The sequence below is a fragment of the Rhizobium sp. 01N48 genome, from assembly GCF_056399145.1.
Genome location: NZ_JBFTQT010000001.1, coordinates 280,032 through 336,169, shown reverse-complemented (window position 1 = coordinate 336,169; position 56,138 = coordinate 280,032). Strand labels below are relative to the sequence as shown.

Below are 56,138 nucleotides of genomic sequence, written 5' to 3'. Positions count from 1 at the left end.
TGCATTCTCCATCACCTGGCTCAGCATGGGCCTGCTCAATCTCGTCTCGCGCATCGGCAGATCCCGCCCGGCCAAGGCTTAAGGTATTTCGACATGTCATTTCTCTCGCTGACCAACATTCAGAAATCCTTCGGCCAGGTTCAGGTCGTCAAGAACTTCAACATGAACATCGAGAAGGGAGAATTCGTCTCCTTTCTCGGCCCGTCGGGCTGCGGCAAGACCACGGTCCTGCGCATGATCGCCGGTTTTGAGAACCCGACCGGCGGCAATCTCAGCATCGCCGGCAAGGACATCGCGCCGCTGAAGCCGAACCAGCGCAACATCGGCATGGTGTTCCAGGCCTACGCCCTCTTCCCGAACATGACGGTGCATGACAACGTCGCTTTCGGCCTGAAGATCGCCGGCAAGCCGAAGGCCGAGATCGACGCCCGCGTCAAGGAGATGCTGGCGCTGATCCACCTCGGCCACCTCGCCGACCGCTACCCCTACCAGATGTCGGGCGGCCAGCAGCAGCGCGTGGCGCTCGCCCGCGCCCTTGCCGCCAAGCCGCAGGTGTTGCTGCTCGACGAGCCGCTGTCGGCGCTGGACGCCAAGATCCGCGTCTCGCTGCGCGAGGAAATCCGCCAAATCCAGCAGTCGCTGGGAATCACCACCATCTTCGTCACCCACGACCAGGAAGAGGCGCTGTCGATCTCCGACCGCATCGTCGTCATGAACGGCGGCCGCGCCGACCAGATCGGCACCCCCTTCGAGATCTACAACACGCCGGCCACGCGCTTCGTCGCATCGTTCGTCGGCACGTTGAACATCATCGAGGCCAAGGTCGTAGACCCCTCGGTCAACCGCATCCAGATCGGCGACCAGGGCGTGACGCTCCGCGAAAACATCTCCACCTACAAGGCCGGCGACACCGTCTCGCTGGCGCTGCGCCCGGAAGCGGGATCGCTTGCCGAAAGCACACCGAGCGACACCAAACTCACGGGCGAAGTCGTCTCCGCCCACTTCCTCGGCTCCGTCATCCGCACCCGCATGAACGTCGGCGGCAACGTCATCTCCTTCGACATGTTCAACAGCCCCGGCGTCAAGCCGCCGGCCACCGGCGAAACGGTGACCCTGCGCTTCATGGCGGCGGATCTGTTGGTTATCCGGGATTGAGATCGGCGGCGCTGCCCGCATTCAGCACCGTTTCGCCGTTTTCACCCTCATTCCTGTGCTCGTCACAGGAATCCAGTCAGCCCAAGTCCTTGGGCTGAAAAGACTCTTCCGCGTCGCAGACGCGACGCTGCTGGATCCCTGTGACGAGCACAGGGATGAGGGTGTTTGGGTTTGCGCGAGTGCCCGATCTTGCCCGCTGAATTGTTCGCTTTGCCACACGCAACCGACTGGTCAGCGATCGTGTCCCCAAAACACCAGAAAACGCTTGAAATCCCCACCCCATTGCGCGACGACGGCACAACCGAAGTCATATCGCAAGAAGCCCGCATCATGTCCCCCACCACGACGCCCGCAGCCGCCCCTCGCCGCCTCACCGCCCAGGATTTCAAGACGCTCGGCCTCTCCGCCCTCGGCGGCGCGCTGGAGTTCTATGATTTCATCATCTTCGTCTTCTTCGCCAGCGTGATCGGCCACCTGTTCTTCCCGCCCGACATGCCCGACTGGCTGGTGACGATCCAGACCTTCGGCATCTTCGCCGCCGGCTATCTGGTGCGCCCGATCGGCGGCATCGTGCTTGCCCATTTCGGCGACATGTTCGGCCGCAAGCGCGTCTTTGCCTTCTCGATCATGCTGATGGCGCTGTCGACGCTCGGCATGGCCGCCATGCCGACCTATGCCACGATCGGCATCGCGGCCCCCATCCTCCTGATCCTGATGCGCGTCCTGCAGGGTGCTGCCATCGGTGGCGAGGTGCCCGGCGCCTGGACCTTCGTCGCCGAACACGTTCCCTTCCGCCGCGTCGGCTTTGCCTGCGGCTTCCTCTGCTCGGGACTGACACTCGGCATCCTGCTCGGCTCCTTCATCGCCACCATCATCAACTCGGCCTTCACGCCCGAGGATGTCGCGGCCTACGCCTGGCGCATTCCCTTCTTCCTCGGCGGCATCTTCGGCCTCGTCGCGGTCTATCTTCGCCGCTGGCTGCAGGAGACGCCGATCTTCGCGGAAATGAAGCAGAGCCGCTCGCTGATGCGCGAACTGCCGCTGAAGGCCGTGCTGCGCGACTATCCGCGCGGCGTCATCATCTCGATGCTGCTCACCTGGATCCTCTCGGCCGGCATCGTCGTCACCACGCTGATGACCGCGACCTTCCTGCAGAAGCTCTACGGCTACACCGCGCAGCAATCGCTGGCCGCGACCAGCTTCGGCACGCTGTTCCTGATCTTCGGCACGGCGGCCGCGGGCGCGATCGTCGATCGCGTCGGCTCCGGCCGCTTCTTCATCGTCGCCAGCATCTTCTTCGGCGCGGCGACCTTCGCCTTCTACACTTACGCCGCGACCTCGCTGACCGTGCTTTTCGTGCTCTATGCAATCATGGGCCTCTCCGTCGGCCTCGTCGGAGCGGTGCCCTACGTGATGGTCCGCGCCTTCCCGGCCCGCGTCCGCTTCACCGGCCTCTCCTTCTCCTACAACGTCTCCTACGCCATCTTCGGCGGCCTGACGCCACTGGCGGTCGCCTCCTTGCTGCCGCTGAACCCGATGGCGCATGCCTATTACCTGCTGTTCATCGCAGCGCTTGCCTTCGCGCTCGGTGTCTACCTGCTCGTCAAGGGTGACACGGTGGAGGCCGATGTCGGCATCGAGGAACTCAACCAGCGGCTTGCAGCTGGCGCCTGAGAGCAGCACAATAAGCCATTAACGGGCCCGGCCGGAGTTTTGGTCGGCCCCATCAATAAGAGATATTTCAATGATTACCTGCCATCTGCGTTATGTCATCGATCCCTACAAGCTCGCCGAATTCGAGGAATACGCCAGGCTCTGGATCCCCATCGTCAACCGCATGGGCGGCAACCACCACGGCTATTTCCTGCCCTCGGAAGGTGCCAACAACATCGCGGTCGCCTTGTTCTCCTTCCCGAGCCTCGCCGCATACGAAGACTACCGCACGCGCATGGCCGTTGATCCCGAGTGCCAGGCGGCATTCGATCTGGACAAGCGCAACCGCAGCATCATCAGCTATGAGCGCAGTTTCATGCGCCCGGTTCTCGGCTGACCGAGACGTCACCACATCCGCGAAGGCCCACCCACTCGGCCTTCCACTGGCCCCCATGACGAGGAACTGAAGAACGATGCCGGCACCTCAGATCAAGATCCTCGACGCGCTCTCCGTACCGGGCAACCCGGCCAAGCCGAACGACGACCGCTTCGGATATAACGACGCCTGCGCCTTCGTGATCGACGGCGCAACCGGCCTTGGCGACCGCCAATACATGGACGCATCGGGCAGCGACGCCGCCTGGGTCGCCGCACGCTTCGCGGATGGTTTCAGGCAGCAGATCACGCGTCAGACACCGGTCTCCGATGTCGCGCGCGCCGTATCGCAGGATGCGAGAGCCACGTTCCTCGGCACCAACCCCGACGCCCCACGCTACGCCTGGCCGCTCTCCGCCTTCTCGATGATCCATGCCACCGACGACCGACTGACCTTCTACGGCCTCGGTGATTCCTGCGTCTTCCTCTTGCAGGAAGATGGATCGGTGAGCTTTCACATGGCCCTTCCCGACGCCTATGCCAGGGAACAAGCCCACGCGCAAAGCCATATCGCCCGCACCGGCGGCATCACCAAGGATGGCGGCGCGCTCGGCAATGCGGAAACGCTGGCGGCTCTGCGCCGCCACCGTGAAAGCCAAAACACCGCAGGCGGCATCTGGACCTTGGGCCTCGTGCCTGAATCGGCCGATCATCTCGTGTCGGAAGAATTGAAGATCAAGGGCCGCGCCCACGCCATCATCTGCAGCGACGGCTTCGCCGATCTGGTCGTGCTCTACGAAGCCTACGACGCCGCAAGCCTGGTGCGCGCGGCGCTCGACAAGGGCCTCGCCCCGATGATCGAGGAACTCCGGCGCTTCGAGCGCGAGACCGATCCTGAGGGACTGCGCTATCCCCGCTTCAAGCAGAGCGACGACACGACCGCGATTCTGGTCGAACTCACGGCCTGATACCGGGCGACCAAACAGCGATTTCCGATTCAGAATCAGGCCCTTGGCCAATGATCCTGAATCATTTTCTCCGGCGATTGAATCAGTGTCTGAAGACGCGCCCGATCAGGCCGCGTCTTCCACGTCTGCGCGCGGCTTCGAAGGCACATAGTTGAGCACCGGCCCGAGCCAACGCTCGACCTCGGAGATCTCCATGCCCTTGCGGCCGGCATAATCCTCGACCTGATCGCGCTCCACCTTGGCAACGCCGAAGTAGTAGGCGTCGGGATGGCCGATATAAATGCCGGACACGGACGAACCCGGCCACATGGCGTAACTCTCCGTGAGCTTCACGCCGGCGGCGTTCTCGGCATCGAGAAGCGCAAACAGCGTCTTCTTCTCAGTGTGATCGGGCTGCGCCGGGTAGCCGGGCGCCGGGCGGATGCCGGCATATTCCTCGGTGATCAGCTGCTCCTTGCTGAACGCCTCGCCCTTGGCATAGCCCCAGTATTCGCGGCGAACCTCTTCGTGCATGCGTTCGGCAAAGGCTTCCGCGAAACGGTCGGCCAGTGCCTTGACGAGGATCGACGAGTAATCGTCGTTGGCGCGTTCGAAGCGCTCGGCGATCGCCACTTCCTCGATACCGGCGGTAACGACGAAGCCGCCGACGTAGTCCTGTACGCCGCTGTCGACCGGCGCCACGAAGTCCGACAGCGCCACATTCGGCCGGCCGTCGCGCTTCGAGAGCTGCTGGCGCAGCGTGTAGAAAGTCGCGAGGTCTTCCTTGCGGCTATCGTCCTTGAACAGTCGGATATCGTCGCCGACAGTGCCGGCCGGCCAGAAGCCGATGACGGCGCGCGGACGGAACCACTTCTCGTCGATGATCTTCTTCAGCATCCCCTGCGCATCCGCCCAGAGCGCGCGTGCCGCCTCGCCCTGCTTCTCATCCTCGAGAATGGCAGGATAGCGGCCCTTCAGCTCCCAGGTCTGGAAGAAAGGCGTCCAGTCGATGTATTCGGCAAGCGTCGCCAGATCGTAATCCTCGAACACCTTGGTGCCGAGGAAGCTCGGCTTGGCGGGCGCGTAAGCGGCCCAATCAACCTTCTGGGCGTTCTCGCGGGCACGCGACAGCGGCAGACGCACCTTCTCGGCCTCGCTGCGGGCATGGGCAGCGGCAACCTTCGCGTATTCGGCGCGGATATCGGTGATGTAGCCGTCGCGGTTCTCCGGCGACAGCAGCGACGAGACAACGCCGACTGCGCGGCTGGCGTCGGTGACGTAGACGGTCTGGCCCTTGCTGTAGCCCGGATGGATCTTCACGGCAGTATGCACGCGGCTGGTCGTGGCGCCGCCGATCAGAAGCGGCAGGTCCAGACCCTGGCGCTCCATTTCGGCCGCCACATGAACCATCTCGTCGAGCGACGGCGTGATCAGGCCCGACAGGCCGATGACGTCGACCTTCTCGGCCACCGCCGTCTCCAGGATCTTCGTTGCCGGCACCATCACGCCGAGGTCGATGATCTCGTAATTGTTGCAGGCAAGCACGACGCCGACGATGTTCTTGCCGATATCGTGGACGTCGCCCTTGACGGTCGCCATCAGGATCTTGCCGGCCGACTTGCGGTCGTCGCCACCGTTCAGCCGCTTCTCTTCTTCCATGTAGGGAAGGAGCACGGCCACGGCCTGCTTCATCACGCGCGCCGACTTGACGACCTGCGGCAGGAACATCTTGCCCGAGCCGAACAGATCACCGACGACGTTCATGCCGGCCATCAGCGGGCCTTCGATCACATGAAGCGGACGGGCCGCGGCAAGGCGCGCGTCTTCGGTATCGGCATCGATATATTCGGTGATGCCGTTGACCAAAGCGTGTTCAAGCCGCTTCTCGACCGACCATTCGCGCCAGGAGAGATCCTGCACGCGTCCCTCGCGGGCAGCCCCGCCGCGGAACTTCTCAGCCACTTCAAGCAGCCGCTCGGTCGCATCGTTGCGGCGGTTCAGCACCACGTCCTCGCAGGCCTCGCGCAGCTCCGCGTCGATCTGGTCGTAGACCGCCAGCTGGCCGGCATTGACGATGCCCATGTCCATGCCCGCCTGGATGGCGTGGTAGAGGAACACGGCGTGCATCGCCTCGCGCACCGGCTCGTTGCCGCGGAACGAGAAGGAAAGGTTCGAAACGCCGCCCGAAATATGCACCAGCGGCATAGTCTTGCGGATCGTGCGCGTCGCCTCGATGAAGTCGACGCCGTAATTGTTGTGTTCTTCGATGCCGGTCGCGACAGCGAAGACGTTCGGGTCGAAGATGATATCCTCGGGCGGGAAGCCCGCCTTTTCGGTCAAGAGCTTGTAGGCGCGCGTGCAGATCTCGACCTTGCGGTCATAGGTATCCGCCTGGCCGGTCTCGTCGAAGGCCATGACGACGACAGCTGCGCCATAGGCATGCAGCAACCTCGCCTGAGCCAGGAAGTTCTCTTCGCCCTCTTTCAGCGAGATCGAGTTGACGATCGGCTTGCCCTGAACCCGCTTCAGGCCGGATTCGATGATCGAGAACTTGGAGCTGTCGATCATGACGGGCACGCGAGCGATATCCGGCTCGGCGGCGATCAGGTTCAGGAACTCGACCATCGCCTTTTCCGAATCGATCAGGCCTTCGTCCATGTTGATGTCGATGATCTGCGCGCCGTTCTCGACCTGGTCGCGCGCGACATCGAGCGCTGCCGTGTAATCGGCATTGGTGATCAGCTTGCGGAAGCGAGCCGAACCCGTGACGTTGGTGCGCTCACCGACGTTGACGAAGGGGATGTCCTTGGTGAGCTCGAAGGGCTCGAGGCCAGACAGCGACATGAAAGGGCGGTGCTCGGGGATCGGGCGTGGCTTGTACTTGGCGACAACCTCGGCGATCGCCTTGATATGCTCCGGCGTCGAGCCGCAGCAGCCGCCGACGATGTTGACGAGACCTTCGCGGGCGAACTCGTCGATCTGCGCCGCCATCAGCTCAGGCGTCTCGTCATACTGGCCGAACTCGTTGGGAAGGCCGGCATTCGGATAGGCGCAGATGAAGGTATCGGCAACGCCCGACAGCTCCTGCAGGTGCGGACGCATGGCGTTGGCGCCGAGCGCGCAGTTCAGCCCGATCGTGAACGGGTTCGCATGGCGCACCGAGTTCCAGAACGCCGACGGCGTCTGGCCCGACAGCGTGCGGCCGGACAGGTCGGTGATCGTGCCCGAGATCATCACAGGAAGGCGGATGCCCTTCGCCTCGAAGCGCTCCTCGCAGGCAAAGATCGCAGCCTTGGCGTTCAGCGTATCGAAGATCGTCTCGATCAGGATGATGTCGGCGCCGCCATCGATCAGGCCGTCGATCTGCTCGGCATAGGCGATGCGCAGGTCGTCGAAGGTGACGGCGCGGAAGCCCGGATTGTTGACGTCAGGCGAGATCGAGGCCGTGCGGTTGGTCGGGCCGATGGCGCCGGCCACGAAACGGCGGCGGCCATCCTCGCGCTCGGCGCGGATGCAGGCGCGGCGAACGACTTCGGCACCTTCCTTGTTCAGCGCATAAACCTCGCCTTCCATCGCGTAATCCGCCTGCGCGATGCGGGTGGACGAGAAGGTGTTGGTCTCGAGGATGTCGGCGCCGGCCTTGGCGTATTTGTAATGGATTTCCTCGATCGCATCCGGCTGCGAGAGGATGAGAAGGTCGTTGTTGCCCTTCTGGTGGCAGGCGCAGCCGATGAAGCGATCGCCGCGGAAATGATCCTCGTCGAAACCCAGCCCCTGGATCTGCGTACCCATGGCGCCGTCAAGGACGAGAATGCGTTCGCTGGCGGCTTTCCTGAGCGCTGCAAACACTTCACTGCCGTCGCGCTTTTCCCCTTCGGGGCCAAACAGATTGTTGAACACGGGCGGACTCCTTGACGTCATTATAAAGACAAGCCGCCCAAATCACATAAAGATATCTTTATGTCAATATATCAGCGACAATTTCGCCATTGCCGGCGCACGGCGGATGACAGACTCGAACGCCCCCTATATAGGCAATTTCAAAGCATTGTGTATGAAATCGGAGGAGTATCATGGCACCTGCAATCGGCGACGCCGCGCTCGGCAACTGGACGACGCGCACCTACCACCGCGACTGGCTCGTCGCCCAGGCCAATGGCCTGTTCGATTTCTTCCAGCATGATTCCATCAATCCCAAGGGTGGGTTCTACGATCTCGACGATACCGGCAAGCCGCTCGACGCGGAGGGCCAGGTGCGCGGCATCCACATCGCCGCCCGCGCCGTCCATTGCTTCTCGATCGGCACCCTGCTCGGCCGCCCCGGAGCCTCCGATGTCGTAGACCACGGCATGCAGTACATCTGGAACCACCACCGGGACCAGAAGAACGGCGGCTATTTCTGGTCGCTGAACAATGACGGCCCGGTCGACACCAACAAGCAGGGCTACGGCCACGCCTTCGTGCTCCTCGCCGCCTCCTCCGCCAAGACCATCGGCCACCCGCTCGCCGACGGCATGCTCGCCGATATCACCGAGGTACTGAACACCCGCTTCTGGGAAGAAAAGCACGGCGCCATCGCCGAGGAATTCACCGCCGACTGGCAGCCGCTCGACGGCGGCACCTATCGCGGCCAGAACTCCAACATGCACCTGACCGAAGCCCTGATGGCCGCCTTCGAGGCAACCGGCAACCGCGATTACCTCACCAAGGCCGAGAGCATCGCCGACCTCGTCATCCGCCGCGCCGCCGGCTCCGTCGACTGGCGCGTCGCCGAGCACTTCGACACAGAGTGGAAGCTCGACAAGAACTACTATCACCCCAACGAAATGTTCCGCCCGGCCGGCACCACGCCCGGCCACTCGCTGGAATGGGCACGCCTGCTGTTGCAGCTCTGGGCGCTCGGAGGCAAGAAGCTCGAATGGCTGCCGGATGCCGCCAAGGGCCTGTTTTCGCAGGCAATGGCGCTCGGCTGGGACGACGAAAAGGGCAGCTTCTTCTACACGCTCGACTGGGAGGACCGCCCGGATAAGCGCCAGAAGATGTGGTGGCCGGCTTGCGAGGGTGCAGCCGCTGCCCACTATCTCAACGAGCACCTGCCGAGCGACTACCACGAAGAGAGCTACCGCAAGATCTGGAACGTCATCGAGCGCCGCTTCATCGACCACAAAAACGGCGGCTGGCACGAGGAACTGACGGAAGACATGATCCCGGCACACACCATCTTCCCCGGGAAGGGCGACATCTACCACGCCCTGCAGGCCTGCCTCATCCCCCTCTTCCCGGCCACTGGCAGCCTGACCAAAGTCATCCCCGAAGCCGGCGGCAAGATCTGATAACGGACAAGGCGGCGCCGCATCGATGGCGCCGTCTTCGTTCATGACGACGGAATACGCGGCTCCTCGACCAGATAGAACTCCGGGACCGGCGTGACATCGGAAACGAAGAATCCAAACCTCGATTGCTCGCCTGGATCGAGATGCCCGTCATCGAAATTCAGCCGGTCGAAACTCTCGAACCGGCTTTCGAAATGCATGAAACGGCTGGACGAGATCAGCGCCGGATTGGGATCGGCCTGCCCGAAGGATAGCCCGTCATAGAAATCGCTGGGCTTGCCGCGGATTTCCTGGAGCTCGAAGCCAAAGCCGATCCACGCCAGCCCGCTCCGGTTCACCGCCACCACGCGCAGATGAAACGAGCCGGGCACCGTTGTCTTCAGCTCGGCGGGTTTGGCGAAGCGGATCACCAGCGTCACCGGCGCAAGGCTGTGGAACGCCTCGCGGATCTCGATCGGATCCTCCCGCGTTCCCGCGCCTGATATGGACAGGATGCGGAAGCCGCCGAGTTCGTCGGAGAACGAGTATTCCCCCGCATACCACCGACCGTCATCGGCCGGCCCGGCGCTGATCAGTGCCAGGGAGAGCAACGCCGCGAGAATGCGCAAACGACGCGTCATCGATCCTGTTCCCTGATCGTGATGTGCCAGCATACATGCAATTTCAGCGGCGTGCGATGTGCAATGCCTTCGAGCCGATTTCCACGCGCGCGAACCTTTCATCGGTGGTACGCTGACGCCTGGGCATCCCAACGAAACATGTGAATGCAACGCAGGAGCGGAACATGACGACAGTTTTCGTACGGCATGAGGTTTCGGACTATGCGGCCTGGCGCAAGGTGTATGACGGCTTCCGCTCGGTGCAGGCGGCAAACGGCGTGATATCAGAGGCGGTCTACCAATCCGCCGACAACCCCAACGACATCACCGTCACCCATGAATTCGCGACATCAGAGGCCGCAAAGGCTTTCATGCAACTCGAGGAACTGCGCTCGGCTATGCGCACCGGCGGCATCCTCGGCGCCCCGACCGTCTGGCTGGTCGAGAAGGCGTAAAGCCGCTTCCTGCGCGAGATATCGTCGGCGCGCAAGGAAACTCAACGGGCATGGCCGGCGTGCAGCCCCACCGGCCAATCGCCTAGATCAGAGATCGAACTGCCAACGCGACTGTTCGAACGCATAGGCGTTCCCGCGGGTCACGACATGGCCGACCGCCGGGAAGGCCAGGTGCATGCCGGAAACGCCGATCCTGTCGACGGCCGCCCTGTCGAGCATCGTCTTGCGCGCCTTGCCGGCAAGATCGGGATCGACGTCGAAGCCCACGCCCCATTCCGGCCGGGCGAACTGCAGATGCGGGAAGTGGACGATATCGGCCCAGATCAGGTGCTCCTGATCGCCATCCGATAGATGCAGCCCGCTATGGCCGGGCGTATGGCCGAACAGCTCAAGCACCCGCACACCGCCGACGATCTCCTGGTCGTTGCGGTCGAACAGCGTCGTCCGCTTGGCATAGGCCGCAGCCGACTTCCGGAACAGATCGAACCAGCCCTTCTGGAAATCCGGCACCTTCGACTGCGCCGCCTCATCGGTCCAATAGGCATGCTCGCGCGCGTGGACGAAGAGCTCGGCGTTTGGGAAGGCCGCCTGCCCCTCCTTCGTCAGCATGCCGGCAATATGGTCGGGATGGCCGTGGGTCAGCACCAGCGCATCAATCTCCGCTGGCGTGATGCCGGCGGCGGTGAGGTTTTCCCAGATCTTGCCGGTGTGCTGCCCCGGCCCGGGCCCAAAGCCGGTATCGACGAGAAGACGCTTCGATGGCGTGTCGATGACGAAGGTGTTGACGATGCAAGGCAGGTCGCCTGTGGGCAGGAAAGCCTCGCGTGCCAGCGCATCGGCCGCTTCGGGCGTGGCGCTTGGAACGATGGCGAGCGGCAACGTGCTGTAGCCATCCGCGATCGCCGTCACGGTGATGGCGCCGACAGTCCAGCGGTAGACACCGGGCACCTGGCCGGGCGCCTTGGATGTGTGCTGGGTTTGAGCGGCGGATGCGGGCACGGTGGCGCCCAGTGCTGCGGCGCCGGCGGTGGTGACGGCAACGGCGGATAGGAAGTCTCGACGGGAAGTATGGGTCAAATCGCACCTCTAGGCGTTGAATTCGTCGCGACTATCGCACCGATCAAAAATATGCGTAATTCGACAAATCAGTGCATCACCCGTTCAAATTTGTTAGCCTAGTCCACTGACAGCCCCCTGGAGCTCTTGAATGGATTGGAACGACGTCCGTATTTTTCTTGCGATCACGCGAACCGGCACGCTTGGCGCCGCCGCCCGGTCGCTCAAGCTCAGCCATCCCACGATCGGCCGCCGGCTGCAGGCGCTTGAGGATGCGCTGGGCCAGAAGCTCTTCCTACGGACCAATGACGGCTTGCTGCTGACCGACGAGGGAAAATCGATCCTGCCGCTGGCGGAGCAGATCGAAGAGAACGCGTTGACCATGGCGCGCCGGCTTGCCGGCAAGGACCAGCCGCTCGACGGCACCCTGAAGATCTCCTCCTCCGACTGGCTCGGCACATGGATCCTGCCGCCGGTGCTCGATGCCTTCGCTCGTGCCCACCCAATGGTCGGCGTCGAGCTGTTGACGGAAACGAGGCTCTTCAGCCTCACGCACCGGGAAGCCGACCTCGCCTTCCGCGTCGTGCCATTCGACGAACCCGATGTCGTGCAGCGCCGCATCGCAACACAGCACTTCTCCGTCTACGCCGCCGAAGGCAGCGACCTCCTGGGAAAGGATGGCGAGATCACCGGCATCATCGAGGATCCCTCCGCGCAGACCGCCTCACAGCCGAGTTGGCTGAGGCAGAGGTTGCCAAACACCAACGTCGTGCTTCGGTCCAACAGCCGCACGATCCAGGCCACCATGTGCGCCTGTGGCATCGGCATCGCGGTCCTGCCGCAAGCGATTGGCGACACAATGCCGGGGCTGCGCCGGATCGATCTCGGCGAAGCTCCGCCGAGCCGGGAGTTATGGATGGGATACCACCGCGACCTGCGCACGCTCGGGCGTCTCAGGGCTTTCGTCGACCTCGCGATCTCGCATCTGGCCGACTGACCGCCCGATTAGGCCAGACGCAGCGCGTCCAGATCCTTGGCCAGCATCAGCGCCAGCGCCTCTACGACGAGATTGTGGTCGTCGCGCTGCGGCAGGCCGGAGACGGTGACCGAGCCGATGCAGCCGGTGCCCTTGACGTTGATCGGGAAGCTGCCGCCGTGCGGCGCGTAATCGGCGTCTGAAAGACCATTGTCCGCAACCGTCTTGCCCTTGGCCTTGAGGTCGAGGCCGATGGCGTAGCTGCTGCGGAAATAGCGCAGCACCAGATTGCGCTTGCGGCGCACCCACTGGACATTGTCAGGCGTGACACCGGGGAGAGCCACGTAGAAGACCGGCATCGAATGCAGGTTGATATCGATAGCAATACCCAGGCCGCGCTCCGAACCCAACTCCTGCAACAGCTTGCCCAGCTGCCATGCCGTCGCCAGATCGAAATTGTCGAAGCTCAGCACCTTCTCCTGTTCGGCAATGCGCGCAAGGTCGTCGTCCGGCATGGTCATGTCTGCTTCCTCTCCTCAAATGCTTTTTGCTGAGCATCGTCAGGAGAGCGAAAAAGTAAAGCGGAATCGTGGTGATACGCTATGCAGGGCGACGGCTAGGGACAGGCCTCAGCCCGCTGCCTGCATGGGTGCAAATCGGCTCATCTCGCCGAGAAACGGCTTGGCAAGCGGCGCCGCATAGGAGCCGCGCTTGCTGGTGGATAGGCCCAGCGACACCAGCGCCTCGGCCTGCTTGACGGCCGCGGCAACGCCATCGACCACGGGCACGCTATAGATCTCCTGCAACTCGCGCGCCAGATCGGTCATCCCCGCGCAGCCGAGCACGATCGCCTCCGCGCCATCCTCATCAAGCGCCCGCTCGATCTCGGCGCGCAGCTTGCCGATCGCGCCGGACGCCTCGTCCTCCAGCTCCAGCACCGGAATGTCAGACGCGCGGACCTTTGCCCGATCGCCCATGCCATAGCGACGCACGAGGTTGTCGATCAGCACCCGCGAGCGCTCCAGCGTCGTCACCACGGTGAAGCGCTGCGCAAGAAATCCGGCGGTGGCGACGGCGGATTCGCAGAGCCCGAGCACCGGCACATCGGCGAAACTGCGCGCCGCCTCCAGCCCCGTATCATCGAAGCAGGCGATGACGGCGGCGTCATAGGTCCCCGCCCGCTCCTTTAGTTCGGTCAGCAGGCCGGGAATGGCGAGCGCCCCGTCATAATGCCCCTCGATCGACACCGGTCCCATTCGCGAGGTGGCGGCGATGATCTCGGTGCCGCTGGCGGCAACGAGCCGTGCGGCGGTCGCCGCCTTCTCGGTCATGCTTGATGTCGTGTTCGGATTGACGATCAGGATGCGCATGAGATCAGATTGTCTTTGCCTGACGTCCGCGCAGCATCATCATGATGCCGAGCGCGACGAGAATGATGGTGAAGGAGAACAGCGTCGTCACCGTGCCCAGCGCGTAGAGCACCGGCGTCGTCACGTTGGTGGTCATGCCGTAGATCTCCAGCGGCAGCGTGTTGTAGCTGCCTGAGGTCATCAGCGTGCGGGCGAATTCGTCATAGGAGAGCGTGAAACCGAACAGGCCGACGCCGATCAGGCTGGGCGCGATCATCGGCAGCACGACATGCACGAAGGTCTGCCAGGAGCTCGCCCCGAGATCGCGCGCCGCCTCTTCGTAAGCCGGCGAGAAGCGGTTGAAGACGGCGAACATGATCAGCACGCCGAAGGGCAGCGTCCAGGTCAGGTGCGCGCCGAAGGCCGACGAATACCATGCCGGCCTCAGCCCGCCCTGCTGGAACACCACGCCGATGCCGAGCGAGATGATGATCGACGGCACCACGAGGCTGGCGACTGTCGCGTAAAACAGCAAGGTGGCGCCACGGAAGCGGCGGCGGAAGGCAAGGCCCGCCAGCAGCGACACCACGACGGTGACGACCATGACCATCAGGCCGAGCGAGAAGGAGCGGCGGAACGAGGCTCCGAAATCGCCCACCGCCTGCTTTTCGAACAGGTTGAAGAACCAGTGGACGGAGACCCCGTTGAGCGGGAATGTCAGGCCGCCATCCGGCCCCTGGAAGGAGAGGATCAGGATTGCCGACAGCGGGCCGTAGAGGAACAGCACGAACAGGAGGAAGAAGGCGGCGAGCACGTAGAATTCGAGCGTGCGCTTTTCGTGGCTCATCTCAAAGCTCCTTGCGGATATCGACGACGCGCAGGATGGCGGCGACCATCATCAGCACGACGATCAGAAGCACGACGGCATTGGCGGCGGCGGCCGGATACTGCAGCAGCGACATCTGGTTCTTCATCATCAGCGCCACCGAGGCGCTCTGCCCGCCGGACATGACCTGCACCGTCGAGAAATCGGCCATCACGAGCGTGACGACGAAGATCGAGCCGATGGCGATGCCGGGCTTGGCGAGCGGGATAACGACGTTCCAGAGGATCTGCCAGCCACTGGCGCCGGCATCGCGCGCCGCCTCGAACAGCGAGCGGTCGATCCGCATCAGCGTGTTGAAGATCGGCGTCACCATGAACAGCGTGTAGAGGTGCACCATGGCAAGCACCACGGCGAAATCGGAATAGAGCAGCCATTCGATCGGCTGCGGGATGATGCCCATCTTAATCAGCGCCGAATTGACCAGCCCATTGCGGCCAAGAACCGGGATCCACGAGATCATGCGGATGATGTTCGAGGTCATGAACGGCACGGTGCAGACCAGAAACAGGATCATCTGCGTCGACGTGCGGCGGATGTGGAAGGCGAGGAAATAGGCGACCCAGAAACCGATGAAGACGGTGAGCGCCCAGACGATGACGGTGAATTTCAGCGTGTTCAGATAGGTTTTCCACGTGACCCACGAGCCGAGCGTCTCCGCGTAGTTCATCGTGAGGAAATCAGGATAGAGACCTGCGAAGTCGTAGTCCCAGAAGCTGACCACCGCGATCATCAAAATCGGCAGGATGAAGAAGAAGCCGAGGATCAGGATCAGCGGCGTCGCCTGGAGATAGGAGGCCGCCCACGGCGCCAGCCGAAAGCCCGGGCTGCGCACCCGCTCGGTCGTCTCGTTTGTCTCTGCTGAAGCGATCGTTGCCATCGCTTATCCCTTTTCCAGTTGGCATTGCGTTGCGTGGTGCCCCCCCTCTGCCCTGCCGGGCATCTCCCCCACAGGTGGGGAGATTGGCTGGGCGCAACCGCTCACTCCACGCTCGTTGCTTGGGCAGGGAGCAGGCCACGAGCCGATCTCCCTCCTTGTGGGGGAGATGTCCGGCAGGACAGAGGGGGTAACCCACGGCAGAACCTCCCCTCCCGTAGTGGAAGGGGAAATCCCAGATCGCCTTAAGCCGCGATGAACTCGTTCCAGCGGCGAACCATGTAGCGGTCCTCGTCCATGACGGAGTTCCAGCACGCGACGTGACCCATGCGCTCTTCGAACGAGCCGCCGTCGCGAACAGCGCCGGCCTTCTCCATGACCTTGCCTTCAGGCGAAAGGATATCGCCCTTGGCGGCCTTGCCTTCGATCCAATAGCCCCACTCGTCCTCGGTCATGAAGCCCTTGGCGGTGTCCATGCAGGCCGAATAGTAGCCCTGGCGGTTGAGGTAGCCGCCGACCCAGCCGGAGGTGTACCAGTTGATGTACTCATAGGCCGCGTCGAGCTCGGCGCCCTTGAGGTGCGAGGCAAGGCCGAGACCGCCGCCCCACGAACGGTAGCCTTCCTTGAGCGGCTGATACTTGCAGGCGATGCCCTTGGAGCGGACGGCGGCGACAGCCGGCGACCACATGGACTGGATGACGACTTCGCCCGATGCCATCAGGTTGACCGACTCGTCGAACGACTTCCAGAAGGCGCGGAACTGGCCGTCCTGCTTGGCCTTGATCAGGAACTCGATCGTCTTGTCGATCTCCTCCTTGGTCATGTTGCCCTTGTCGGCGTACTTGATGTTCCCCAGCGCTTCCATGATCATCGCGGCATCCATGATGCCGATCGACGGGATGTTGAGGATCGAGGTCTTGCCCTTGAACTTCGGGTCCATGATATCGGCCCAGCTGCCGATCTCGCGACCGACGAGATCGGGACGGATGCCGAGCGTGTCGGCATTGTAGATCGTCGGCATCATGGTGAAGAGTTCGGTCTCGCCCTTGGCGAAGGTCTTGGCATCGGCGCTCTCGACATAGCCGACCGTGTGCGGCGCGGTGCCCTGCGCGATCACGCTATCCGGCTTCAGCTTGCCGTTCTTGAAGAGCGGAACGACCTTGTCGTAATATTTCAGCTTCTTCACATCCATCGGCTGGATGACGCCGGTCGGATAGACCTTCTTCAGGATCCAGTATTCGATGTCGGCGATGTCGTAGCTATCGGGCTGCGTGACGGCGCGCTGGGCGGCGGCGTCGGAATCGGTCGCCGTCATCTCGAGCGTGATACCGAGGTCCTTCTTGCACTGCTCGGCAATGGCGTTGATGTTGGAGACGCCGGTGCCGAACTGGCGAAGCGTGATGTTGGACTGCGCCCAGATGGTCGGGAAACCGGTGATGAGCCCGGAGCCTGCGGCAGCACCGAGGGCGGCGGCACCCGTCTTCAGCAGGCCGCGGCGCGACACGCCCTTCTCAAGCAGACCCTTCTTGGTGGTTTTCGTTGTATCAGTCATGTCAGTTCCCTCTGGTTTTTGTGGTAATTGAGATTCATGCCGAAACGCGGCCCAGGAGAACGGCGTCCTCCAGGGCCCAACTCAGGGACACCGCATCGCCGACCGATGCGGGGTTGGCGAAATAATCGCCGTCGGACGCAATGACGGTGAAGTCATCGCTGCCCGCGCCGACCACGGTGATCTTCACCGAGGCGCCGCGATATTCGATGTTGGAGACGATGCCGTTGAAGCCGAGCGTCTTGTCGGTGGCGCTGGCCAGACGTACCCGGTCGGTGCGGATGCCGATATCGACGACCTCGCCGACCTCCCTGCCCGCGCCGCGCACCGTAAAGCCCTGCCCCTCCGGAACCTCGAGCGTGATCACGCCGTCCTTGGCCGATGTCACGCGGCCCGTCAGAACGTTGTGATCGCCCATGAAGCGGGCCACGAAGGCGGTGGCCGGCTCCTCGAACACCTTGCGTGGGGTGGCGGCCTGCTCGATCTTTCCGTCGTTCATGATGACGATAATATCGGCGAGCGCCATCGCCTCTTCCTGGCTGTGCGTCACATGCACGAAGGTGATGCCGAGCGTCTTCTGCAGCTTCTTGAGTTCCGCACGCATGCGGATCTTGAGAAACGGATCGAGCGCCGACAGCGGCTCGTCGAGGAGCAGCGCCTCCGGATCGGTGATCAGCGCGCGCGCCAGCGCCACGCGCTGCTGCTGGCCGCCGGAAAGCTGCGCCGGACGCCTGTTCGCATAGGCCTCCATCTGCATCAGCTTCAGCATCTCCAGCGCCTTGGCCCGCCGCTCCTCCTTCTCGACACCCTTCATCTTCAGGCTGAAGGCGACGTTGTCGATCAGGTCGAGATGCGGGAAGAGCGCGTAGGACTGGAACATCATCGCCGTGCCGCGCTTGGCCGGCGGAAAATCGGTGACGACGGTGTTGCCGAGGCGAATATCGCCCGACGAAATGCTCTCGTGCCCAGCAATCATCCGAAGCGTCGAAGTCTTGCCGCAGCCCGATGGCCCCAGGAAGCAGCAATAGGAGCCAGCCGGTATCTTCAGGCTGATTGCGTGCACGGCGGTGGTGGCGCCATACACCTTCGAAACGGATGCTATATCGATCTCTGCCGCTTTCGACATCGTGTCTTCCCCTGTTCGAGGAATACGATGCATTCGCCGTGCCAGTTTCTGCTGCAACGCATCAAGTCATTACGAATATTGAATTTTCTTCCAAATATCCAAATGACTAAAATTCAAGCCCCGGATATGCCTGCACATGAAATAGGCTTTCGTCTGCAATTTGCGCAAATAATCGTATACAATTTGACCGCTGCATTGCTCGCAAATTCCGTTTAACTTTTCGGCTGAATATGGCTATCATCGGCCGATCACAGGACATCCAGCTTCATGAACTCCGCAGCCAACGCGCTTCTGACGACCGACGAGCCCGCTGAAACAGGCGCGCAACAGATCCGCGACGCCATTCGCGACGCGATCGTCGAACGTCGCCTGTCGCCGGGAACCAAGCTGTCGGAAAGCGATGTCGGTAATCTCTTCAACGTCAGCCGCACGCTGGCGCGCGCGGCCCTGCAGGCGCTCTCCTATGAGGGGCTTGTTAGCGTTGAGAAGAACCGCGGCGCCTTCGTGGCCTACCCCTCGCCCGATGAAGCCCGCCAGATCTTCGCCGCCCGCCGGCTGATCGAGCCCGGCATCCTGCGCGAGGCGGCAGCCAGGATCACGACATCAGAGATCCAGCACCTACGGCAACTGCTGCTCGAAGAAAGCCGCCTGATAAGCGAGCGCGGCCAGACGGCCCGGCGTGCCGAAATCAAGGCATCGGGCGACTTTCACCTGACGCTCGCCGCCATCTCCGGCAACGCGATCATGCAGCGCTTCATGGAGGAGCTCGTGGCCCGCTCCTCGCTTGTCATCGCGCTCTACGGCCAGTCGACCATATCGAGCTGCGGCCACAACGAGCATGGCGATATCGTCTCGGCGATCGAAGCCAAGGATCTCGACCGCGCCTGTCACCTCATGCTGCACCACATCGCGCATATCGAGGCGGACCTCGATCTACGTGAGCGCAAGGGACAGGGACTGAAGGAAGCGTTCGACCTCTAGGTCGCGTGTGGCGCATCAATCGAGCGCCAGAAAGAGCCTAAATCAGAGCTCTGGTGAGAGACGCGGCCGCCGAAGCGACCGCGGCATCGTAAAATCAACCGCGCGAGCGGCGTTCGTCCGGAACGACGGCAACGGCCACGATATCGGGCGTTCCCGTCGCATGCAGGCGCTTGCGCACCAGCACGCCCATGACGCGAGCGGCGGTCGAAAACGTCATCTGGTCCAGCGGGCCTTCGCCCTCCCAGGGTTTCGTCAGTCGCTCGGTAACGGCGCCGACGATATTCATCGGCACGATGTCGTCGCATTGGCGCATGGCCTCGAAGACGCTGCTGATCGGAACAACCCGGCCTTCGAATGTGACGATCGGCTCGGTCAGTTCCGCATCCCACTCTTCAAACGCATAAAGAGCGTCGCGAAAGAGCTCTTGAAGGGTGAACGGGGCGTGCCCATTGTGAAGTGGCGGCAAGGCATTCGACATGTCTGTCTCCTCTTTGCAGGGATAAAGCCAATTCCTCCTTATCGGTCCGCATTAACGCCGAAAGCAGAACTCAAGTTCCCGGCCGGACCGAATAACACGATCGATGTTATAATGTAATATACGCGTGATAAAGCGCTTTTCTGCCGCAGCCTGGCCACAGCTGTGTCCACAAAAAGATAAGCCGTTGATATCCAAGCGAATATCAACGGCAATCTTTTGGTAACTTAGATTAACGAAGGGGCGGCTCGCGCTACTGGGCGATCGCGAATGTAACGTTCACCTGGATGTTGTAGCTGCTTTCGCCGCCCTGGATCGGCACGGCTGAATCGGCCTCCGACTTCATCATAGCCGCCCGCATGACGGGCATCGGCTGCGGCCGCGGACCGTTTTCGTTGATCTCGATGACAGTGCCGAGCTTGACGCCGGCGGCAGACGCAAGCGTCTTCGCCCGCGCGATGGCATCGGCCACCGCATTCTTGCGCGCCTCCTCGACGGCGCTGTCCGGCTTGTCATTGGTGAACTGGATATCGCCGCCCTGATTGACGCCGAGCGTCACCGACTGATCGATGATCCCGCCGAGCTTGGAGAGATCGCGCACACGGACCGTCAGCGCGTTGGAAACCTGGTAGCCGATGAGCTCCGGCGGCAACTGCTGCCCGTCGGTCCCCTGCGGATAGCGATACTGCGGCTGCACGGAAAAGCCCGACGTCTGCAGATCCCGCTCGGCGATACCGGCCGTCTTCAGCGCCGCGAGCACATCGCTCATCGCCTTGTTGTTATTGTCGAGCGCCTCACGCGCTGTCTTCTCCTGCTTGACGACGGAGAAGGTCAAGACCGCCATATCAGGCGCCATCGTCGCCCGCCCCTCGCCGATCACGGTGATGACCGCCTGGCGCGGCGCATCGGCCGCAAATGCCGGCAGAGAGGCTGCGGCAAGCACCGGCAGGCTGAGAAAGAGACCGGTGGCAAAGCTTTTGGTATTTGGAAATGGCATTGTTTCACTCCCCGATTGTGACTTACCGATCCCTCTTGCCGTTTGATTGTGAAGCTATTGCGGCAATGACTTGTGACCGCTCTTAAATTGCGTTAGACGCAACGAGCACCGGCGAACCATTGCGCCGCTGCCAGGCGCCGTCACAGTCGCCAGGGCCTGTAGCTCAATGGTTAGAGCCGGCGGCTCATAACCGCTTGGTTGGGGGTTCGAGTCCCTCCGGGCCCACCATCATTTTCAGTAACTGCTTGATTTTTATCATCTTTTCCGCTTGAGTGTCCCACTTTTCTAAGTTGGCCTCGGAAAGTGGGACACTTTTGTTCTCGCTTCGATCTGGGATGAGGAGCTTAGCGCCATCCTTTGCAAGCACCTTTCGGCGCGCTGCGCGGGTGTAAAGATCGGCCTGCTGACTCGTGGTCCATCCGAAGATTGCTTTAAGTTGGTCGCTCGTTGCTCCATTTTCAGCAGCGATCGACGCTCCCGCCTTGCGAAGGCCGTGCGCAGAACAATGAGGCAATTCTGCCTCATTGCACCACTGCCGCATCTTGTTGCCAAGCCCCTTCTCCGAAAACGGCTTACCGTATTCGGTCACAACGAAGGTCATGCGGCCAGCCGCGACGCTATCAAGTTCGGTGGCGAGATCAGGCAGAAGCGGCATGTGAACCTCCACACCGCTCGAGCCGCTAGTCTTCCCCGGCCTGATTCGGATCCAGCCTTCCCTTAGGTGTTGCTTCCCAAGGATGGAGGCATCCGACAACCGAAGACCGGTGAACATGAAGATGGCCAGCGCTAGGCGCGCCATTGTTCCTGGCTTATGCTTGGCTTCGAACTGCTCAATCTCTTCTAGCGTCAACGTGTGGAAGCCGTCGCCCGACTTGAGGCGCTTAATGCCATTGCATGGGTTGGCCTTCGCCTCGCCGCTGCAACCGTTCTCCTCCGGTTCGCTGGGATCAGCGTGCAACAAGCACTGCTTTCAATCAACGTAAATCTGGCCAAGTGGCTAAAATTGGGTGTGGACGAACGGCTGCGTTTTATACTGGGCGGCCAAAATGCTCACCGTTGACGGCTATTCAATTTTAGGCAGTATATTGCATTTGCACGTATTTATAAGAGAGTTGCAACGTTCAATCTGGAGAGTGCTATGGGGCAGAACGACATCATGCAGTTGATATTCGGCAGGGTGGATGCGCTGAACGGATATTGGAACCTTTATATTGCCGTTTCGCTTGGAATCCTTGGCATAATGGCCAGTGGGAAGAAGTTCACAAAGCAGCCATCGATCAAGATCTTGCTGACAGTAACCTTTATCGTTTTTGCTCTGTCGAACTGGGACGCTATCTCAGGCACGAATGACCAGCGGCGAGAGTTGATCAAACTCGCCGCCACTCCCTATGCCACGGTAGCACAGCTGACCGCGCCACCAGCGTATTGGGTACTTGCATTCTACCACGGCTTTCTTGATCTACTTGTAATCGGTGGGTTGTGGCTTGTTCCATGGCCTAGCGACTGACCTTCGCCGCAGTGAGTTCGGCGCGGCGCTGCTGAACGCAGGCCTACATCTGGAGGAGATAGAAGCATGAGCCAATTCGTTGACGACATTGATGCCGCACTGAAGCGTCTGGTCGATCTCAGACGATCCATCATTCCCAACATAGGAATAAGTCCAACCGCTATGGATGAACTCGCGTCGATTCAGGCAACCTTGTCTGGCCTAGTAAAAGCGCGAGACCAAGAAGAGGAACTGGCGAAAAGTCGCTCCGTGTTCGATGCAATCAGCGACACGATGTGAGCCCGGAAATCGGGCGGCCCGACGACCTCCCTTCCACTTACTTCCCCATCGCCTCCCGCCACGCCCATGGCAGCGGCGAGGAGGATGTTTCCCCAGAATGCCAACGACTTCCAGATGAAAGTGCGCCAGTTGGCGACGATTTTCGGCATCGTGGGATGTCCTGATGGTTGAGTGTGGTGCGATCTCAGGGGGAAATCGAGAAGCTAACTTAAGCTGAAGGTTGAGACCGTGGAGGTTGTAGTGTATCGCTCCGGATAACTCTGGAGGGGTGATGAATAGGGCCACTGACTATCGTGCAGACATTGATGGCATGCGCGCCATTGCCGTCATCGCCGTCCTGGTTTTTCATGCCTATCCGCACCGACTGCCTGGCGGCTTTCTTGGTGTAGACATTTTCTTTGCGATCTCTGGGTACCTAATCACCGGCATCATTGCCCGCGGTATTGATCTCCAGACTTTTTCGCTTCTGGTTTTTTATCAGCGAAGAATCCGTCGCATCTATCCAGCGCTAATAACGGTTTTGATTGCCACGTTGCTTGCGGGGCTCGTGGTCTTAACCCCGACGCAGATGCATCAACTTGGGTGGCACATCATGGGTGCCGCCTTCTTCATTCCAAACCTCCTATTATGGAGCGAGGCTGGATACTTCGATGTACGCTCGGCGACTAAGCCCCTGCTTCATCTTTGGTCACTAGGTGTAGAAGAGCAGTTCTATATCGTCTGGCCGGTCCTGCTTGTAGTTGCCCACTGGCTGCGGCTGAATCGGATATGGGTGATGGCGATCGTCCTAGGCGCGTCATTGATCTATAGTATTCACCTTGGTAATCACTCGCCGACTGCAGCTTTCTACTCGCCGTTCAGTCGAGCATGGGAGCTTGCTTTTGGGGGAATACTTGCATGTTCAGGGCCCTTATTTCGTTCCGGGCGGGCCAAAGCTGTGATGGCTATCATCGGAGCGTGTATGACACTTATCGCGCTAACCATGGCAAACGAAGCGACGTTTTCCATCGCCTACATTGTGCTGGCGGTTATCGGCGCCGGCCTACTGATATCCGCCGGATCAGATAACGTTATTTCCAGATACGCATTGTCGGCTCGGCCACTCGTTGCCATCGGCTTAATCAGCTACCCACTTTACCTTTGGCATTGGCCCATCCTGGTGTTCGCGAGGAGCGAGTATGAACAGATTCGGAGCATCGCCACCCTTCTTCTTTTAGCTGCCGCTCTGGTCTTGGCGGCTTTCACGTATCTTCGGATCGAGCGCCCTGTGCACAGTTTGCACCTAAACAAAATTGCGACTGGTCTTTTTGTTTCGCTTCTGCTGCTTGGTTTCGCTGGCGCAGCAACAAGTAGAGTAGATATCAGATCACTGACGTACCCCGCTGAAATGCGAGAGATACTCGCCTATTCTAGCTATTATTTCAGAACGCCGTTGGTTGGCACGTGCTGGTTGTACAAGCCAGATCAAACGTATTCCGATGAATGCGATTTCAAGGCAGTTTCCTTCTCGCCGAGGATTGCGATTTGGGGAGACTCACATGCTGGTCGCCTCGAACCCGGGCTTTCCATCGCCGCACAAGGGAAGGCGACAATCACTCTGTTCGCTGCAGACTCCTGCCCACCAATACGAAATTTCGAGAAGTGCTCTCAATTTACGGACGCCGCTCTTACTGCAATCATACGAAACAAGCCGGACATTGCCATTCTGTTCGCTAGATGGTCCTTCTATTCCAAGAGCTACATCGATGCCCCTGAAGCGGACGGCCTAAATTTCTACCTAGATGCTCTTGAGCGATCAGGGATCAAAGTTGCAATTATTGGTCCGTTTCCCGAATACCCAGGCAACCTACCTGATGTCATTTACGGACAGTGGGTGTCTGATAAATCACGCGGCATACCAACAGATATACCCAACATGCCGAAACTGGTGTCGACAACGACAGACAAGGATTTGCGATCCTTGGCGAGAAAACGAAACATCCCATATCTCTCGTTAGTTGATCTCTTCTGCAACAACGAAAGCTGTGCGACATCGTGGTCAAGCCGCCCATCCGATCTTTTATCGTGGGACTACGGCCACCTGACCACCGATGCGGGCAAATATATAGGCGGAGTGATTTTCCGCAGCAACCTACTGCGCACCGAGATACTTGACCGTCAGTCGGTTCATAAGTGAGCTGTCAGCTGTCGGAATTGTCACCGTTCCACCCGTGCTTTGGAACAGGCCAAAGTAGACTTTATCGCCCGGTCCCATAGCCATAACCGTGCTACCGCTAACGATTGGCTTGTAGTTTGCATTGGCGGAAAGAACCTGACCTAAGGGCTGCAGAAAAACGCCTGACTCGTGCAGGATGCTTATCGAAGTGTGCTGAGCATATGCGCAGCCACGCCCGCTGAACTCCCAGACGCCAAACCTGTCTGACACGAAAGCACCATTCGCGTCGAATAGCGATTTCTTCCCGTTTTCACCCTTCATTTTGACCTTGACGAAAACGCCACCACATGCCGCACCAGTCACATAGATACTCTCAAAAGCACCAGGTGCGCGATAGAAGGGGCCGGCTACCTTCATGATCTCGCGAGCATACTCTAAGCCAGCGCGGACGTATGACTGCCCAGAGAAATGAAGATCAGGTGCGAGTGGGAAACACGATATCTCAGCGATTCCAACTCTCGGATCAGCATCTGCGATCGAGTGCAGGACTGCGTTGATGGGGTAATCCTGTGCAAGTGTTTCCCCAATGATAATCGGAGTTTCCGCGCTGATGTAGCCGTCGGCCGTCATACGAGACACGAGGTTAGCCCATGATGTCGCGTAATTGGCCGGCGCGAGATTGTCAGCCTCCCCCTGATGCCACATAAACGCATCGACCTTGCCCACGCCGGCAGCTGCAAGGACGGTTCGCATGCGGGCGTACATCGGGCCGGCCACTCCGACATTGTTCATCCACCACGAGATCGACTTGCCTTCGAAGGCCACGCGGATGAGGTTGATGTCCTCGCCGAACTCTGCGGACAGGTAGAGGCAGGCATGAACCATCATGTTGTTGCTGTTGTTGAACGGAGCAGTCGCTGGGCTTGCGGGCATGACAAAAGCATTCCCGAGACCGGTCATATTGGCGTTGTTCGGCGTACAGTTCCAAGCTTTGACAGATGCGGGGATGCCCCAGAGGCTACCGGGTGTAATGCCGACAGCATTTGATTGTCCCATTGCCAGAATGGTTTTCGTCAACGTGTTTATCCCCAATTGCTATGGGCATTGCCTGCGTCAAACGCGGTCGACGACAGCAGGATGCGGACTCTCGACAGCGTGTCCGGCAAGGTGACGACACAAGAACCGTCAGTTTTTAGAGCTGCGTTATCCTGGCCGGAAAAAAGAGACAGCATCCATTTGTTGCCTGCGAGGTGGGTGAATTCGATGTAGCCGTTGGTGGAAATTGTCGCCGCCCATACGTCAGCGAATAATGGGAGGCCAGATGAGGCATTCAGCCTCGCTGGCGAACTGGCCTGAGTGGCAACTGTACCGGCATATCCACTTGTAACGAATGAAGCCGCTACTCCGAGTTGGAAGATCGGTGTCACGGTTCCGTTCGTGGACAGGCCATCAAAGGAGACTCGACCACGACGAACTCCGGCGGGGATGTTGAAGGAGGCTTCTGTCAGGCCGTTGAGCAGAATTGATGTTGCCTCTGCCACTCCAGAGGCAGGCACATGCCGCAACACCCGCCAATTGCCCGATCCAAGTGATACCAGGTCGATGCTATCGCCTGCCGCCACCAGCAAGTTCGCGCCAGTCGGTGTTATCAGCGATGTAGCGTTGTAGGTCACCGTCAGTGCAGCCGCGAAGTAAACCGTCTTCGTGGTTCCAGCACGGATCGTGCCGAAAGACGTAATAGTCGTGGTGCCGGTGACACGGATGTTCCGCGACTTCACCGCCCCAATGTCGGTGGTTGCCGCAGAGGCAACATCGACTAGCGGCTGCGGCGCCAGCTCGACGCGGTCATTCGTGGTGTCAACGACCGCCACAAGGATATCTTGGGCGCCGTCGTAGAACCAAAGACGGGTTTCATTTGCGACCGATGTGTCCTCCCAGACCGTTCCCGCCGCCGCGTAGGCGGGGCGAGAAGATCCGGAATGTCCGGAAAGCAGCGCGTCAAAGCTGTCATCGATGCGCTGAGTCAAAACCGTCGGACTCGCCGGCCCGACGGTTGGTACAGACCAAGTTGTTGCTTGTGTCATTCTTCTTCGGTTTCCTTCTGTTTGTCATCTTGGGGTTGGTCCCTGAAGAAGTGCTTGGGCGCGATGAAGTCTTCGGCTCCGTAGAAGTCGGCGTCGGGGGTCTCGCGCCGACGGCCATGCGCGGGCCGTCGCGCGGCCGATGGGCCGTTCGTTTGTGTGGTCATTGATTTTCCTTGGGACAAAGGCGCTACGCTCTGGACGCGCGCCTCGCGTCAAGCTTCCATCTAAGGATGAAAAAGCTTGTTGCAGGTCTTGTTGGTTTTGTTGTTGGTCTGTTGTTGTTTGCAGTCGGCCGCCAAGTTTGGTTGGCTTTTAGCGCACAACCAGCAGGAACAATCGTCAGTGCAGCATTTCACTCGCTGGGAACGTTCCAGTGGTTGTACGACTACCAGACGCTGCTAACGGGACTGTTTGCAGGTGGAGGTGTGGCTTGGCAAATCAGGCAGGCGGCAAAAGTTGAAAGAGACCGCTTCGAAGCGGGTCGTGCGGCTGCCCGCGCCACCCTGCCGCTTAGTCTTAGTCAGGTATCTGAGTATGCAGAGCGAGTTTCGGCATGCATCCGTCCACTCCTAGAAACCAGCGTTCACGGCACGGTGAGGTCAGTTCAAGAGATGGCCTTACCGACATTGCCCAATGAGGCACTTGAAAATCTGCGATCAATGGTCGAGTCCAGCCATGAGGATGAGCGATCGTACCTCTTCAAGCTATTGAACACGCTTCAGGTGCTTACATCTAGGTCGCGCGGCCTCATTCTGGATCAACGAGCTGATCGGATCATTCTGGATCTAAACATTCATTCCATCATCATGAATTGCGCAGAGCTTTATGCATATGCATCCGGCCTCTATGAGTTCGCCAGAAACAAGAGTGAAGTCGTCCCTCAATTCATTTCAGCGCGCGATGTTGCTAGCGGTCTTTTTCTCACGAACGTTCATGGCGAACTGAGGGACAACCTCGTCGAACGATTTAACCTGAACGACGAGCGGCCCTATGACAGCCCCATCACGAGATGACCTCAACATTTCAATCGAAAAAATGCGTACAAATGCCCATCGACGTTTCCCGATTTTGCGCGTTTGCATGAAGTTAGATGCCCCTCTGGGGGCCAAAAAACGCAATGATTTCTCGCACGCGCGCATGGCGCGCGCGTGAGGAAAATCTGTATTTGCATACGCGTTGTGTTACCCCGCCGGTCCGTGACCTCGGTAGGGTGAGACCCTTGATGACCCCTCCCTGCCTTCCATCACCAGCCGATCACTCGGTCGATCGAGTACTCCGGTGCCCATACCTTGTCGCCGCTGTCGAGCTCCAGCTTGTAGGTTAGGTAAAGGGGATCACGCTTTCCGGGAGCTGCCGAAGCGAGGACTATCTTGCCAGTCTCGCCACGTCGCGTTTCGACGATGTCGCCGAGCTCATACTTGAATTCGATATTCATTGATTACCTACTTGATGATGCCGCGCCTGCGCATGGCTGCCTCGGCCCTGATGGCCGACGTGTTGGTATTGGATGCGCGGCCAGCCGTTTGGCAATGGTCTTCGCGCTCTCGGAGATGTCTGCATGCCGTTGCTCGCCTGGCAACTTGACGGCGCGGACAGCGGTGCGGCCTGCACCGACAGGACGCACTTCATATTCGCGGTGCTCACTGGACATGCGCATTACTCCTTGCGGCAGCGACAAACCGCGTCACACCATTCTCGTGGCCGGCGAAGAAAGATGTCCGCGCTGGGGCAAGATAGGTGACATGAACGTCTTCCCGCTCGAGACCGTCGACAATCTCTTCCATGGCGTCATAGGCAGCCTTGGCAGCATTGAGCGCGGCAATGAACGCGGCCACGCGCTGCCCGTATTCCGGCTTGACAATCTTGGCGGCAGCAACGCTGACAATTCCACGGCGATCGTCGCGACGACGGCGGATGATCTCGGTCGCGGCTTCCAGATCTGCTGCCCGCTGACGAAGCTCAACGAGCCGACGAGGACGATCGGTGAGCGAATGGTCGACGACGTCTCCAAGCAGCTCAGCGATGCCGGGACGGATGCCGGGCGCTTTCCTCGTGCGGATATCGTCTTCGAGCTCCAGAACTTGCCGCGAAGCCTCTGCGGCGTCCTGCGATAGCTGGTGATACTTCTCGGCCAGGGCCGAGTATTCCGCGTCGGCTTCGGCGAGTGAGGGGATACTGAACTGTGTTTTGGCCATCAAATGCTCCTGATGAATTTGGCGAACGCCGATCCGGGTATCCGCGTCGCAATGCGGGCCTTGTCGGATGGCTGATGATTGGCGAGGCTGCCTGGCGCCTGAAAACGCTGCGTGGTGCCGTAGGACCACGATAGTGCGATCTCTGGCCAGCCGTGCACGACTTCGAGCGTGACGCCGTCCATGTCCTCTTTCCGCGCCGCCATGCTCGCCAGGACTGCCAAGGCGATCTCGGCGTCACGCGGGATGGTGAGTGGTGCGCCGCTGACGTCTGCGCCGCCAGGTGTGGAGGAGAGGAGCGCCTGTGTTGCCTCTGCGACGTTCTCGAGCAGCGCGCGAGGCGACGGCAACTGCTAGGACAATTGCGTCTGCGCGGTCTAGCGCCGGCGCTCGTCCGGGGCCGCCCGCTGGCAGCATCCCAGTTTCGCGCAGACGCCTAGCTACGTTTTGCACCCGCGTCAGGCGCACGCCTGTCACGTCGCTGACGAGGCGATATGCTTGTGTCGCTTCCGTCATGCCGTGATCTACGCAAGCTTGTCGCCCGGTTGGGCGTAGAAGGTATAATCGGTATTCGCAGCCACGAACTGACGTGGGCCGGTCGACGCGTTGGGCGTGGGCCCGAGTGGTACGAAGGCGTCGATTGACGATCGAATGTTGAAGACTGGATCGCCAGCCACGTCGGACGACGCTGGGGCGGTATTGGTTGTGGTGCCAGGAGAAGCGAGCGTTTCGCTCCACACCGTCTTCCCTACTGCCGACAAGGTTGCCCATCGGTTCGTAGACGAGCCGGCGTAGCCGCACGCCGCATGGAGGCCTGCAAGTGCCATGGTAGTTCCTTTCGAATTTTTTGCTGATGCGCAGGCAATAAAAAAGACGCCGCGAGGGCGTCATGGGCAGCGGCGCGCGACCCAGAGGTGCCTTTAGGCCGCGAGCTCTGCCGATCTACCGCGCCATGGGAACGCGCGGGATGATATCTGCGTGGCGTACATCCGGCCTCCGCAAATGGAAAAGCCGCCCACGAGGGACGGCTTTGAATTTCCTTGCCTATAGCTTCATCAAGCCACGCTATTTGTAACACCCTGGCGAAAATTACTGTTCGCCACCTGCGCTCTCGCCCAAGCCATGGCCTTTGAGAGCATCGCGGCGCCCTTTCGGTCCTGATAGCGGCCTGTTGCACCGAATGCCTTGCCGATACCCGCAACGTTCTCCCGCGCCATCAACAACTCGATCACGTAGTCCACGTCGCGCGGCGGCTCGCCGAAATCAGGCTCTTCCGCTCGTAGAGGCGATCCGCGCGACTTCCCGGGTCGCGGCGTGCCGAGGCCAGATTCGGCGCCAATAAAGATCGCACCTGGCGCGACGACTTCGCCACACGCCCCGTAGGACCGAAAGTTATCTGATAGCTCGACGACCTCATTCTGTGGCAGGACGTCCATTCGGGTGTACCCGCAAGGTTGGGCCGGCTGCGGATCGCCGTCGCCTAGACGTGGCAACACCGCAGGCAGCGCCATATGTTCGCCGAGACTGATCCTCAGCTTAGACTTGCCGCGAGCCCCGTTTCGCCGGGTGTCCAGACCGCCGACGGATAGTGGCTCGTTGTCGTTCGCTGCAACCATGGCTTCCGGAAGACGTTGGCGAGCAATCAGCCACACAAGCTGCTCCCACCTTGTCCTGCTTTGCTGCCCAATTGAAAGCAGGCCGACCGCCTCGGTGGACGGGTTCTTTCGATTTCGGCGGTGTGTTGTCATTGGCCACCAGAAACTTGTCAGCTAGACGCTCCGCAGTACTGCGGGCCGATGCGGTGCGCAGGTGAGTAGGCATTGACATGAGAACTGCTCCTTCAAAGGAGGCGTTTGTTTCGGCCGCTTCCAGCAGCTCTTACTTACGGTAGCCGCGACGCGGTGATGTGTATTTAGGTTCTTGCGCGGGCAATCCCAAGTCCGCGCTGTGACGTTAAGTTTAGTCGCGAGGAACGCGTCAAGGGACAACTTCGGTTTTTGGCCGCGCCTCTTTGCTTGGCCGGCATCTCTACCGGGATAGGCGGCGTGGTATACCAGCATGGAAACATCAGGGCGCCGGGAAAATGAAACGAATCGGTGCGTAGCTAAAATTGCATTTAAAATCAAAACCACACCTTAGCGCTTGGTGTCGTAAAGCGAGACAGTCAACTTGCTTTAGAGGTCTGCAGTGATTTTCTTGTATTTTCTCGTTATTGGTCTGATCATCGGCATTATTGTGTACATTAAGGAGCGTAGCGTGGAGTGGGCGGTAGGTGGCGGCATCGCGGCCACCGTGTTGTCGTGGCTGGCCTCCGTCGTATTGCGATTTCTGTTCTTCTAGGAAACAGACGATTGGTGGCGGGAGAAGTATTTTTATCCCGCCACCACGACCGCTAATGAAGCAGCGCTGCGATCAGAACAACAATCCGAAGCGCGGCCTTCAAATCAACGTCGAGCTCTAGCTTGAAGCGCATGGCTCATCTCTCCTTCAAAACATAGAAGCGCTACAGCGCACACTGAATAGGAAAAAAAAGCCCCGACAGTGCGGGTAAGAGCCACGGTTACGGCCGTGTCACGAGCGCCCTAGTACGACCGGCGGCGTCGATCGCCCTTAAACGGATGGCAGCTCCGGATCGCCCGTTAACGGTCGGCGGCACCTCGAGCCTGCAGAATCAGGCATCGCTATATTAACGATCCGACTGGTTGCCTGCAGGATGTTATCATTCGCAGCCGCCAGCCGCCGATCCGGCCGCAGCTGGTAGAATTCCAACCAGGTGAGCCGACGACCGCGAAGAGCGCGATCCGGAAATAGTTCGACGTTGGTCATGGTGCTTCCTCCATATCCTCGTCCTCGTAGGCGGTCCCGATTTTGAGAGACCAGCCGCTCCGTGGCGTATTGGCGACAATATCCACGAATCGCGGAAAGCCCCTAGGGCCCGTCTGCGAGAGCACCCAAGGCTTCGAGCAAGACACGAACTGTTTCCGTTGATCATGAGGTCAACCTTGCAACCAACAAGATCCTGGGCGTCGTTTGCCTCGACCAGCTCAACCGCTTCCAAGACTTTCCGCAGGTCTTGCTGACCGCGCTCCTGCTCCCGAATGTCGGGGCTTTCGTACATTATGAAATGCTCGATCTCCTTACCGTCTTGTGTTCGGTAGTAGATGGTGAGCGACTTCCCGCCGTCTTCTTCAAAAGTGTAGTCATCTACTCTCTCGATCACGCCCAAAGCGGGCTCATCGGGAGACGCAGAGAAGTCAGGTGCTTTGTTTTCGGGGATGTCCTCTATTGCTGCTTTGGAGCCGGTTTCCTTTTTGGCCATCTTCTCTTTTGCAGCGTATCCGGCGGGTGGATCGCATTCGAATTCCTCCCTCTCAATCCATTTCGCTAACGAGTAACGGGGAGCGTTTGGCTTGGCTTGTTCCGCCCAACGTGCCTGCCAAGCTGAGGCCGAATTAAGCATTCGAGCATGAAGGTCACCGTCCGGTGATAGCTTGCGATAGGCAGCCTTCGCGTCTGCCTTCCTTTGCTTGTAGCCATATGCCTGCCAAAGTTCCTCGAAGTCATCTTTCGCCGTTTCCGCCTTGGCGGCCGATAGGCCAGCCATAGGCGCGGCGAAATCATTCTCTCTTTCAGGTAACTCGGCCTGTAGGCCGGTTACTGTAAGAGATGTTTTGGTATCATGAGCAATACCTCTAGGCGGCGCAGCGGTATTGTCAGCAACACCGCATGAGGTATCGGACGCAATACCGCTAGATGAGAAATCGAAATTTAGGCCGTATTCAGTTGGCCTCGTGCCAGACCCTTCGCGGACAATCGAGAACGCTCCGTGCTCGGTGAGGCGGCGGGTCGACGCGATAATGTTTGGGCGCGTGGCGTCGGTCCTGTCCTCCAGATATCGGAGGCTGGCTCGGGAGTTTTCGTAGCGGCTGAAGTAGCACTCGATAATCACAGCAGCGACCTTGTGATCGAGCCGAGTTGCCCAGTCAGTGTGGATAATGGCGAGCAGGAGGTGGTGCTGTAGAAGCAAACCGTCATTTTTATCGGCCATGCTGCTCTCCGACAGTCTGGCGCCATTCGTCGCCACGCTCGAGGCACGGAACGTACATCGCCAGTCCGTCGGGCGTGCGGCCAACCTCCTTGATGAAACCGGCACTGATTACGCCCTTGATTGTCTTCCACATAGTCTTTCGGCCTACGCCGTAGGTCCTCGCCAGGGTGTTGGTACGCAGAATGCAATAGCCGTTCTTTGCCCAGTCATCGACTACGATCGCTGGAATTCGAAAACCGTGCCGACTGTCGCGAGTGCCATAGGCGGCTGCAGTAACGTAGTCGAACATTCTGCGGACTTGCTGTTCTGGTATGGGTTGCATCTCAATCCTTTCTATGGAGAGATCAGCGACCGCCATCTCCGGCGTGATCTTTCTGAACTTCCGGCTCGATGTCGCCATCGGCTCCGGCTTGACGTCGTCACCGTTGAACCACTTCGAATACTTGGTCTGGGCAACCTGGGCGTCGGAGGAACTTGCAGCCACTGAAAGCGATGTTTGGGCAATCTTTGCAACATCCTCGCCAAAGCGGTTGCCATACTGAAGCTTCGAAATCGCGTTCATAGTGTCCTCGGTTTATTTGCATCTGTGTCGACTGGAAACCTACAAACGACCTCTTAACGCGAAAGCTGATTTCGAACCGTAGATCTACCCTTGCTTAAATTTTAACGAGATGGTCTGGCCGGTAGATAATGCAGCCATCCGCCCGCAAAAATCCGCGGCTCCGACGCCAGCCTCCTCCCTACCCCCGCATGATCGGCTTGCCGTAGCTTCTCAAGAATTCCGCGCATGTCAGATCATCATAATAGGCGCGATTCACGGTCGCCACGTCCACGCCGCCCATCGAAGTCAGCACATCCGTCTCGATGATCTTCTTGTTGGGAGCGGAGATTCCCAAGGTCGTTCCGAAAATATTCCTAAGCCCGGCCTCCTTCACGGTCATGAGCTGCATGTTCATTTCGCCATAAGAAAACCCGAGATAGACGACGACCTCGGCCTCGGCGATCTGCCGGTGCAGGCGGTCCATCATGTCGTCATCGTCCACCCGCTCGGTAAAGGTGCGGATCTGCTCGGCCAGATGCGGCAGGTCTGCTCCGTGAAAATCATGGCCGAAATCCATCATCGAGGATGCGGAGGCCGGCTGCCAGGGAAGCCTGCCGACCTGTCCGTAGGGATGCTCGATCTGCAGAGATTGCGCGATGATCCCCTCCGCCTCGTACAAGGGAATACGGTAGTAGTTGCTGATGGCGTGGGCGAGATAATGCTCGATGCACCGGTCGTAGTTGAACGTGATGAAGGACACGTTCTTGAAAATGCCTTCGAGCTTTTCTCTTTGCACGCCTTCGTGGAGCATCTGGAAAAAGACGCTGAACCATGTGTGCTTGATGGGTTCGAAGCTGAACGCCTCGTTCTTCGATCCGTCGACCTTCAGAAGACAGCTCGCCTCCGCCTCCAGAATGCTGGCGGCGATGCCCAGTTTGCCCATCTGAACCACGAGACGATCGCTCGAATGCGTATGAAGATAGTTGTCGATCGAGATCGCCTGCGACATCGCGCCTGAAATGGCTCTTCCGGCAGCATAGTGCGGGTTGGAATCCGCCCCATCTCCCACAATCGCCTTCACCGCCGCCGAGATGCGTTTGTCGCCTTTGGACATCGTCCATCCGTCGTCAAACCGGATGTCGAGTTTCTTGGCGATGTTGACCATCAAGTCCGTACCGACGGGAAAGTTCACTTCCCGGCTTGCGCCCGCACCGACGATGAAAACCGTTCGACGTGTGAACATTCAGAGCTTCTCCCACAATGCGGTAAGAACTGATGAGATGCCACGCTATGCTTGATTATGGTCGCGAGACCGGACTGCCCTGCAGGATCGTCCAACTATTCCAGCGCCACGATGATCGCGGCCACGCCAAGGACTTCAACCCAAAGTTTGCCGCTGCGGATTGCCAAGTCCCAAGCGGAGAGAGGATACAGATTACCCAATCGCGCCGGCCTCGCCAAGTCGCGATGCAGCGCTTTCTACCTTTCCGCGTGGCAAGACGCGACCGAATATTGATCGCGCCACCCGCCCTCGCCCTGCTGCCGACGTTAGGCCTGCCCCACCGCCTCAGCCACAGCGATCTCCGCCATCTTCAGCGCCGCTTCGCGGCTCTTCGCCGCCGCGATGAAGCGGCCGTTGTGGCAGAAGCTGGCGCCTTTAACGCCGGAGGCGGCTTCGAGGTCGCCGTTGGTGAGGCCAGCCCAGGCGGCCGGCAGGTCGGCGCGCAGCGCAAAGCCCTCTTCCTCGCGGCGAATGCCGGTCACGCACCAGTCCTTGTCGCGCGGATGAACGACGAAGAGCAGGTGGTCGGCGCCGGCCTTCATGATGGCGGGGCGGAAGGGCATGCCCATCGGCAGTTCCAGCACGCGGTTCTCGCCGGCAGCGACGATCGCCTTGTGCACCAGCGCCTCGGCCCTGCGCTTCGCGGCACTCTTGCCGATCCGGGCCTCGACGAAACTGCGGGCAATGGCAAGTGCGGCATGAAATGCACGGTCGTCGGCGCCGGGATCGGTCTCGTCGAAGACGGGCTTCAGCGTTTCCAGAAGTGCCGGCAGCGTCAGCCCGGCCAGCGGGCCGGAGGGGCTGAGCGCGCCATTGTCGGTGAGATCGATCGGCAGCACGAAGCTGCCGTCGAAGGAGGCGTGGATATCCTCGATGTCTGCCTCTGGAACACCCGATGCGGCGAGATAGTCGCGCCCGAAATGCTTCCAGATCAGGCCGAACGAGCTGTAGGGCTGGCCGTCGTCACGCAGCGGCGCGCCGCGCTGGTGATGGTCGAAGATACCAGCGTCCGCATCATAGGCGCCGCCGACATCGTAGATGATCCTGTCGGGACCGGGCGTGATCCATTCCGGCGCACGGCTGCGCGTGATGCGCGCCTCGGGAAAAAGCCGGGTCAGGATGACGGTGGAGAGCAGTTCGTCGGCATGGAAGCCACCGGAATGCGTGACGAGAAATTCTGGAATCATGTAGCGGCGCCCTCTTGTCTGCGGATCATCCGCACATGCAGGCACCAGATAGCTGTTGGCGCAAATCACCTCAACCCGCAGGCGCAGCATTTTCTCCCACTGATGCTGCACCGCATCATCCAATTGGGTGTATTGTTAGCGGCCGTCGGCTATGTGCTTGAACATAGCTGAAGGTTAACGTTTGCTTTCATACGAAGCTTCTGAATATCACGAAACGGTGAACTTTAGGCTTGCCATGGAGGGAAAGCCGCGCAACTATCTCCTGTGATAGCATGATAGTGACGGGAACCACACATGCCTAAGACTGGAATAATAGCAGTATCCGGGACATCCATGTCCCGTCAGTGCATCTTTACAGCCGATGACGGCGGCGGAAAAATCCGCGGCTGTCCGCGCTTTCTCGGAATGATTTTCGGAAAGCCGAGCGTACGCCTTTCCGACACGTCGAACGGCAGATGGGTCTCCATCGAGCTCAGCAAGGTCGATAAGCGCGGCAACGCGACCTTTCGCTGGATCTAACCTCAGACCTTCATTGATGTTCGACGCCCCGTGGAGATGGGACGTCTGAAACCTTCGAGGGAACAAAATCCGCATTCCGACCGTTGAAGCGGCATTGCCGCAATTGCGGCTTGGAGGGGCGCCAAGGCGCCGGCATCGGATGGCGCGTCAGACCTATTGGAAGGGTTATCTCAAGCTGTCGCTCGTGACCGCGTCAGTATCGCTGACGCCGGCGACCACGGATAGTAACCAGCTGCGGTTTCATGTGCTGAATCGCAAGACCAAAAATCGCGTCGAAAGCCGCTACGTCGACAGCGTCACCCACAAGCCGATCTCGGACAAGGACCAGGTCAAGGGCTATCCGCGCGGCGAGGACGATTACGTCATCCTCGAGGACGACGAGATCAGCGAGGTCGGGCTGGAAAGCACGCGCACCATCGATATATCGAGCTTCGTGCCGCGCGGCTCGGTCGATTGGATCTGGTACGACAAGCCGCATTTCCTGGCGCCGGAAGACAAGGTCGGCGTCGAGGCCTTCTGCGTCATCCGCGAGGCGATGAAGGCAAACGATGTCGTCGGCATCGCACGCCTCGTGCTTTACCGCCGCGAGCGCGCCGTGCTGCTCGAGCCGCAGGGCAAGGGCATCGTGCTCTGGACACTGCATTTCGGCGACGAGGTCCGCGAGCCGGCCGGAACGGTCGATCTTGCCGCCAAAGCGGATCAGAAGGTGATGGCGCTGATGAGCAAGCTGGTGAAGGACCGCACCGAGGAGTGGAAGCCCTCAATGGTCACCGATCCCGTGCAGAAGCGCATAAGAGCGATGATCCGCGCCAAGCAGAAGAGCCTTCCGAAGCCCGTGGCGCCGACGAAGCGCCCGCCGGTCAAATCCACCGGCAACGTCGTCAATATCATGGATGCGCTGAAGAAGAGCATCGCCAAGGATGGCGGACGGCCGAAGCACTAGCTCGGCGCATATGCCAGGCCATCCTCACTTGCGCTTTTCAAGCGGCGCGGCGGCCTGGAAGAAATCCACCCAGGGATCACTGGCCAGCGAATTCATCCGCGATGGCGTGTTGTCGACCGTGAAATAGGCCGGGCCGATCTCCTCTGTCAGCTCGCTCCAATCGAGCGGCATCGATACGGCAGCGCCCGGTCGGGCGCGGGTCGAATAGGCGGCGACGGCGGTGTTGCCGCGACCGTTGCGGAGGTAATCGATGAAGATCTTGCCGTTGCGTTTCGCCTTGGTGGCGGTCGCCAGATATTTGTCCGGTTGATCTTTCGTCATCGCATCCGCCAAGTTCTTGGCGAAGGCCTTGACCTGCACCCACCCGGCCTTGGGCTTCAGCGGCGTCACCACATGGAGACCTTTGCCGCCGGAGGTCTTGACGAAGGCCGCAAGCCCCGCAGCCTCGAGCCGTTGCTTGAGTTCCTGGGCTGCCGCGATCACCTCGGCCCAGGCGACATCGTCGGCCGGATCGAGATCCATGGTGATCGTGTCGGGCTTCTCGAAGCTCGCGGTCGTCGCCCCCCAGGGGTGTATCTCCAGCACCGCCGATTGCACGAGCGCGACGAGCCCATCGAAGTCACCGATCCGCAGCAGCTTTTCGCCACCCCTGTCCTTCGGGTCCGCAATCTCCTCGATATGGGCGTTCATCCCCTTCCAGGCATGCTTCTGGAAGAAGCGCTGGTGCCCGGCAATACCGTCAGGGCAGCGCAGCAGCGCCAGCGGGCGATTGACAACGAATGGCTCCATGAAGCGCCACACCTGCGCGTAATAATCCGCAAGTCCCTGCTTGGTGACGCCCTCGTCCGACCAGTAGATGCGATCGGGATGAGTGAGCGTGACGCTCGATTGCGGCGCCGGCTCGGCCTTGCTCTTCTCGGTCTCGCGCATCACATCCCCCGCCGCCTTGTCCTCGCGCAGCCCGCGAAATGCGGCATGCCGCAGATTGCCGTCCGCAGACCATGCCTGAAACTCCACATCCGCCACAAGCTTCGGCTTGACGTGGACAAGCCCGCGCCGCGCCTCGGCCGAAAGCGCATCGTCGAAGGGGGTCTTCGTCTGCCGGTCCTCGGAAAGACGATCGTGCAGCATCTTGGCCGTCGCGACCGAAAATCCGGTGCCGACACGCCCGACATACTGCAACTTGCCGCCCTTGTAGTAGCCCATGGCCAGCGAACCGATGGCATCCTTCGTCGCTGTCGAGGGCACGAAGCCGCCGATCACGAACTCCTGCCGTTTCGAACATTTGGACTTCACCCACTCGCCCATGCGTCCCGAGCTGTAGGCGCTGTCGCCACGCTTGGAGATCACGCCCTCCAGCCCGAGCCCGCAGGCATGGTCGAGCACCAGAGACCCCTTCTCCGTGAAATGGCTGCTGTAGCGCAGCGTCGGATCGTCAGGCGAGAGAAGCGTTTCCAGCAAGGCCTTGCGCGAGAGCAGCGACACCTCGCGCATGTCATGCCCATCGAGATGCAACAGATCGAAGGCGTAGAACACGAAACGGTCCTTGCGCCCTTCGCTCAGATCGCTCTGCAGTGCGGAGAAATCCGAAGCGCCATTGTCGCGCTCGACCACCACTTCGCCGTCGATCAAGGCGGATTGCACCGGCAGCTCCGAGAATGCCCTCGCAAGCATCTCGCCGAACCGCTCCGTCCAGTCCAGGCCCGTGCGGGTCAGCATCGTCACCTTGCCGTGGTCTATCTTGATCTGCAGCCGGTAGCCGTCGAACTTGATCTCGTGCACCCACTCGTCGCCGGCAGGCGGTTTCGGCTTCAGCTTGGCAAGCGCCGGCTCGATGAAATCAGGCAGAGCACCCTTGACCGCGCCATCCGGCCATTGGCGCGAAGCCGCCTTGGCCTTCCCTGCCTTCGGTCGGGGAGCGGACGCCTTGGCACCATTCGCGCTCCCCGCCCCCTTGGGCCGCGAGTGCCACGCGGCATCCGGGTTCTTGGCCACCTCTTCGATCTTGCGGCCGGTCTTCGCCGATTCGGGCCGCAGCTTCAGGATGTCGCCCTTGGCGCGCGCCTCCTCGTCCTCGGCCTTGATCAGCAGCCAGTTCTCCCTGGTTTCGCCGGGCTTGCCGTGCATCCGCACCAGATGCCAGCGACCCCTCAGCTTGTCGCCATCGAGGTCGAATTCCATGTGGCCCTTCTTGTAGGCCTTGTGCATGTCACCATGCGGTGTCCATGTGCCGCGATCCCAGACGATGACGGTGCCGCCGCCATATTCGCCCTTCGGAATGATGCCCTCGAAGTCGCCATAGTCGAGCGGGTGGTCTTCCACATGCACCGCCAGACGCTTGTCGTCAGGGTTGAGGCTCGGCCCGCGCGTCACCGCCCAGCTCTTCAGCACCCCGTCCATTTCCAGCCGGAAATCATAATGCAGCCGCGTCGCGTCGTGTTTCTGGATCACGAAGCTCAGCGCGTTGCTGTCGCGCGCAGCACTGGCCTGCTTTCCGCCCCGCGGCTCCGGCGTCCGCTTGAAATCGCGCTTGGCGTGATAGGTCTCGAGCGCCATGGTCAGCTCGCCTTCTTCGATCCGCCGTTACCGCGCGCAGTACTCTTGGCAGCGGTCTTCCCCGCTGCTTTCCCGCTCGCCTTGCCGCTCATCTTCGCGCTTTCGCGCAGCGCTTCCATCAGGTCGATCACCTTGCCCTTCGGCTCGGCCTTGCGCTTGGGCAGCGCCCTGCCCTCGATCTTTGCCTGCACCAGTTCAGCGAGCGCCGCCTCATAGCGATCCTCATAGTCCCGGGGATTGAAGCTGCCCTTCTTGGTGCCGATGATATGGCCGGCGAGCTCGATCATTTCCTTGTCGAACTTGATGTCGGGAATATCCTTGAACACCGTCTCGGCGTTGCGCACCTCGTAATCGTAGTTCAGCGTGGTCGCGACGATGCAGTCGTCCTGCGGCCTGATGAGCACCGTCCGCGTCTTGCGAAACAGAACGGCTTCCCCGAGTGCGGCAACCTTCTGGTCGCGCATCGCCCGCGCGATCAGCGCCAGCGCCTCCTCGTCGTCCTCGCTGACCGGCGCCAGATAATAGGGCCGGTCGAAATAGAGCTTGTTGATCTCGTCATAGGGAACGAACCCTTGCACCGTCAGAAGCTTGTCGCTCTCGGGCGCGAACGCGGCGAGCTCCTCGCCCTCGATCATCACATAGTCGCCGCTATCCAGCCGGTAGCCCTTCACCTGATCGTCGCGCTCCACCGGCTTTCCTGTCTCGCTGTCGACGAACTGCCTCTCGACGCGATGGCCGGTCTTGCGATTGATGATGTTGAAGGAGATGCGGTCGGCAACCGATACCGCGGTATAGAGCCCCACGGCACAGACGAGATCGCCCACCTTCAGATGCCCCTTCCAGCTTGCCCGCGCTGCCATCTCTATTCCTCCCGCCCTTTGTTGCGCCGCCGCTGATCAAGCGCCACGATCTTCTCCACCGAAGCGATATCCTCGCTGGTGACAACAGGAACCGGATCGCCGGCGATCGCCTCCAGCACCTCGCTCGATAGCGCGCCATGGCGGATCACCCATTCCAGGGTCTCACGGGTCTCTCGTTCGGCCTTCAGCTGCGCGTAGAGCGCGATGATCAGCCGATCGCGCGCATCGAAATGGCTGCGTTTCTGCTCGGTCTTGCGGACATGCGTCATCGAAACCTGCCTCCCTTGCCGATTGGAGCAGAAACAACGCAGTAGTCGGAAAGTTCCCTGCATCCCTGACATGCCAACTGTCGCAAATCTGAGACAGGTCCGATCCGCGCCGTGAAATCCAAGCAAACGCTCACATTGCCGCGAGTTGCCAAGAACATTAGTTTTCGTCACACTCCTGTCGATGATCTGTGGTGGTAGGAGCTGCAGCTCTTTGATGGGAGGAACCCCGATGCACGAACACTCTGCCCATGCGGAGCATGTCTATACGTGCACGCAGCGCGATTCAGCCGCGGCAAGTTCTTCGGTGGTCGCCTCCTGGCGCCGCTGCATCGCCATGCACCAGCTGGCGCCGGAAGAGCGGCGCACCCCGCTCCGCCTCATGGACCAGGAGTTCAAACGGGCCCGCGAACAATCCGAGCAGCTGATCGCCAACGCCACCGACGAGCTCGACCGCCTGTTCACCACCGCTGGAAAAGCCGGCTGCTGCCTGCTACTGACCGACCGCGACGGCATCGCGCTCGAACGCCGCGGCGCGATCGGTGACGACAAGGAGTTTCACGATCTCGGCCTCTGGACCGGCTCGGTCTGGACTGAAGCCAGCATCGGCACCAACGGGATCGGCACGGCACTGGCCGACGAACGCTCGGTTTCAATCTTCCGCGACCAGCACTTCTTCTGCTCCAACATCAAGCTCAGCTGCACGACCTCGCCGATCCGCGATCATCGCGGGCAGCTCGCGGCCGCGCTCGACATCTCCACCTGCCGCGAGGACGTCAACGAAATGACGCTCGGCATTCTCGCGCAGATGGTGCGTGACGCCGCCATGCGCATCGAGATCAACCTCTTCCGCAGCGCCTATGCCGGCGCCCGCTTCGTGATGGTGCCCGCAGGCGCCAACCCGGCGGCCGCCCTTCTTGCCGTCGATCGCCACGACCTCGTTCTCGGCGCCACCCGCGCCGCGCGCCTGGCGCTGAAGCTCGACGACCGCAGCATCGCCGCCGGCATTCCAGCCGCCGATGCCCTGCACGAAACCCGCATGTCCGACGACGAAGACCTGATCGAGGCCGAACGCGCGGCATTGTTGAGGGCTCTGACGCGCTCCAGCGGCAACGTCTCGCAGGCGGCGATCGCGCTCGGCATGAGCCGCGCCACGCTGCATCGCAAGATGAAGAAGCTCAATCTGCATTGACCCTATTGTAGGCAGCACTGATGTAGCAGCGATGCGACACTGTGCGCTGCGGTATCGCTCGGTGGCGCTGTATCTCGACACAAAAGGCGCGCAGATTTCCTCCCACGGGTTCACGTCCGAACCTGGCTCATCTCAAGGGAGGATGACATGCTGCATCAGAAAATCGTCGAGTCGCCGTTCAAGCTGAAATACGGGAACTATATCGGCGGCGAATGGCGCGAGCCGATCGAAGGCAAGTATTTCGACAACATCACCCCGGTCACCGGCGGCAAGCTCTGCGAAATTCCCCGCTCCAGCGAAAAGGACATCAACGCAGCGCTTGATGCCGCCCATGCCGCCAAGGACAAGTGGGCTCGCACCTCGGTCACCGAGCGCGCCAATATCCTGATGAAGATCGCCCAGCGGATGGAGGACAAGCTGGAAGTTCTGGCGCAGGCCGAGACCTGGGACAATGGCAAGCCGATCCGCGAGACCATGGCCGCCGATATTCCGCTCGCCATCGACCACTTCCGCTACTTCGCCTCCTGCGTACGTGCCCAGGAAGGCTCGATCGGCGAGATCGACAACGACACCGTCGCCTATCACTTCCATGAACCGCTCGGCGTCGTCGGCCAGATCATTCCCTGGAACTTCCCGATCCTGATGGCCGCCTGGAAACTGGCGCCCGCTCTTGCCGCCGGCAACTGCGTCGTCATCAAGCCGGCTGAACAGACCCCTGCCTCGCTGCTTGTCTGGGCCGAGATCATCGGCGACCTGCTACCACCAGGCGTTCTCAACATCGTCAACGGTTTCGGCCTCGAAGCCGGCAAGCCGCTGGCATCCAGCCCGCGCATCGCCAAGATCGCCTTTACCGGCGAAACGACGACAGGCCGGCTGATCATGCAATATGCCAGCCAGAACCTGATCCCTGTCACGCTCGAACTCGGCGGCAAGTCGCCGAACATCTTCTTTGCCGACGTGGCCGACGAGGACGACGACTTCTTCGACAAGGCGCTTGAAGGCTTTGCGATGTTCGCGCTCAACCAGGGCGAGGTCTRCACATGCCCGAGCCGCGCGCTGGTGCATGAAAAGATCTACGACCGCTTCATGGAACGCGCCGTCAAGCGCGTCGAAGCCATCGTGCAGGGCAACCCGCTCGATAGTGCCACGATGATCGGCGCCCAGGCCTCCAACGAGCAGATGGAGAAGATCCTCGCCTATCTCGACATCGGCAAGCAGGAAGGCGCAAAAGTGCTGACCGGCGGTTCACGCAACGACCTCGGCGGCGAACTGGCGAGCGGCTATTACATCAAGCCGACGATCTTCGCCGGCCACAACAAGATGCGCGTGTTCCAGGAAGAGATCTTCGGCCCGGTCGTCTCAGTCACCACCTTCAAGGACGAAGCCGAAGCACTGTCAATCGCCAACGACACGCTCTACGGCCTCGGCGCAGGTGTCTGGACCCGCAACGGCAACCGCGCCTATCGCTTCGGCCGTGAAATCCAGGCCGGCCGCGTMTGGACCAAYTGCTAYCACGCCTACCCGGCSCACGCSGCSTTCGGCGGCTACAARCARTCMGGCATCGGCCGCGAGAMCCACAAGATGATGCTCGACCACTACCAGCAGACCAAGAACMTGCTGGTCAGCTACAGCGAAAAGAAGCTCGGTTTCTTCTGAGCCTTTTCGACGGCAGGGAGGGCATCCGCAACACCCCTCCCAAACCCCTCCCTGAAAAGGGAGGGGATTTTCGTGTGAGGGAACGATATCATCTGGGAGCGGGACCATTTGGGAGGAAACAATGGACACCACAGTCAACGGAGAACCCCGCGTTCTCGCAACCGACGCCGCCGTCGCCCTGATCGACGAGATCAGGCATGATTATCCAGACATCCTCTTCCATCAGTCCGGCGGCTGCTGCGACGGCTCGTCGCCCATGTGCTATCCGGCCGACGATTTCATTATCGGCGACCATGACGTAAAGCTTGGCGAAATATCAGGCGTGCCTGTTTACATCAGCGCCAGCCAGTTCGAAGCCTGGAAGCACACGCAGCTGATCATCGACGTGGTCGCCGGTCGCGGCGGAATGTTCTCGCTGGATAACGGCCGGGAAAAGCGCTTCCTCACCCGCTCGCGCATGTTCGGCGGTGGCGAGGCCTGCGCGATCCCGGGCGTGGAGAGAGCGGTCTAGTGCTTGCGCACCTTGCCAGTCGGAATTGCGGACGAGGTGACCGAAACCGGATCGCTTGCCGGAAAGCTGTCCTCCAGCCCCTGCGCCAGCTGATCTTCCATCTCGTCCACATCGCCCGCTGCCCGAGCGCTCGGTTGCGCCGCGCCGGTTTCCACGCTCGAAAGCGCGGCGGTCTCATCGAAAGACGCCAACTCGCCCATGACCGCCTTGGCCCTATCGATCGCATTGTTCGACGTCAGTGTCCGATCCATGTCCTTGCGCAACAGCACGGACACGACCTCGCCGCCCTTACCGACGAACTCGACCGTAAATCCTCGTTTCCCGCCCTGCTCCGGAATGACCTGCGTGCCGATGACCTGCATGAAAGTTCTCCTTTGCATATCTCAGGAGACAACGGTGGCCATCGGACAAAGTTCCGCTAACGGCCAGCGCCAACGCGCGGCCAAAAAAAAGCCACCGCTCGTGACGGTGGCCGTAGTCATGAAGGTCTTCAAAACCTCCAGAGGGGAACAGTTGCGTCATCGACCAGCGGGCCGGCCGACTGCATAAGCAACTATAGGTAATATTAGGTCTCCATCGTAAAAATTCAATCAATTGGCAGCTGAATTTATCGAGGGACGTAAATCAAATTTCCAGATCCGCCCGGAAACGAAGGATAATTTACCACTCTCAGGTTGCAACCCAGGAAACGAACGCTCGGTACCTGCGTCGCCCGTGAAAATCAGCGCTGCACCGGCGCCGTCGATTCGCGCAGGATGAGCTCGACCGGCCACAGCTCGTGGATGTCGAGCGGCGAGCGCCCGGATACCAGCTGCAGCACCAGATCCGCGCATCGCGTGCCCGCCGCGCGCATCGACGAGCGCGTCGCCGACAGCGAGGGCGCCATGTTGTCGGCCGTCAGATAGGGAAACACATCGTCATGGGCGATGACGGAAACCTCGCGGCCGACCTGCAACCCGAGCGAGCGAACCGCGCGATAGACACCAAGCGCCGTCATCATCGAGCCGGCGACGATCGCGGTCGGCGGATTGGACTGTTCCAGCAGCGAGCGCGCGAAGCGAAAGCCGAGCTCGTCGGTGAAATTGCCGCTGGCGATCAACTGGGGATCGAGTTCGATACCCCGGCTCTGCAGCGCCTCGCGGTAGCCCTTGTCGCGATGCAGCGCATAGGTCGCGCCCGGACGACCATTAATCATCGCGATCCTGGTATGGCCGAGATCGATGAGATGCGAGGTCGCGCGGCGCACAGCACCTTCGTTGTCGATGTCGAGCCAGGCGTGCGGCACGTCGATATCCGATCGGCCGTGAACCAGAAACGGCATGCCAAGCTTGTGCAGCAGCGCGATACGCTCGTCGTTCGGCCGCGGCGAATGCACGATGATCGCATCGACCCGCTGGCTTTCCACCAGACGCCGGTAGAGCTGCATCTCGTCGTTATGATCGGGATCGGCCATCGGAATGACGAGAATATCGGTGTCCTCGGTCAACAACCTCTCGGCCATGCCCGCCATGAACTCGGCGAAGTGAAACTCACCCGCCCGCCCCATCACCACGCCGATCGCGCCTGCCCGTCCGGTCTTCAATCTGACGGCATTGACGTTCGGCCGGTAGCCGAGCCGAACCGCCTCCTCCGCCACGCGCGCGCGGGTCACTTCGCTCACCTCGGGATAGCCGCTCAGCGCGCGGCTGACCGTCGTCGGCGACAATCCCAGCTGTTTTGCGAACTCTCTAAGCTTCATGCACCGACACGTCTTTCATCGCCCGCTATTAGACCCCTCACACACCCTATAAGCCAATCCGTCGATATTTGGCACAAAAACCGCAGATCAGCCAAACCGATTTCAATGTTCAATCACAATCGACGTGCCGCGCCCGATGTTCTCCACATCCGCGCGGCGTTACAATCCGTTGTTTTAACAGAGAAAATCACCATTTTCAGCCGGTCCAAGCCAACGCCAAACTACCCGCTTGACTTGATATCGAGCTTCTGACAATTTTTTCCAACCAAATCGTTTTCAAATTTGAGAGCGCAATGGTTCTTTTTGGGAGGAAGATCATGAAGTTTCGTTTCACGACGGCCGTCATCGCGGCCGCGCTCATCGGCGTGGCCATGCCGTCCTACGCCGCCAACATCAGCATCTCTGCAAGCTCCACCGGTAAAAACCTCGACCTGTTCCGCAAGCAGCTCGACGCCTTCGAGAAGGCGACCGGCAACAAGGTCAGCATCGTCACCATGCCGTCCTCGTCCACCGAGCAGTTCTCGCAGTACCGCCTGTGGCTTGCCGCCGGCAACAAGGACGTCGACGTCTACCAGACCGACGTGATCTGGGCGCCGCAGCTGGCCGACCAGTTCCTCGATCTGAAGGATGCCGCCAAGGACGTCGTGGGTGACTTCTTCCCCTCGATCATCCAGTCGCAGACCGTTAACGGCCGCCTCGTCGCCATGCCGCTCTACACCGACGCACCCGCCCTCTTCTACCGCAAGGACTTGCTCGACAAATACGGCAAGCAGCCGCCGAAGACCTGGGACGAGATGGCGGCGACCGCCAAGGAAATCCAGGACAAGGAGCGCGAAGCCGGCCAGAAGGACCTCTGGGGCTACGTCTTCCAGGGCAACGCCTATGAAGGCCTGACCTGCAACGCTCTGGAATGGATCAAGTCCTCCGGCGGCGGCCAGATCATCGAGACCGACGGCACCATCTCGATCAACAACGAGAAGGCCGCTGCCGCCATCGAGCGCGCCAAGGGCTGGGTCGGCACGATCTCGCCGGGCGGCGTGCTCGCCTACCAGGAAGAAGAATCACGCGGTGTCTGGCAGACCGGCAACGCCGTCTTCATGCGCAACTGGCCTTACGCCTATGCACTCGGCAACGGCCCTGACAGCGCCGTGAAGGGCAAGTTCGACGTCACCACGCTGCCGGCCGCTGCCGATGGCGACAAGCCGTCCTCGACGCTCGGCGGCTGGAACCTCGCCGTCTCCAAGTATTCGCAGAACCCCGAGGTCGCGATCGAGCTCGTCAAGTTCCTGACGTCCAAGGAAAGCCAGAAGCAGCGCGCCATCGAGCTCTCCAACCTGCCGACGCTGTCTGCCCTCTACGACGACAAGGACATCGCAGCAGCAGCCCCCTTCATGCCGAACTGGAAGCCGATCTTCGAAAACGCCGTGCCGCGCCCCTCGGCTTCGGCCAAGGTCAAGTACAACGAGGTCTCCGCCAAGTTCTGGACCGCCGTCCACAACACGCTGTCGGGCAATGGCACGGCCGCTGAAAACCTCGAGCTTCTCGAAGCCGACCTGACGTCGCTCAAGGGCGACAACTGGTAATCCATCGATGCGCCGGCGGCGGGCTATCCGCTGCCGGCGCTCCGAAGGACGCCGCCGTCAATCGTCTCAGGAAGCGGGTATCCCATGAGTGAAGTTGCAGTTTCTGAAGGCCTGAAAGCGCAGACGCGCGCCAGGGCCACCTCGTCGGACCTGAAGGCCGACCGCGTCCGTTCCGCCTGGATGTTCCTGGCGCCGACGCTGTTCATCCTCGCCGTCGTCGCCGGCTGGCCGCTGTTTCGCACCATCTATTTCAGCTTCACCAACGCCTCGCTCACCAGTCTCGGCGACGCCAAGTTCGTCGGCTTCGACAATTATCTCTCCTGGATCACGCTGAAGAGCGGCCGCACGGTCTACAAGGGCCTGCTCGCCGATCCCGCCTGGTGGAACGCGGTGTGGAACACGATGAAATTCACCGTGCTTTCCGTGCTGATCGAAACAGCCCTCGGCCTTATCGTCGCGCTTGTGCTGAACGCCCAGTTCGTCGGCCGCGGCATCGTGCGCGCCGCAATCCTCATCCCTTGGGCGATCCCGACCATCGTCTCTGCCAAGATGTGGGCCTGGATGCTCAACGACCAGTTCGGCATCCTGAACGACCTCTTCATGGCGCTCGGCCTGATCAGCCAGAAGATCGCCTGGACCGCCAATCCTGAAACCGCGATGATCGCCGTCCTGATCGTCGACGTCTGGAAGACCACGCCCTTCATGGCGCTTCTCATCCTTGCCGGCCTGCAGATGGTGCCCGGCGATATCTACGAGGCCGCCAAGATCGACGGGATCAATCCGGTCAAGGTCTTCTGGCGCCTGACGCTGCCGCTGATCCGCCCCGCGATCATGGTCGCTGTCATCTTCCGTATGCTCGACGCAATGCGCATCTTCGACCTGATCTACGTGCTGACGCCGAACAACGCGCAGACCAAGACCATGTCGGTCATGGCGAGAGAAAACCTCTTCGACTTCGACAAGTTCGCCTATGGCGCAACCGCCTCGACGGTCCTCTTCCTGCTCATCGCCACCGTCACCGTGCTCTACATGTGGCTCGGCCGCGTCAACCTCGGCGGGAGTGAACGCTGATGCTTCTCACAGCCACCAAGAACACCCTTTTCTATCTCCTCGTCGGCGTCATCGTCATCATGGCGGTCTTCCCCTTTTACTATGCGATCCTGACCAGCTTCAAATCGGGCACGGCGCTGTTCGCAATAGAATACTGGCCGACCTCGATCTCGTTTGCGAACTACGCCAACGTGCTGACGACGGGCAGCTTCATCCACAGCCTCGGCAATTCGCTGCTGGTCGCCGTCTGCGTCGTCGCCGCCTCGCTGCTGCTCGCCGTTACCGCATCCTATGCTCTCGCCCGCGTGCATTTCCGCGGCCGCGCGCTTCTGATGCTGACGATCCTGTCGGTCTCGATGTTCCCGCAGATCGCCGTTCTCGCCGGCCTGTTCGAGCTGATCCGCTGGATCGGCATCTTCAACACGCCGTTTGCGCTGATCTTCTCCTACATGATCTTCACCCTGCCCTTCACGGTCTGGGTTCTGACCACCTTCATGCGCGATCTGCCCATCGAAATCGAGGAAGCGGCGATCGTCGATGGCGCCTCTCCCTGGGTCATCATCACGCAGGTTTTCATGCCGCTGATGTGGCCGGCTTTGGTCACGACCGGGCTGCTCGCCTTCATTACGGCCTGGAACGAATTCCTTTTCGCCCTAACCTTTACGTCTTCGGACGCGCAGCGAACCGTGCCGGTCGCAATCGCCCTTCTGTCGGGCGGGAGCCAGTTCGAGATTCCGTGGGGCAACATCATGGCGGCATCCGTCATCGTCACGGTCCCTGTCGTTGTCCTGGTGCTCATATTCCAGCGCCGGATCATTTCCGGCCTCACCGCCGGCGGCGTCAAAGGTTGAAGAAAGCACGATATGGCACAGATTAGACTCGACAATATCAGGAAGAGCTTCGGCGCTCTCGAAGTCATCAAGGGCGTCACCATGGATATCCGCAAGGGTGAATTCATGGTCTTCGTCGGCCCGTCCGGCTGCGGCAAGTCCACGCTTCTGCGGTTGATTTCCGGCCTGGAGGACATCTCGGAGGGCACGCTCTCCTTCGATGGGCAGGCAGTGAACCAGCTCTCGCCCTCCAAGCGCGGCATCGCCATGGTCTTCCAGTCCTACGCGCTCTATCCGCACATGACCGTCTTCGACAACATGGCCTTCGGCATGAAACTGTCGGGCCGCACGAAGGAAGAATGCAAGGCCCGCGTCGAACAGGCCGCCGGCATGCTGCAGCTCTCGCCCTATCTGGAGCGCCTGCCCCGCCAGCTCTCCGGCGGCCAGCGCCAGCGCGTCGCGATCGGCCGCGCCATCGTCCGCGATCCCAAGGTCTTCCTCTTCGATGAGCCGCTGTCGAACCTGGACGCCGCACTGCGCGTCGCCACAAGGCTGGAGATCGCCAAGCTTCACCGCAGCATGCACGACACGACGATGATCTACGTCACCCACGACCAGGTCGAGGCGATGACGCTCGCCGACCGCATCTGCGTGCTGCGCGATGGTGTCGTCGAGCAGATCGGCACGCCGCTGGAGCTGTATGAGACCCCGAATTCCATCTTCGTCGCCGGCTTCATCGGCTCGCCGAAGATGAACTTCCTCACCGGCGAACACGCAAGCCCCTACAACGCCCACACCATCGGGGTGCGCGCCGAACACATCGAGATCACCAACCGGGAACCCGCCTGGAAGGGCACGGTGATCCACTCCGAAATCCTCGGTTCCGACAGCTTCGTCTATCTCGACATCGGCACGCCGGAACCGCTGGTCGTTCGCGAAACCGGCGTTTCGCGCCACCAGCCCGGCGACAATCTCGGCGTCTCGCCCGTTGCCGGTGCCATCCACCGTTTCGATCCATCCGGACGCGCGCTCGAAAGGATTCCCTTGAAGGGCGCGGCCTGAAACCAACCCAAACAACCGGATCCCGGCCGCTTCCCAACGGTTTCGATCCACCACGCGCATGAAGGAGCATGACTTTGGCTATTCGCACCATCGTATGGGGTGAAAACATCCATGAAAACACCAACGAGATCGTCCGCGGCATCTATCCAGATGGCATGCACACGACGATCGCCAACGCGCTGAACACCGATCCAGCAATCAGCGCCACGACCGCCACGCTGCAGGAGCCGGAACACGGCCTCACCGAAGCCCGCCTCGCCGAGACTGACGTCTTGACCTGGTGGGGCCACAAGGACCACGGCGCCGTCTCCGATGTCGTCGTCGAGCGCGTCGCCAAGCGCGTCTGGGAAGGCATGGGCCTGCTTGTCCTGCATTCCGGCCACTTCTCGAAGATCTTCAAGCGCCTGATGGGCACGCCCTGCGCGCTGAAGTGGCGCGAGGCCGGCGAGCGCGAGCGTCTGTGGACCATCAACCAGCGCCACCCGATCGCGGCCGGCATCGGCGAGAACTTCGTGCTGGAGAACGAAGAGATGTACGGCGAGCAGTTCTCCGTTCCGGAGCCGCTCGAAACGGTGTTCATCTCCTGGTTCCAGGGCGGCGAAGTCTTCCGCTCCGGCCTCACCTGGCGCCGCGGTGCCGGCAACATCTTCTATTTCCGCCCGGGCCACGAGACCTATCCGACCTACCACGATGCCAACGTCCAGAAGGTGCTGATCAACGGCGTCAAATGGGCCTATAATCCTGAGGGCGACCTGAAGAGCATCACCGATGCCCCGAATGTCCCGGTCGAGAAGGCGCTGGAGCCGATCACCGAACGCGGCCCAAGACTGCACCAGGCCGGCGAAGCCGGTTACCGCTGAGGAGAACAGCAATGCGTCTACTCGTTCTTGGCACAGGCGTCATGGCCAAAAACCAGGTCGCCAACTTTCTCGCCATCGATGGCGTCGAGGTTGTCGGCGCCGTCGATACGGATCTCGCACGGCTGACCGAATTCGCCGATCACTTCCACATCGAAAAGCGCTTCCGCACGCTGGAAGAAGCGATCGATTGGGGCGAATTCGACAGCGCCACCAACGTCACGCCTGACCGCATCCACTATGCGACCAGCCTGGCGCTGATCGCCGCCGGCAAGCACGTCTTCTGCGAAAAGCCGCTAGCCGAGCATTACGACCACGCTCTGGAGATGACGGAAGCAGCCGAAGCCGCCGGCGTCATCAACATGGTCAACCTCACCTACCGCAACGTCGCGCCCCTGCAGCGCGCCCGCGAAATGGTACTGGCCGGCGAGCTCGGCACCATCAGGCACGTCGAGGCGTCCTATCTCCAGAGCTGGCTCGTTTCCCGCGCCTGGGGCGACTGGCGCACGGAATCGCGCTGGCTTTGGCGTCTTTCGACCGGCCACGGCTCCAATGGCGTGCTCGGCGACGTCGGCATCCACATCCTCGACTTCGCGGCCTATGGCGCGGCGACCGATATCGATCACGTCTTCGCCCGCCTGAAAACCTTCAACAAGGCGCCGGGCGGCCAGATCGGCGAATATCTGCTGGATGCCAACGACAGCTTCACCATGTCTGTCGACTTCACCAACGGCGCGCTCGGCGTCATCCACGCCACGCGCTGGGCCACCGGCCACCTCAACGAGCTGAAGCTGCGCATCTACGGCGAAAAGGGCAGTCTTGAGGTCACCCATCGCCCTGATGGCTCCGACCTGCGCGGCTGCTTCGGCGACGACATCGAAAGCGCCACCTGGCGCGACATCGAGGTGCCGCCGGTCTTGACCAACTATCAGCGCTTCGCCGAAGCCGTGCGCACCGGCAAGCAGGACGACCCCACCTTCCGCCACGCCGCCAACCTGCAGAAGGTCATCGACCTCGCCATCGTCTCCGAACGCGAACGCCGAGAGCTCAACCTCCTGGCCGCCCAGGAACAGGACAGCGCCCCCGACAAGCGCATCCCGCCGCTGACGGTGGTGGTGTAAGGGGTGATGGAGAATGCAGGGCCCGCGAAAGCGGGCCTTGCTGCCTGGGTGGCCGGCTACGGAATGTTTCGTAGTTGGCGAGCAAATTCGCATCCGAAAATTCGGTCTTGCCGTGCGGGCCCCTCACCCTACCCTCTCCCCTAGGGGAGAGGGGAAGAGACCACGGAGGGTGCCGCCTTCCCTTCTCCCCCGCGGGGAGAAGGTGGCCCGAAGGGTCGGATGAGGGGGGCGCTGGAGCTGGTGTTGGCCACTTTTCTGCGACACAATGACATTGCTGCATCCCCTGGTTAGGATATCAATTCAGCCCGACGCTGTTACTCGATTGGCCAGTATTCTGGATACTGTTGGAAGAAGGATTGCGGTTTCGCGTTTCCGTCGCGATCTCTCCAACCCCACTCGATTTCCTTTGCCACGAATCCTATCGAGATATTCTGCGTCGGATCTCCACGAACATCAGCCTCAATCTCCCCGACACATCCCCAGCAGTCACCTCCGCAATCGCCGGAAAGCGGGTCTCCCTTAACATCGAGAATTCGGTCACACAGTCCGCAGCGTCCAGTCATACCAGTCGAATTCCGTTCTTGGTGTCCACTTGACCATAATGAAGGGATACATAGTCGCCAACCATAGCCAAGACCAAGTCCTGAACTACTTTCTCCGCATCCCAACGCGGAGGATCAAACGTGGCGATCTACGATGAAAAGACCGACGACGAAAAGGCCCGCTGGTATTCCAACGGCGCAAGCTTTTATGTCGAAGGCCGCCCGCACTATCCCGGCGTCCTGATAGCAGCGGCGGCAGCCGTCGCGGAATGGCGACAAGACAGCCGTGTCCTCGAAATCGGCAGCGGCCCCGGCACGGCGACGCAGGACTTTGCCGCCTTGGGCGGCAGATTTACCTGTGTCGAGCCGAACGCCGACTTCGTCACTATTGCCCGTGACGTTCTTGCCCCTTTCCCGGACATCACCTTCCAGACCAGCACGCTGGAACAGGCCGATCTCTCCGCCCCTTTCGATATCATTCTCGCGGCATCCTCGTTTCACTGGATCGATCAGAAACGCGGTGTCCAGCGTATCGAGGAATTGCTCGCGCCGAATGGATTTGTCGTGCTGCTGTGGAACAAGGAACCCCAGCCCACCGCGCAGCGGGCCGAGGCGGTTGAGGAGGCATTCCAGCGCTCCGGCTATCCGCAACCGATCGAGAGGCAGTCCCGAGACGAGATCGCCCAGGTGTTTTGGGGACTTTCCAAGTCGCTACAGACGGCAGCCTTTACCGAGAGGCTCTTCTGCCATGTCGAGGTCGCTGACGACTACAGCATCGAGCGTTTCGTCGCCCTTCATCGCAGCCTTTCGCCTTTCCTGGCTTTGCCGCCGGAAAAGCAGACAGACGTAGCCAAAGCGCTGATCGAAAACCTCAGCGCCTTGGTCGGCCCGACGATCCGGACAACCCGCATATCCGCGGCCCACATCTTTCAGCGGTCGGAGCGACGGTAGAAAGCGTCGCCCAATAGCCTGATATGGCGGAGCGGTTGGCGGCAGAAAGGCTATCGGCCGATAGTGGTCGTGCTTGTATCAGACAGCGTCAGCCGCCGACGGCATCGCTCACGCATTTCTTGGTGTAGGCGGTCTTCGCGGCACCGGCCAGCGCCTTGCCGTTCTTGTCCTTGGCGGACATGTCGCAAGCGGCGGCTGCATCCTTCTGGCACTTATTCATCGACGACGTCAGCGCAGCACCTGCCAGTGGCTTGCCGTTCTTGTCGATAGCCTTGGAAGCGCATGTATCGGCGGCATGCGCCGTTGCGGCCGACAGGATCAAGGCTGCTGCAATGAGAACCGTTTTCATCGTCTATTCCTCCCACAATTTGCCGTTATCAGCATCGAAAACGCTACCTGATGTTGAACATCATGAGCAGCTATCTAGCGGAATCTTATAGGCTATTTTGGGGCACTTGTACAATGAGGATCACGCCGGCAGCACCGCGATTTAGCCGTCCGTTTCATCCGTCTTCGGCGCGGCGCTGAAGAGGTTTTTCAAGGCACTGGTCTTGGTCTTCTGCGCCTTGCTGAGCTTCAGCGCGCGGTTGGCGGCCTTGGCTTGCTCCAGCATCATCTCGATCTGAATCTGCTGGATTTCGGTGAGCCGCTCCCACTGCCGGTTCAGAAGATGATCCACCTTTTCGTGCAGGTGGCGGATTTCCAGTTCGGCCTTGAGGTTGACCTTGTAGTCGTTGAGCGCACGCAGGCGATCCTTCGATTCCTGGCGTCGCTGGCTCATCATGATGATCGGCGCCTGCAAGGCGGCGATAGTCGAGAGGATGAGGTTGAGCAGGATGAAGGGATAGGCGTCGAAGGCCTGCCGCTCGCCCATCAAGAGATTGATGCCCATCCAGACGGCCAGGAAAAGGCAGAAGGAGATGATGAACGTCCAGCTGCCGCCGAAGGTAGCGACGACATCGGCCACGCGGTCGCCGATCGAGCGGTGCTCCTCGTAGTCCTCTTCGATGTTTTCAGCCAACGTATCGTGGCTGCGAAGGCTCTCAACGACCTCGTCCTCGAGGTTGGAAAGCTCGCCGCGTTCGTCGCGCAACAATTCGGCGATGTACTGGCCGCGATAATCGTCGACGACCTTGCGATTGATATAGTCGTCCGAGTGCAGCCCCGGATGCTTCTGCCGCATGAACTCGGCCAGCGCCGGGCGCAGATCGTCGAAGTGGATGGCGTCTTTCTTCTTGAGCGCAGCGCCGGTGATCGCATCGACAAGACGCACGGACTTCGCCTTGGCCCGCTCCAGACTATCGCTATAGTCCTTCATCTCGACGGTGGCGGCCTCGCCGTGCCCGGCATCGAAATCCACGATCCCGCCCGCGAACTCAAGCGACTTTTCTTCTGCCATCCGACGATCCTCTGTGCCGATTCCTGCGCTCTAAACATCAAATCGAACAGGATTGTGACATTGCTTGGCGATCCGGGCGAGGCGATTTGTGGGCATGATGCGAAAGACCGGCGGCACTCACGTCGCGACAACGCAAGCGCCTGCTAAACCAACTCCATGGCTTACTTTCGCCCGTGCCGATTAACGGCATCAAAAGCTTTCCGCCCTAGCCTAGAGCCATGACTTCGAGTGGATTTCGAAATAGCCTTCCGGCGGCCCTTCTGTTCCTGGTGATGCTGCTGCAATTCAGCGCCGCACCGGCTGCGCCGGCGGATTCTTTCGAGATACGCAGCTCGTGTTGGGCCTCGGCCAGCTTGTCGGAAGACGTCATCGCGATCGCCAAGAGCGAGGATCGATGGTCCTGTGGCGATCAAACCCGCTCCATCGATGCCGAACGCGTG

Annotated in this window: 55 protein-coding genes and 1 tRNA gene (2 of these 56 cut by a window edge); 26 read left to right on the top strand and 30 right to left on the bottom strand. The window is 60.6% G+C overall.

All coding sequences use genetic code 11. The annotated features are described in order from the left end of the window. From AC1DOG_RS01660 to AC1DOG_RS01640, 5 genes are all read left to right on the top strand, one after another. On the top strand, positions 1-82 hold the 3' end of the coding sequence (locus AC1DOG_RS01660; RefSeq protein ID WP_113010383.1) for an ABC transporter permease. The gene continues 707 nt to the left of window position 1, outside the view; only the last 82 of its 789 coding nucleotides appear in the window; its start codon lies off the left edge, out of view; it ends in the stop codon at positions 80-82. An 11-nt stretch (positions 83-93) separates the two neighbouring features. Continuing rightward, the gene (locus tag AC1DOG_RS01655; protein WP_018897519.1) at positions 94-1,155 is read left to right on the top strand and encodes an ABC transporter ATP-binding protein; all 1,062 of its coding nucleotides are present in this window, start codon (positions 94-96) and stop codon (positions 1,153-1,155) included. A 330-nt stretch (positions 1,156-1,485) separates the two neighbouring features. Next, complete coding sequence (locus AC1DOG_RS01650) at positions 1,486-2,829, top strand: MFS transporter (RefSeq protein WP_111562258.1); 1,344 nt, start codon at positions 1,486-1,488, stop codon at positions 2,827-2,829. A 70-nt stretch (positions 2,830-2,899) separates the two neighbouring features. Continuing rightward, positions 2,900-3,205 (top strand): NIPSNAP family protein, encoded by a 306-nt coding sequence (locus tag AC1DOG_RS01645; protein ID WP_018897517.1) that lies wholly within the window; start codon positions 2,900-2,902, stop codon positions 3,203-3,205. A gap of 76 nt (positions 3,206-3,281) precedes the next feature. Next, positions 3,282-4,151 carry a hypothetical protein gene (locus AC1DOG_RS01640; RefSeq protein ID WP_477926575.1) on the top strand — a complete coding sequence of 290 codons (870 nt, stop codon included), beginning with the start codon at positions 3,282-3,284 and terminating at the stop codon, positions 4,149-4,151. A gap of 105 nt (positions 4,152-4,256) precedes the next feature. Here AC1DOG_RS01640 and metH read toward each other — a convergent pair whose 3' ends face one another. Then, on the bottom strand, positions 4,257-8,030 hold the full coding sequence (gene metH, locus AC1DOG_RS01635) for a methionine synthase (RefSeq protein ID WP_477926574.1): 3,774 nt from the start codon (positions 8,028-8,030) through the stop codon (positions 4,257-4,259). A 173-nt stretch (positions 8,031-8,203) separates the two neighbouring features. Here metH and AC1DOG_RS01630 point away from each other — a divergent pair, with 173 nt between their 5' ends. Then, complete coding sequence (locus tag AC1DOG_RS01630) at positions 8,204-9,463, top strand: AGE family epimerase/isomerase (protein WP_477926573.1); 1,260 nt, start codon at positions 8,204-8,206, stop codon at positions 9,461-9,463. 41 nt (positions 9,464-9,504) lie between these two features. Here AC1DOG_RS01630 and AC1DOG_RS01625 read toward each other — a convergent pair whose 3' ends face one another. Beyond that, complete coding sequence (locus AC1DOG_RS01625) at positions 9,505-10,083, bottom strand: hypothetical protein (RefSeq protein ID WP_477926572.1); 579 nt, start codon at positions 10,081-10,083, stop codon at positions 9,505-9,507. A gap of 164 nt (positions 10,084-10,247) precedes the next feature. On the opposite strand from AC1DOG_RS01625, the gene AC1DOG_RS01620 reads away from it, so the two are divergent. Next, positions 10,248-10,517 (top strand): antibiotic biosynthesis monooxygenase, encoded by a 270-nt coding sequence (locus AC1DOG_RS01620; protein ID WP_477926571.1) that lies wholly within the window; start codon positions 10,248-10,250, stop codon positions 10,515-10,517. Between the two features lie 87 nt (positions 10,518-10,604). On the opposite strand, the gene AC1DOG_RS01615 is transcribed toward AC1DOG_RS01620, so the two are convergent. Further along, complete coding sequence (locus AC1DOG_RS01615; protein ID WP_477926570.1) at positions 10,605-11,594, bottom strand: MBL fold metallo-hydrolase; 990 nt, start codon at positions 11,592-11,594, stop codon at positions 10,605-10,607. A 130-nt stretch (positions 11,595-11,724) separates the two neighbouring features. Between AC1DOG_RS01615 and AC1DOG_RS01610 the strand changes: the two genes are divergently transcribed. After that, on the top strand, positions 11,725-12,570 hold the full coding sequence (locus tag AC1DOG_RS01610) for a LysR family transcriptional regulator (protein WP_477926569.1): 846 nt from the start codon (positions 11,725-11,727) through the stop codon (positions 12,568-12,570). An 8-nt stretch (positions 12,571-12,578) separates the two neighbouring features. On the opposite strand, the gene AC1DOG_RS01605 is transcribed toward AC1DOG_RS01610, so the two are convergent. The 6 genes from AC1DOG_RS01605 to AC1DOG_RS01580 all read right to left on the bottom strand — a co-directional run bounded on the left by AC1DOG_RS01605 (position 12,579) and on the right by AC1DOG_RS01580 (position 18,334). Further along, positions 12,579-13,070: a heme-degrading domain-containing protein gene (locus AC1DOG_RS01605; RefSeq protein ID WP_477926568.1), complete on the bottom strand. Its 492-nt coding sequence runs from the start codon at positions 13,068-13,070 to the stop codon at positions 12,579-12,581. Positions 13,071-13,178: 108 nt separating this feature from the next. After that, a complete protein-coding gene (locus AC1DOG_RS01600; protein ID WP_477926567.1) occupies positions 13,179-13,919 on the bottom strand; it encodes an aspartate/glutamate racemase family protein in 741 nt (246 codons plus the stop codon). 4 nt (positions 13,920-13,923) lie between these two features. Then, positions 13,924-14,745, bottom strand: a complete 822-nt coding sequence (locus AC1DOG_RS01595) for an ABC transporter permease (RefSeq protein ID WP_477926566.1) — start codon at positions 14,743-14,745, stop codon at positions 13,924-13,926. Between the two features lies 1 nt (position 14,746). Next, on the bottom strand, positions 14,747-15,661 hold the full coding sequence (locus AC1DOG_RS01590) for an ABC transporter permease (protein ID WP_112944338.1): 915 nt from the start codon (positions 15,659-15,661) through the stop codon (positions 14,747-14,749). Positions 15,662-15,903: 242 nt separating this feature from the next. Beyond that, positions 15,904-17,211, bottom strand: coding sequence for an ABC transporter substrate-binding protein (locus tag AC1DOG_RS01585; protein WP_477926565.1), 1,308 nt, complete (start codon positions 17,209-17,211; stop codon positions 15,904-15,906). Positions 17,212-17,245: 34 nt separating this feature from the next. Beyond that, a complete protein-coding gene (locus AC1DOG_RS01580; RefSeq protein WP_477926564.1) occupies positions 17,246-18,334 on the bottom strand; it encodes an ABC transporter ATP-binding protein in 1,089 nt (362 codons plus the stop codon). Positions 18,335-18,601: 267 nt separating this feature from the next. Between AC1DOG_RS01580 and AC1DOG_RS01575 the strand changes: the two genes are divergently transcribed. Then, the gene (locus AC1DOG_RS01575) at positions 18,602-19,315 is read left to right on the top strand and encodes a GntR family transcriptional regulator (RefSeq protein ID WP_477926563.1); all 714 of its coding nucleotides are present in this window, start codon (positions 18,602-18,604) and stop codon (positions 19,313-19,315) included. A 94-nt stretch (positions 19,316-19,409) separates the two neighbouring features. Here the strand turns inward: AC1DOG_RS01575 and AC1DOG_RS01570 are convergent, their stop codons facing one another. Together AC1DOG_RS01570 and AC1DOG_RS01565 are read right to left on the bottom strand one after the other, a co-directional pair. Beyond that, complete coding sequence (locus AC1DOG_RS01570; RefSeq protein WP_113010393.1) at positions 19,410-19,793, bottom strand: BRA0787 family protein; 384 nt, start codon at positions 19,791-19,793, stop codon at positions 19,410-19,412. 250 nt (positions 19,794-20,043) lie between these two features. Next, positions 20,044-20,787, bottom strand: coding sequence for an SIMPL domain-containing protein (locus AC1DOG_RS01565; protein ID WP_477926562.1), 744 nt, complete (start codon positions 20,785-20,787; stop codon positions 20,044-20,046). A gap of 152 nt (positions 20,788-20,939) precedes the next feature. Between AC1DOG_RS01565 and AC1DOG_RS01560 the strand changes: the two genes are divergently transcribed. After that, positions 20,940-21,015, top strand: a tRNA-Ile gene (locus AC1DOG_RS01560). Here the strand turns inward: AC1DOG_RS01560 and AC1DOG_RS01555 are convergent. Beyond that, positions 20,972-21,586 (bottom strand): tyrosine-type recombinase/integrase, encoded by a 615-nt coding sequence (locus tag AC1DOG_RS01555; RefSeq protein ID WP_477926879.1) that lies wholly within the window; start codon positions 21,584-21,586, stop codon positions 20,972-20,974. The two genes, AC1DOG_RS01560 and AC1DOG_RS01555, sit on opposite strands and share 44 nt — an antisense overlap. A 339-nt stretch (positions 21,587-21,925) precedes the next feature. Between AC1DOG_RS01555 and AC1DOG_RS01550 the strand changes: the two genes are divergently transcribed. The 3 genes from AC1DOG_RS01550 (at position 21,926) to AC1DOG_RS01540 (ending at position 24,749) form a co-directional block, all read left to right on the top strand. Next, positions 21,926-22,294 carry a hypothetical protein gene (locus tag AC1DOG_RS01550; RefSeq protein WP_477926561.1) on the top strand — a complete coding sequence of 123 codons (369 nt, stop codon included), beginning with the start codon at positions 21,926-21,928 and terminating at the stop codon, positions 22,292-22,294. 66 nt (positions 22,295-22,360) lie between these two features. Further along, on the top strand, positions 22,361-22,573 hold the full coding sequence (locus AC1DOG_RS01545) for a hypothetical protein (RefSeq protein WP_477926560.1): 213 nt from the start codon (positions 22,361-22,363) through the stop codon (positions 22,571-22,573). Positions 22,574-22,844: 271 nt separating this feature from the next. Next, positions 22,845-24,749 (top strand): acyltransferase family protein, encoded by a 1,905-nt coding sequence (locus tag AC1DOG_RS01540; protein ID WP_477926559.1) that lies wholly within the window; start codon positions 22,845-22,847, stop codon positions 24,747-24,749. Here AC1DOG_RS01540 and AC1DOG_RS01535 read toward each other — a convergent pair. The 3 genes from AC1DOG_RS01535 to AC1DOG_RS01525 are packed head-to-tail and all read right to left on the bottom strand — an operon-like array spanning position 24,705 to position 26,976. Beyond that, positions 24,705-25,805 (bottom strand): sialate O-acetylesterase, encoded by a 1,101-nt coding sequence (locus AC1DOG_RS01535; RefSeq protein ID WP_477926558.1) that lies wholly within the window; start codon positions 25,803-25,805, stop codon positions 24,705-24,707. The two genes, AC1DOG_RS01540 and AC1DOG_RS01535, sit on opposite strands and share 45 nt — an antisense overlap. 5 nt (positions 25,806-25,810) lie before the next feature. Then, positions 25,811-26,812, bottom strand: coding sequence for a hypothetical protein (locus tag AC1DOG_RS01530; RefSeq protein WP_477926557.1), 1,002 nt, complete (start codon positions 26,810-26,812; stop codon positions 25,811-25,813). Beyond that, complete coding sequence (locus tag AC1DOG_RS01525) at positions 26,809-26,976, bottom strand: hypothetical protein (protein ID WP_477926556.1); 168 nt, start codon at positions 26,974-26,976, stop codon at positions 26,809-26,811. Before AC1DOG_RS01525 ends, AC1DOG_RS01530 begins: the two co-directional genes overlap by 4 nt. Positions 26,977-27,042: 66 nt before the next feature. Here AC1DOG_RS01525 and AC1DOG_RS01520 point away from each other — a divergent pair, with 66 nt between their 5' ends. Beyond that, positions 27,043-27,825, top strand: a complete 783-nt coding sequence (locus tag AC1DOG_RS01520) for a hypothetical protein (RefSeq protein WP_477926555.1) — start codon at positions 27,043-27,045, stop codon at positions 27,823-27,825. 230 nt (positions 27,826-28,055) lie between these two features. Here AC1DOG_RS01520 and AC1DOG_RS01515 read toward each other — a convergent pair whose 3' ends face one another. The 8 genes from AC1DOG_RS01515 to AC1DOG_RS01480 form a co-directional block, all read right to left on the bottom strand. Next, the gene (locus tag AC1DOG_RS01515) at positions 28,056-28,247 is read right to left on the bottom strand and encodes a hypothetical protein (protein WP_477926554.1); all 192 of its coding nucleotides are present in this window, start codon (positions 28,245-28,247) and stop codon (positions 28,056-28,058) included. Positions 28,248-28,452: 205 nt separating this feature from the next. Next, entirely contained in the window at positions 28,453-29,007 is a 555-nt protein-coding gene (locus AC1DOG_RS01510) for a hypothetical protein (RefSeq protein ID WP_477926553.1), read from the bottom strand. Next, positions 29,007-29,354 carry a hypothetical protein gene (locus AC1DOG_RS01505; RefSeq protein ID WP_477926552.1) on the bottom strand — a complete coding sequence of 116 codons (348 nt, stop codon included), beginning with the start codon at positions 29,352-29,354 and terminating at the stop codon, positions 29,007-29,009. The genes AC1DOG_RS01510 and AC1DOG_RS01505 overlap by 1 nt, the downstream gene beginning before the upstream one ends. Before the next feature lie 705 nt (positions 29,355-30,059). After that, on the bottom strand, positions 30,060-30,752 hold the full coding sequence (locus tag AC1DOG_RS01500) for a hypothetical protein (RefSeq protein ID WP_477926551.1): 693 nt from the start codon (positions 30,750-30,752) through the stop codon (positions 30,060-30,062). A gap of 971 nt (positions 30,753-31,723) precedes the next feature. Beyond that, on the bottom strand, positions 31,724-33,052 hold the full coding sequence (locus AC1DOG_RS01495) for a hypothetical protein (RefSeq protein ID WP_477926550.1): 1,329 nt from the start codon (positions 33,050-33,052) through the stop codon (positions 31,724-31,726). Then, entirely contained in the window at positions 33,042-33,614 is a 573-nt protein-coding gene (locus AC1DOG_RS01490; protein ID WP_477926549.1) for a hypothetical protein, read from the bottom strand. The genes AC1DOG_RS01495 and AC1DOG_RS01490 overlap by 11 nt, the downstream gene beginning before the upstream one ends. 178 nt (positions 33,615-33,792) lie before the next feature. Beyond that, positions 33,793-34,836, bottom strand: coding sequence for a hypothetical protein (locus AC1DOG_RS01485; protein ID WP_477926548.1), 1,044 nt, complete (start codon positions 34,834-34,836; stop codon positions 33,793-33,795). 305 nt (positions 34,837-35,141) lie between these two features. Then, a complete protein-coding gene (locus AC1DOG_RS01480) occupies positions 35,142-36,062 on the bottom strand; it encodes an MYG1 family protein (protein ID WP_477926547.1) in 921 nt (306 codons plus the stop codon). 658 nt (positions 36,063-36,720) lie between these two features. Between AC1DOG_RS01480 and ku (AC1DOG_RS01475) the strand changes: the two genes are divergently transcribed. Further along, positions 36,721-37,524 carry a non-homologous end joining protein Ku gene (gene ku / locus AC1DOG_RS01475; protein ID WP_477926546.1) on the top strand — a complete coding sequence of 268 codons (804 nt, stop codon included), beginning with the start codon at positions 36,721-36,723 and terminating at the stop codon, positions 37,522-37,524. Positions 37,525-37,548: 24 nt separating this feature from the next. Here ku (AC1DOG_RS01475) and ligD read toward each other — a convergent pair whose 3' ends face one another. From ligD to AC1DOG_RS01460, 3 genes are read right to left on the bottom strand one after another with little or no spacing between them, the layout of a single operon-like run. Further along, positions 37,549-40,080, bottom strand: a complete 2,532-nt coding sequence (gene ligD, locus AC1DOG_RS01470) for a DNA ligase D (protein WP_477926545.1) — start codon at positions 40,078-40,080, stop codon at positions 37,549-37,551. 2 nt (positions 40,081-40,082) lie between these two features. Then, positions 40,083-40,940, bottom strand: coding sequence for a non-homologous end joining protein Ku (gene ku, locus AC1DOG_RS01465; protein ID WP_477926544.1), 858 nt, complete (start codon positions 40,938-40,940; stop codon positions 40,083-40,085). 2 nt (positions 40,941-40,942) lie between these two features. After that, entirely contained in the window at positions 40,943-41,209 is a 267-nt protein-coding gene (locus AC1DOG_RS01460) for a hypothetical protein (protein ID WP_018897494.1), read from the bottom strand. 229 nt (positions 41,210-41,438) lie between these two features. On the opposite strand from AC1DOG_RS01460, the gene AC1DOG_RS01455 reads away from it, so the two are divergent. The 3 genes from AC1DOG_RS01455 (at position 41,439) to AC1DOG_RS01445 (ending at position 44,565) form a co-directional block, all read left to right on the top strand. Beyond that, the gene (locus AC1DOG_RS01455) at positions 41,439-42,398 is read left to right on the top strand and encodes a helix-turn-helix domain-containing protein (protein ID WP_111562157.1); all 960 of its coding nucleotides are present in this window, start codon (positions 41,439-41,441) and stop codon (positions 42,396-42,398) included. A gap of 147 nt (positions 42,399-42,545) precedes the next feature. Next, on the top strand, positions 42,546-44,054 hold the full coding sequence (gene adh, locus AC1DOG_RS01450) for an aldehyde dehydrogenase (protein WP_477926543.1): 1,509 nt from the start codon (positions 42,546-42,548) through the stop codon (positions 44,052-44,054). 121 nt (positions 44,055-44,175) lie between these two features. Further along, positions 44,176-44,565, top strand: coding sequence for a DUF779 domain-containing protein (locus AC1DOG_RS01445; RefSeq protein ID WP_477926542.1), 390 nt, complete (start codon positions 44,176-44,178; stop codon positions 44,563-44,565). On the opposite strand, the gene AC1DOG_RS01440 is transcribed toward AC1DOG_RS01445, so the two are convergent. Then, the gene (locus AC1DOG_RS01440) at positions 44,562-44,927 is read right to left on the bottom strand and encodes a hypothetical protein (protein WP_209234922.1); all 366 of its coding nucleotides are present in this window, start codon (positions 44,925-44,927) and stop codon (positions 44,562-44,564) included. The genes AC1DOG_RS01445 and AC1DOG_RS01440 overlap by 4 nt on opposite strands. A gap of 359 nt (positions 44,928-45,286) precedes the next feature. After that, the gene (locus AC1DOG_RS01435; RefSeq protein ID WP_018897489.1) at positions 45,287-46,303 is read right to left on the bottom strand and encodes a substrate-binding domain-containing protein; all 1,017 of its coding nucleotides are present in this window, start codon (positions 46,301-46,303) and stop codon (positions 45,287-45,289) included. Between the two features lie 317 nt (positions 46,304-46,620). On the opposite strand from AC1DOG_RS01435, the gene AC1DOG_RS01430 reads away from it, so the two are divergent. The 7 genes from AC1DOG_RS01430 to AC1DOG_RS01400 all read left to right on the top strand — a co-directional run bounded on the left by AC1DOG_RS01430 (position 46,621) and on the right by AC1DOG_RS01400 (position 54,299). After that, positions 46,621-47,886 (top strand): ABC transporter substrate-binding protein, encoded by a 1,266-nt coding sequence (locus AC1DOG_RS01430; RefSeq protein WP_111562262.1) that lies wholly within the window; start codon positions 46,621-46,623, stop codon positions 47,884-47,886. A gap of 84 nt (positions 47,887-47,970) precedes the next feature. Beyond that, positions 47,971-48,957: a carbohydrate ABC transporter permease gene (locus AC1DOG_RS01425; protein WP_477926541.1), complete on the top strand. Its 987-nt coding sequence runs from the start codon at positions 47,971-47,973 to the stop codon at positions 48,955-48,957. Then, on the top strand, positions 48,957-49,787 hold the full coding sequence (locus tag AC1DOG_RS01420) for a carbohydrate ABC transporter permease (protein WP_477926540.1): 831 nt from the start codon (positions 48,957-48,959) through the stop codon (positions 49,785-49,787). The genes AC1DOG_RS01425 and AC1DOG_RS01420 overlap by 1 nt, the downstream gene beginning before the upstream one ends. Positions 49,788-49,799: 12 nt before the next feature. Continuing rightward, positions 49,800-50,828, top strand: coding sequence for an ABC transporter ATP-binding protein (locus AC1DOG_RS01415; RefSeq protein WP_289726851.1), 1,029 nt, complete (start codon positions 49,800-49,802; stop codon positions 50,826-50,828). A 74-nt stretch (positions 50,829-50,902) separates the two neighbouring features. Beyond that, on the top strand, positions 50,903-51,688 hold the full coding sequence (locus tag AC1DOG_RS01410) for a ThuA domain-containing protein (protein WP_112822199.1): 786 nt from the start codon (positions 50,903-50,905) through the stop codon (positions 51,686-51,688). An 11-nt stretch (positions 51,689-51,699) separates the two neighbouring features. After that, positions 51,700-52,806: a Gfo/Idh/MocA family protein gene (locus tag AC1DOG_RS01405; protein ID WP_477926539.1), complete on the top strand. Its 1,107-nt coding sequence runs from the start codon at positions 51,700-51,702 to the stop codon at positions 52,804-52,806. Positions 52,807-53,489: 683 nt separating this feature from the next. Continuing rightward, positions 53,490-54,299, top strand: a complete 810-nt coding sequence (locus AC1DOG_RS01400; protein WP_477926538.1) for a class I SAM-dependent methyltransferase — start codon at positions 53,490-53,492, stop codon at positions 54,297-54,299. A gap of 88 nt (positions 54,300-54,387) precedes the next feature. On the opposite strand, the gene AC1DOG_RS01395 is transcribed toward AC1DOG_RS01400, so the two are convergent. Then, positions 54,388-54,648, bottom strand: a complete 261-nt coding sequence (locus AC1DOG_RS01395) for a hypothetical protein (protein ID WP_112982045.1) — start codon at positions 54,646-54,648, stop codon at positions 54,388-54,390. A gap of 141 nt (positions 54,649-54,789) precedes the next feature. Further along, positions 54,790-55,698 (bottom strand): DUF1003 domain-containing protein, encoded by a 909-nt coding sequence (locus AC1DOG_RS01390; protein ID WP_112944355.1) that lies wholly within the window; start codon positions 55,696-55,698, stop codon positions 54,790-54,792. 218 nt (positions 55,699-55,916) lie between these two features. On the opposite strand from AC1DOG_RS01390, the gene AC1DOG_RS01385 reads away from it, so the two are divergent. Then, on the top strand, positions 55,917-56,138 hold the 5' portion of the coding sequence (locus AC1DOG_RS01385) for a sensor domain-containing diguanylate cyclase (RefSeq protein WP_477926537.1). The gene runs 1,500 nt beyond the window's last position; 222 of the gene's 1,722 nt are visible here — the first part of the coding sequence; it begins with the start codon at positions 55,917-55,919; its stop codon lies off the right edge, out of view.

Excerpts from the sequence above, each read along its gene's own strand:
- AC1DOG_RS01655 (WP_018897519.1), top strand. The coding sequence starts at position 94 with ATGTCATTTCTCTCGCTGACCAACATTCAGAAATCCTTCGGCCAGGTT.
- AC1DOG_RS01640 (WP_477926575.1), top strand. The coding sequence starts at position 3,282 with ATGCCGGCACCTCAGATCAAGATCCTCGACGCGCTCTCCGTACCGGGC.
- AC1DOG_RS01445 (WP_477926542.1), top strand. The coding sequence starts at position 44,176 with ATGGACACCACAGTCAACGGAGAACCCCGCGTTCTCGCAACCGACGCC.
- AC1DOG_RS01520 (WP_477926555.1), top strand. The coding sequence starts at position 27,043 with ATGAAAAAGCTTGTTGCAGGTCTTGTTGGTTTTGTTGTTGGTCTGTTG.
- ku (WP_477926544.1), bottom strand. The coding sequence starts at position 40,940 with ATGGCAGCGCGGGCAAGCTGGAAGGGGCATCTGAAGGTGGGCGATCTC.
- AC1DOG_RS01490 (WP_477926549.1), bottom strand. The coding sequence starts at position 33,614 with ATGAACGCGATTTCGAAGCTTCAGTATGGCAACCGCTTTGGCGAGGAT.
- AC1DOG_RS01500 (WP_477926551.1), bottom strand. The coding sequence starts at position 30,752 with ATGACAACACACCGCCGAAATCGAAAGAACCCGTCCACCGAGGCGGTC.
- AC1DOG_RS01550 (WP_477926561.1), top strand. The coding sequence starts at position 21,926 with ATGGGGCAGAACGACATCATGCAGTTGATATTCGGCAGGGTGGATGCG.
- ku (WP_477926546.1), top strand. The coding sequence starts at position 36,721 with ATGGCGCGTCAGACCTATTGGAAGGGTTATCTCAAGCTGTCGCTCGTG.
- AC1DOG_RS01405 (WP_477926539.1), top strand. The coding sequence starts at position 51,700 with ATGCGTCTACTCGTTCTTGGCACAGGCGTCATGGCCAAAAACCAGGTC.
- AC1DOG_RS01440 (WP_209234922.1), bottom strand. The coding sequence starts at position 44,927 with ATGCAGGTCATCGGCACGCAGGTCATTCCGGAGCAGGGCGGGAAACGA.
- AC1DOG_RS01645 (WP_018897517.1), top strand. The coding sequence starts at position 2,900 with ATGATTACCTGCCATCTGCGTTATGTCATCGATCCCTACAAGCTCGCC.
- AC1DOG_RS01530 (WP_477926557.1), bottom strand. The coding sequence starts at position 26,812 with ATGACACAAGCAACAACTTGGTCTGTACCAACCGTCGGGCCGGCGAGT.
- AC1DOG_RS01650 (WP_111562258.1), top strand. The coding sequence starts at position 1,486 with ATGTCCCCCACCACGACGCCCGCAGCCGCCCCTCGCCGCCTCACCGCC.
- AC1DOG_RS01540 (WP_477926559.1), top strand. The coding sequence starts at position 22,845 with ATGAATAGGGCCACTGACTATCGTGCAGACATTGATGGCATGCGCGCC.
- AC1DOG_RS01570 (WP_113010393.1), bottom strand. The coding sequence starts at position 19,793 with ATGTCGAATGCCTTGCCGCCACTTCACAATGGGCACGCCCCGTTCACC.
- AC1DOG_RS01585 (WP_477926565.1), bottom strand. The coding sequence starts at position 17,211 with ATGACTGATACAACGAAAACCACCAAGAAGGGTCTGCTTGAGAAGGGC.
- AC1DOG_RS01460 (WP_018897494.1), bottom strand. The coding sequence starts at position 41,209 with ATGACGCATGTCCGCAAGACCGAGCAGAAACGCAGCCATTTCGATGCG.
- AC1DOG_RS01590 (WP_112944338.1), bottom strand. The coding sequence starts at position 15,661 with ATGGCAACGATCGCTTCAGCAGAGACAAACGAGACGACCGAGCGGGTG.
- ligD (WP_477926545.1), bottom strand. The coding sequence starts at position 40,080 with ATGGCGCTCGAGACCTATCACGCCAAGCGCGATTTCAAGCGGACGCCG.
- AC1DOG_RS01515 (WP_477926554.1), bottom strand. The coding sequence starts at position 28,247 with ATGAATATCGAATTCAAGTATGAGCTCGGCGACATCGTCGAAACGCGA.
- AC1DOG_RS01610 (WP_477926569.1), top strand. The coding sequence starts at position 11,725 with ATGGATTGGAACGACGTCCGTATTTTTCTTGCGATCACGCGAACCGGC.
- AC1DOG_RS01545 (WP_477926560.1), top strand. The coding sequence starts at position 22,361 with ATGAGCCAATTCGTTGACGACATTGATGCCGCACTGAAGCGTCTGGTC.
- AC1DOG_RS01435 (WP_018897489.1), bottom strand. The coding sequence starts at position 46,303 with ATGAAGCTTAGAGAGTTCGCAAAACAGCTGGGATTGTCGCCGACGACG.
- AC1DOG_RS01395 (WP_112982045.1), bottom strand. The coding sequence starts at position 54,648 with ATGAAAACGGTTCTCATTGCAGCAGCCTTGATCCTGTCGGCCGCAACG.
- AC1DOG_RS01595 (WP_477926566.1), bottom strand. The coding sequence starts at position 14,745 with ATGAGCCACGAAAAGCGCACGCTCGAATTCTACGTGCTCGCCGCCTTC.
- AC1DOG_RS01480 (WP_477926547.1), bottom strand. The coding sequence starts at position 36,062 with ATGATTCCAGAATTTCTCGTCACGCATTCCGGTGGCTTCCATGCCGAC.
- AC1DOG_RS01485 (WP_477926548.1), bottom strand. The coding sequence starts at position 34,836 with ATGTTCACACGTCGAACGGTTTTCATCGTCGGTGCGGGCGCAAGCCGG.
- AC1DOG_RS01525 (WP_477926556.1), bottom strand. The coding sequence starts at position 26,976 with ATGACCACACAAACGAACGGCCCATCGGCCGCGCGACGGCCCGCGCAT.
- AC1DOG_RS01425 (WP_477926541.1), top strand. The coding sequence starts at position 47,971 with ATGAGTGAAGTTGCAGTTTCTGAAGGCCTGAAAGCGCAGACGCGCGCC.
- AC1DOG_RS01575 (WP_477926563.1), top strand. The coding sequence starts at position 18,602 with ATGAACTCCGCAGCCAACGCGCTTCTGACGACCGACGAGCCCGCTGAA.
- AC1DOG_RS01625 (WP_477926572.1), bottom strand. The coding sequence starts at position 10,083 with ATGACGCGTCGTTTGCGCATTCTCGCGGCGTTGCTCTCCCTGGCACTG.
- AC1DOG_RS01580 (WP_477926564.1), bottom strand. The coding sequence starts at position 18,334 with ATGTCGAAAGCGGCAGAGATCGATATAGCATCCGTTTCGAAGGTGTAT.
- AC1DOG_RS01510 (WP_477926553.1), bottom strand. The coding sequence starts at position 29,007 with ATGGCCAAAACACAGTTCAGTATCCCCTCACTCGCCGAAGCCGACGCG.
- AC1DOG_RS01390 (WP_112944355.1), bottom strand. The coding sequence starts at position 55,698 with ATGGCAGAAGAAAAGTCGCTTGAGTTCGCGGGCGGGATCGTGGATTTC.
- AC1DOG_RS01455 (WP_111562157.1), top strand. The coding sequence starts at position 41,439 with ATGCACGAACACTCTGCCCATGCGGAGCATGTCTATACGTGCACGCAG.
- AC1DOG_RS01430 (WP_111562262.1), top strand. The coding sequence starts at position 46,621 with ATGAAGTTTCGTTTCACGACGGCCGTCATCGCGGCCGCGCTCATCGGC.
- AC1DOG_RS01565 (WP_477926562.1), bottom strand. The coding sequence starts at position 20,787 with ATGCCATTTCCAAATACCAAAAGCTTTGCCACCGGTCTCTTTCTCAGC.
- AC1DOG_RS01600 (WP_477926567.1), bottom strand. The coding sequence starts at position 13,919 with ATGCGCATCCTGATCGTCAATCCGAACACGACATCAAGCATGACCGAG.
- AC1DOG_RS01555 (WP_477926879.1), bottom strand. The coding sequence starts at position 21,586 with ATGGCGCGCCTAGCGCTGGCCATCTTCATGTTCACCGGTCTTCGGTTG.
- AC1DOG_RS01420 (WP_477926540.1), top strand. The coding sequence starts at position 48,957 with ATGCTTCTCACAGCCACCAAGAACACCCTTTTCTATCTCCTCGTCGGC.
- AC1DOG_RS01495 (WP_477926550.1), bottom strand. The coding sequence starts at position 33,052 with ATGGCCGATAAAAATGACGGTTTGCTTCTACAGCACCACCTCCTGCTC.
- AC1DOG_RS01620 (WP_477926571.1), top strand. The coding sequence starts at position 10,248 with ATGACGACAGTTTTCGTACGGCATGAGGTTTCGGACTATGCGGCCTGG.
- AC1DOG_RS01415 (WP_289726851.1), top strand. The coding sequence starts at position 49,800 with ATGGCACAGATTAGACTCGACAATATCAGGAAGAGCTTCGGCGCTCTC.
- AC1DOG_RS01630 (WP_477926573.1), top strand. The coding sequence starts at position 8,204 with ATGGCACCTGCAATCGGCGACGCCGCGCTCGGCAACTGGACGACGCGC.
- AC1DOG_RS01605 (WP_477926568.1), bottom strand. The coding sequence starts at position 13,070 with ATGACCATGCCGGACGACGACCTTGCGCGCATTGCCGAACAGGAGAAG.